This window comes from Neorhizobium vignae (assembly GCF_000732195.1).
Classification (GTDB): domain Bacteria; phylum Pseudomonadota; class Alphaproteobacteria; order Rhizobiales; family Rhizobiaceae; genus Neorhizobium; species Neorhizobium vignae.
Genome location: NZ_JNNU01000005.1, coordinates 55,798 through 113,468, shown reverse-complemented (window position 1 = coordinate 113,468; position 57,671 = coordinate 55,798). Strand labels below are relative to the sequence as shown.

Sequence of the window (57,671 nt, the reverse complement as noted above, 5' to 3'; positions counted from 1 at the left end):
AGGTCGAGAAACGAATCCGCTCGCGTGTAAAACGCCAGATGGAGAAGACCCAGCGCGAGTACTACCTCAACGAACAGATGAAGGCGATCCAGAAGGAGCTCGGCGACGGCGAGGAAGGCCGCGACGAGATGGCCGAACTGGAAGAGCGCATCGCCAAGACGAAGCTGTCCAAGGAAGCCAAGGAAAAGGCCGATGCCGAGCTGAAGAAGCTCAAGCAGATGAGCCCGATGTCGGCGGAAGCCACCGTCGTGCGCAACTATCTCGACTGGCTGCTGGGCATTCCGTGGGCCAAGAAGTCGAAGGTCAAGGCCGACCTCAACAATGCCGAGAAGATCCTCGAAGCGGATCACTTCGGCCTCGACAAGGTCAAGGAGCGCATCGTCGAATATCTCGCCGTGCAGGCCCGGGCGACCAAGCTCAAGGGTCCGATCCTGTGCCTCGTCGGCCCTCCGGGCGTCGGCAAGACCTCGCTCGCCCAGTCGATCGCCAAGGCGACCGGCCGCGAATACGTGCGCATGGCGCTCGGCGGCGTCCGTGACGAAGCGGAAATCCGTGGTCACCGCCGCACCTATATCGGCTCGATGCCCGGCAAGGTCATCCAGTCGATGAAGAAGGCCAAGAAGTCCAACCCGCTCTTCCTGCTCGACGAGATCGACAAGATGGGCATGGATTTCCGCGGCGACCCGTCTTCGGCCCTGCTCGAAGTGCTGGATCCGGCGCAGAACTCGACCTTCATGGACCACTACCTGGAAGTCGAATACGACCTGTCCGACGTGATGTTCATCACCACGGCGAACACGCTGAACATCCCGGCTCCGCTGATGGACCGTATGGAAATCATCCGCATCGCCGGTTACACCGAGGATGAGAAGCGCGAGATCGCCAAGCGTCACCTTCTGCCGAAGGCGATCAAGGAACATGCCCTGCAGCCGAACGAATTCTCGGTCACCGACGATGCCCTGATGGCGATCAGCCAGCAGTACACGCGGGAAGCCGGCGTTCGTAGCTACGAGCGTGAGCTGATGAAGCTCGCCCGCAAGGCGGTCACCGAGATCATCAAGGGCAAGACCAAGTCGGTGGCGATCACCGCGGCCAACATCTCCGACTACCTCGGCGTTCCGCGCTTCCGCCACGGCGAAGCCGAGGGCGAGGATCAGGTCGGCGTGGTCACGGGTCTCGCATGGACGGAAGTCGGTGGCGAGCTGCTGACGATCGAAGGCGTGATGATGCCGGGCAAGGGCCGCATGACGGTCACCGGCAACCTCAAGGAAGTCATGAAGGAGTCCATCTCGGCGGCGGCATCCTATGTCCGCAGCAGGGCCGTGGATTTCGGCATCGAACCGCCGCGCTTCGACAAGTCGGACATCCACGTTCACGTTCCCGAAGGGGCGACCCCGAAGGACGGACCGTCGGCCGGTGTCGGCATGGCAACCGCGATCGTCTCGATCATGACCGGCATTCCCGTTCGCAAGGACGTGGCGATGACGGGCGAGATCACTCTTCGCGGCCGCGTGCTGCCGATCGGCGGCCTCAAAGAAAAGCTGCTTGCCGCCCTTCGCGGCAACATCAAGACCGTTCTGATTCCGGAAGAAAACGCCAAGGATCTGGCCGAGATACCGGATAACGTGAAGAACAACATGGAGATCATTCCGGTTTCCCGCATGGGCGAGGTGATCCGTCACGCGCTCGTCCGTCAGCCGGAAGCGATCGAATGGGACGGCACGGTGGAAACGCCGCTGATCGCCACGGTCGAAGGTGTGGACGACGCAGGCGTGACCATAGCGCACTGATCGATACCCTTTTGGGTTATGCCAAATTGGCACCAGCAATGAAAAAAGCCGGCACAACGCCGGCTTTTTTTGTGAAAAATAACGCGTACCCCTTGTTTTTCAGGCGATTGCGGAGCTTTTGGGTTGCCACGGGCGGGCGCCTGACTATTGTCTGCCCCGATTACATGAGTCGTTCCAAAACCGTTTGAAAGGGGTGGAAACATGAATAAGAATGAGTTGGTATCCGCAGTGGCCGAGAAGGCCGGCCTCTCCAAGGCTGATGCCGCATCCGCTGTAGACGCCGTTTTTGAGACCGTACAGGCTGAACTGAAGAAGGGCGGCGATATCCGTCTTGCCGGTTTCGGCAGCTTCTCCGTTTCCCGTCGCGAAGCGTCCAAGGGTCGTAATCCTTCGACCGGCGCCGAAGTCGACATCCCGGCACGTAACGTGCCGAAGTTCTCGGCCGGCAAGGGCCTGAAGGACGCAGTCAACAGCTAACACGCTGCCTTCGAGGCATCCTGTTACAGTCTCGCATTTGAAAAGGCCCGGGTTTTTCCCGGGCCTTTTTTTACGAAAAGCTAATCTCCGCCGGCCAGGACGCCGGATCCGAAAACTGTCATCCGCCTGTCATGACCGTGGCTCACAAGCCACCTGTGTTTCATGGACAGGAGGGCTTCCCATGACGTTTTCATTTCGTGCCGCGTTGACCGCAGCACTTCTTGCTTCCGTTGCCGTGCCGGCGAGCGCCGAGCAGGTTTTCAACCGCATCGCGTCTTTCCCCGTCGCCGCCAATCTTCCCGCCGACAAGGACAAACTGAGCCCGAGTTCGGCTGAAATCGTCACCGCCAGCGAAGACGGCATGACGCTCATCTATACGGATAGCCCGCTCGGCGCGATCGGCTTCGTCGACATCACCGATCCGAAGGCCCCGAAGGCGCTCGGCGCGCTGACCTTCAAGGGCGAACCGACCTCGGTTGCTGCAGTCGGCAAGAAGGTTCTCGCCGCCGTCAACACCGGCGAAAGCAAGCAGAAACCGACCGGCATGCTCGCCGTCGTCGATATCGCGACGAAGAAGGTCGACCTGACCTGCGATCTCGGCGGCCAGCCGGATTCGATCGCCGTCTCCAAGGACAAGACCTTTGCCGCGATCGCGATCGAGAACGAGCGCGACGAGGAGGTCAACGATGGCGCCCTCCCGCAGATGCCGGCCGGCGACCTGGTGATTGTCTCCCTGAAGGACGGCACCGCCGACTGCGCCTCGATCAAGCACGTGACGCTGACCGGCCTTGCCGGTGTCGCGCCGGAAGATCCGGAGCCGGAATTCGTCGCCATCAACGACAATGGCGAAATTGCCCTGACGATGCAGGAAAACAACGAGATCGTCATCATCGACGGTAAGACCGGCCAGGTCACCGGCCACTTCTCCGCCGGCAAGGCCGATCTCGAAGGCATCGACAACAAGACCGACGGCCAGCTCTCCTTCACCGGCAAGGCGTCGGCGTTGCGCGAGCCCGACGCCGTCAAGTGGCTCGACAACAACCGCCTCGTGGTCGCCAACGAAGGCGACTGGAAGGGCGGCTCGCGCGGCTTCACCATCTTCGATCGCACCGGCAAGGTTCTCTACGAATCCGGCGCCTCGCTGGAGCGCGCGGTTGCCCGCCTCGGCCATTTCCCGGAAAAGCGCGCGCGCTCGAAGGGCATCGAGGTCGAAGGCATGGAAGCAGCGACCTTCAACGGACAGAAGTATTTCTTCCTGCTCGCCGAACGCGCCTCGGTTGTCGCCGTCTACAAGGACACCGGTGCCGAACCGCAGCTCATGCAGATCCTGCCCTCGGGCATCTCGCCGGAAGGCGCCGTCGCCATTCCGGGCCGCAACCTGTTTGCGACCGCCAATGAAGTCGATCTCGGCAAGGACGGCGGCGCCCGTTCGCATGTCATGCTCTACGCCCTGGAAGAAGGCGTGGCCAGCTATCCGAAGCTCGTGTCCAAGGACGTCGACGGCAATGTGCTCGGCTGGGGCGCGCTCTCGGGCCTGGTCGGCGACGCCCAGAAGGACGGCATCCTCTATGCCGTCAGCGACTCGGTCTACAATATGCAGCCGTCGATCTTCACCATCGACACCACCAGGAAGCCCGCTGAAATCACCGGCGTCCTGCGCATCACCCGCGGCGGCCAGCCGGCCCAGAAACTCGACATCGAGGGCATCGCGCTCGACGGCAAGGGCGGTTTCTGGCTGGCGTCGGAAGGCGACTCGGCCAAGCTGACCGGCCATGGCCTCTACAACGTCGACGCCAAGGGCGAGATCAAGGCCGAGATCGGCCTGCCCGCAGACCTGCTCGCCGGCGAGACCCGCTTCGGTTTCGAAGGCGTGACGACGGTCGGGTCGGGCGACGACATGGTCCTGTGGATGGCGATGCAGCGCGAATGGAAGGATGACCCGAAGGGTACCGTCAAGCTCGTCTCCTACAAGCCGAAGTCCAAGGAGTGGGGCGCCGTGCGTTACCCGCTCGAGAAGGCCGGGGCCGGTTGGGTCGGCCTTTCTGAAATCACCGCCCATGGCGACTATGTCTACATCATCGAGCGCGATAACCTGATCGGCGATGCCGCCAAGCTGAAGAAGCTCTACCGGGTGGCGATCGCCGACCTGAAGCCGGCCAAGATCGGCACCGAACTGCCGGTGGTCAAGAAGGAAGAAGCCCACGATTTCATCCCCGATCTGAAGGCTTCCAACGGCTATGTGGTCGACAAGCTGGAAGGCTTCACCTTCGACAAGTCCGGCAAGGCCTTCGCCGTCACCGACAACGACGGCGTCGATGACAGCTCCGGCGAGACCCTGTTCTTCCCGGTCGATCTCAAGGGCACCAACTGAGCCCTTCAAGGCTGAAACGGAAAAGGCCGGGTTTTGCCCGGCCTTTTTGTGTTTCTGGGATCATATTTTGGCGGGCCTCGGTGTTTGAGCTGCCACTTTGATCGGCAGGCTCGCCGTTCCTACCAACGCTGATGCACGTGCGGGGCAACCAGCCGCGCATAGATTTCCTTGGTCGCCGTCATCACGTCGGCCGAAAGTGCGGCAAGCTCTGAAGCCGCCGCATTACCCCTGGCCTGAGCCTCGTTGCGGGCGCCCGGAATGACGACGGTAACCGCCTCGTTCATCAGAATCCATTTCAGCGCAAAGGCTGCCATCGACGCTCCCTGCGGCACCAGCTTGCGGACTTCCTCGACCGCCTGGAGGCCCACTTCGAACGGCACGCCGGCAAAAGTCTCGCCGACATCGAAGGCATCGCCATGCCGGTTGAAGTTGCGATGGTCGTCCTTGGCAAATGCGGTATCGCGGGTGATCTTGCCCGACAGCAGCCCGCTGGCGAGCGGTACGCGGACGATGACCGCGACATTCTTCCGCCTGGCCTCATTGAAGAACAGGTCGGCCGGGCGCTGGCGAAAGATGTTGTAGATGATCTGGATGCTGGTGACGTCGGGATATTCGATCGCCTTCAGCGCCTCCTCGACCTTTTCGACGCTGACGCCGTAGTTCCGGATCTTGCCGGCGCGACGCAGATCGTCGAGTGCGCCAAACACTTCCGGGCGATAGAGGACTTCGGTCGGCGGGCAGTGGAGCTGCACGAGGTCCAGGCTTTCGATTTCGAGGTTCTTGAGGCTGCGGTCGATGAAGCCTTCGAGATTGGCCTTGGTATAGCCGTCCGCGACATGGGGGCTCAGGCGCCTACCGGCCTTGGTCGCGACCATGGGACGATCGCCGCCGCGCGACTTCAGGACGCCGGCAATGATCTTTTCCGAGCGGCCGTCGCCATAAACGTCGGCGGTATCGATGAAGGTCACGCCGGCATCGAGCGCCGCTTCCAGCGCCTTGGCTCCGTCCGCTTGGCTGACGTCGCCCCAGGAGCCGCCGATTTGCCAGGCGCCGAAACCGATCTCGCTGACGGTGAAGGATGTGCGTCCGAACGCGTGGTTTCTCATGGTGTCCTCCGAGTTTGATTGGGCTATCCACAGGCTGCGGAACCCCGAGCTTTCTTCGTGCCCGGCATTTGCCTAAAACACCTGATCTGCTCCGGCAACCGAAACAAGCGATTCGATGACCTCCTTCCGATTCATTCACGCCGCCGACCTGCATCTCGGCAGTCCCTTCCAGGGGCTGGCGCTGAAGGATGCCGCGATTGCCGAACTGTTCATCGAGGCAAGCCGCAGGGCGTTTTCAGGCCTGGTCGACCAGGCGGTGGAGCGCCGGGTAGATTTCTTCATCGTCGCCGGCGACGTCTATGACGGCGACTGGAAGGACAACAAGATCGGCCTGTTCTTCAACCGCGAAGTGGCGCGGCTGGAACGCGCCGGCATTCCGGTATTCCTGCTGAAGGGTAATCACGACGCCGAAAGCGTCATCACCAAGACGATCACCCTGCCGAAGAATGTCAGCGAGTTCCCGGTCAACAAGCCGGGCAGTTTCAAGCTCGATCATCTGAAGGTGGCGCTGCACGGCCAGGGTTTTGCCGAACGCTCGGCGGTCGACAACCTGGCGCTGGCCTATCCGAAGCCCGAAGGGGGTTGGTTCAATATCGGCGTGCTGCATACCTCGCTCACCGGCCGCGAGCCGCATGCGCCCTATGCGCCGTGCTCGGTCGAGGACCTGCGCTCGCGCGGTTACGACTATTGGGCGCTTGGCCATGTGCATGACTTCGAGATCGTCGCCGAGGACCCGCTGGTTGTTTTCCCCGGCAACCTCCAGGGTCGCTCGATCCGCGAGCAGGGGGCGAAAGGCGCGGTCCTGGTGACCGTCGAGGACGGCCGTATCACCCATGAGCGGATCATCACCGACAGCGCCCGCTTTGCCGAGCTCGTGGTCGCGGTCGAACCGGACGACAACATCCCGGCGATCCTGCGCCGCACCGAGAATGCACTGGAAGATGTCGTCGAGCGGATGGAAGGCCGGCCGCTGGCGCTGCGCATCCGTCTCACGGGCAAAAGCCGCTTCCGCAACGAGGTCATGGCCCGCGCCGAGGATTTTCGCGACGAGGTCCAGGCCGCCTGCCACCGTTCCCACCAGGATATCTGGCTCGAAAAACTGGAATTGCGGCTCGAACCGGCAATCAACGGGACGAGCGTCGCGACCGACATGCTTGGCCTCGAAGGCCTCATTCCGATGGGCGGCTTCGCCCCGGAACTGCTCGCCGATGCCAACGCCAAGATCGCCGAGATCACCGCCCGCCTGCCGGGCGGCATCGGAGCGGGCGACCTGGCGCTCGGCGACGACGCCGAAGCGCTGCTGGCCGAGGCCCGCGATCTCCTGCTCTCGCGTGCGGCGAGGGCGGGCTGATCCATGCGTTTCAACCGCCTCGACATCCTGCGCTACGGTGCGCTGACGGACCGGACGCTCACCTTCCGCCCGGATGCTAAGCTCCATGTGATCTACGGACCCAACGAAGCCGGAAAGTCCTCGGCGCTGTCGGCGATCTCCGACCTGCTGTTCGGTTTCCCGACGGCCGCCGAATACAGTTTTTTGCATGATGCCACCGCGCTTCGCGTCGGTGCCGCGATCACCGCGCGCGATGGCCAGGTGCTCGAATTCCGCCGCCGCCGCGGCCGCAAGAACACGCTGCTCGCCGCCAACGAGGTGGAAGAGGCCTTGGCCGAGGATGCCCTGGCGCCGTTCCTCGGCACGCTGTCCCGCGATGTGTTCCAGCGCGCCTTCGGGCTCGACTCAGCATCGCTCAGGGCCGGCGGAGAGACGATGCTGAAGAGCGGCGGCGAGATTGGCAGCCTGCTGTTTTCCGCAGCCTCAGGACTGACCGGGCTTTCTGACCTGCGCAAGTCGCTCGATGCGGAAGCCGACGGCATCTATGCGCAGCGTCGCTCCAAGGACCGCTCGTTCTATCAGGTCCTCGACAGCCATGACGAGGCGCGCAAGGCCGAACGCGACAACGAGCTGAAATCCGGCGACTGGAAAAAGCTGCTCGCCGAACAGGCCGAGATCGAAACTGATCTCGCCGCCGTGCAGGCGGAGCGGCAGGAAACCAAGCGCGCCCTCGATCGGTTGCGGAAGCTGCTGCGGCTTGAACCGGTGCTGCGGGAGATCGACCGCGAGCGGGAGGCGATTACGCAATACGAGGCGCTGGCCCTGCTGCCCGTCGGCTTCGAGGAGCGACTGGCCGGTGCTCTGGAGGCGGAGCACAAGAACGCCGAAGCGCTCAAGGCGGCGGAGGCCGAGGTCTCGCGTCTGCGCGACGAAATCAGCGCCGTGCATGTCGATGAGGCGCTGATCGCCGCGGCGCCGAGCATACTTGCCGCCCATGCGGACAAGGGCGCCTACATCAAGGCGCGGGAAGATATCGCCCGGGTGCGCGGCGAGGTGGACGATTTCGATCAGCGTATCGCGCAGGCGGCCCGCCGGCTCGGCTTCGGCAAATTCGACGAGCTTCAGCGCGCCCAGCCCACTGACGCCGATCTCGTGCGCCTCCGCAAGCTTGTCGAGGAGGGCAGCGAGCTCGACCGCAGCCTGAAGCAGCTTCGCCAGCAGATCGAGGACGCCCAGGATGTGTTGCGGCGGCTCGAAGACCACGGGCCGGATGGCCGGTTGATCGACCCGAAACCGTGGGCGGAACAGCTCGCCGCGCTGCGCCCCGATGTCAGCGAGTTCTCCGGCATCGAGACCCTGCAGGTGCGCGTCGCCCGTGCCGAAAGCGATCTTGCCGCCGCAGCCGCGCGCCTCGACCCGCCGGTCAAGGATATCGCCCGTCTTCTCTCGGTGCCGCTGCCGGATATCGCGACGCTCACCCATCACCGCCGGCTGATCGAGACCGCCAAAGCGGAGAGCAGCCAAGCGGCCCAGAAGCTCGCCGGCCTCCGCGACGAAGCCAAGGTGATCGCCGGCCAGCTTGGGGCGCTGGAAGGGCAGGGGCGGATCGTCTCCCGCGAGGATATCGCAGCGGCAAGGGCCGGCCGCGACGAAAAGGTCGAGGCACTCGGGACAAAACCTTCTGCCGAAAAACTAAGCGAACTGAAGATCGCCATGGAGGATGCAGACCGGCTCGCCGATGTGGCGCTCGCCGATGCAGAACGTGTCTCGCGCCATGCCCATCTCACCCTGCGGCAGCGGGAACTGCTTGAGGCGGTAGGCGCTGCCGAGATAGGGGCCAGGGAAAGCGACATTGCCGCCGCCGATGCGGTCACCGAGTTCGAAGACCTTTTCCACGCAGCACCTGTCGCACCGTCGACGCCGGAGCGGATGATCGAATGGCGCCGTGCCGTCGACGGACTTTCCCTGCTGTCGGGTGCATTGGACGAGGCGCGTGACGAGCTGGAGACGCTGCGTCTGAGGGAGGAGAAACTCAAGCCGGCCTTGCTGGCGCTGGCCGATGCCATCGGTCTCGCCGCATCCGCACTGCCGCCTCTGGCACTCGCCCGCGGGCTGGAACGCCGGATCGGGGAACTGACCGAGCGTTGGACCGAAAGCCGTTCGCTGGAAGGCAAACGCCACTCCGCCGAAGAGACGCTGGAAAAGCTGGAGGAGCGCGAGACCGGTCTGCGCCGGGATATCGAACGCTGGCGCTCGACGTTCTCCAATGCCGCGGTGCTGGCGGGCCTTTCCGAAGACGCGACGGTCGACATGGCTCTCGCGGCGCTGGATGTCTGGCGCACCGTTCCCGATCTCCTTACCGAACGGGAAAACCGGGAGCGCCGCGTCAAGGGCATGGCGCGGGACATGGAGGATTTCGAAGCGGAGGTGAAGGCGCTCGCCGCCGCAGTGGCGCCGGATCTGGTCTCGCTGCCTGCCGATGTCGCGGCAGGCATGCTGAATGACCGTGCCACGGACGCAAAGACTGCCGCAAACCAGCGGGCCACTCTTACCACAGCGCTCGAGCGCGCCGAGCTCGCGGTGGCCCGGCACGCCGCCGACGCGGAAAGACTGATTGCGGACCTGCGCGGGCTTGCCACTGCCGCATCCAAGGATATCGAGGAGGCCGATGGCCTTCTCCGTGATCTTCGCGAACGCAACCGGCTGGAAGCGAGCCTCGCGCAATGCCGCAGCCGCTTTGCCGAACAGTCGGACGGTGCGACCGAAGACGAGGCACGCGCCGCGCTCGTCGGTTTCGACAGGATCGCCGCCAGCCTGGAAATCGAGCGCCTGGATGCCGAGGATGCCCGGCAGGTCGAGCGGATGAAGGTGCTCGGCATTGCCCAGGCCGATAGCGAACGCCGCCGCCGGGAGCTGGAAACCGGCATCGGTGCCGAACGCGCCGTCTTCCAGAAGCTTGCCGCCGAGGCGGAAGCCAGGGAACTGGCGCGGCGCTGGGTCGTGCTGAAGCTCGCCGCAGGCATTCTGGCGAGCTCTATGGACGCCTATCGCGAACGCCAGGCCGATCCGGTCATGCAACGGGCAGGGCAGGTCTTCGCCGATCTCACCGGCGGCCGTTTCTCGCGCCTCGTCCAGGTCTATGACGAGCGCGACGAGCTGCAGCTCGCGGTCGAACGGAATACAGGCGAGCAGGTGAGGCTTGACGGCTTGAGCGAAGGCACCGGCGATCAGCTCTATCTTGCGCTGCGGCTCGCCTTCCTGGAAGACTATTGCAGCCGCAACGAACCGGCGCCGCTGATTCTCGACGACATCTTCCAGACCTTTGACGACGAGCGGACCGCAGCGGGCATCCGGACGCTCGCGGCGGCCGGCGAAAAATTCCAGACGGTGCTCTTTACCCACCAGATGAGCCTGGTCGAGGCAGCGCGCCGCGAGCTGGGGGACGGGCTGGATCTCGTCCAGCTGGAGCGGGCTTAGGAGGCGGATTGCGGCTGAGACAGGCTGCGCAGCGTCAGGCAGCCGACCGGCATGCGATAGATCGGCGTAGCCCACCTGTCCGGCGGGGCCGACGGGCGTTCGCCGCAGCCGGTAGTTTGCCGGCGCGGCAGGATCAGCAGATTGTAGCGCCGTGCATCGGTGATCTCCCGGCTGAACGTCATCCGGTAGTTTTCGACGATCGAGCTGAACTCGGTGCGTCCCGCCAGTTTCTCGATCAGATAGGCTCGCGTCTCCGGCGTCATAGGCAGGCCGAAACGCTCGGTGGCCCCGATCGCTCCGCTGAGCACCGCAAGCTCTGTGGTCAGGTCCGTCAGGCTGACCTTGATGCGAAAGCTGCTGACGATGCCGGGTTCCGTGCCGCGGACCTGTATGAAGAGCGCAGCCGGTTCAGCCGCATTCCCGAATTCCTCGAAGAACAGGCATTCCCAATCGTCACCTGAATGGCTGAAGGTCGGTGCCGCGCCCCTGTCGTCCCGCAGCAGGTCGCAGCGCTCCTCGGCCGAAAGCGCCTCGCTCTTCTCGAACACCGCCATCCGCTCGAGGCCCGCTTTGAGAAGCCAGGGCGGGTAGTGTTTTTCCGGCGGTAGCGGTCTATGGCTGCCGACCCGCAGGGGCGGGGCCGGTGGCGCGGGAAGAAGGTATCGTTCCAGCGCGAATTGCCGGACCAGCCGCTTATAGTTCCGGCCATTGTTGACGGTGAGCACGGTCGCCGCGAGGGCGGCCAGCACCACCGCCAGGAAAAAGCCGAAAACCAAAACCGCCGAACGCTGCCTGCGGCGGCGGTCGGCTGGTGTCTGTCTGTCTGCCTTACCCTCCTCCGGCATGGCTCCGCTTCCGATCGAGGACGGCCTGGCGTTCGATCGCCGCCGCCGATATAACACGCTTCTTCGGATCGATGATCAAGCCTCCGCTGTTCCGGTGGCCTCGATCCCCTGTCGTTCACAGGAACGAGAAGCGGCCGCCGTCGATCTTGAGGACCGTCAGCCTGCCGGAATAATAGGCGCCGGTATCGATGCCGATCCTGCCAGGCCCAAGGTCGGGTTCCGGGTGCGGCGTATGGCCGTGGACGACGAGAAGCGGCAGCTGCGGCCCGGTGGCGAGAAACGCCTCGCGGATCCAGAGCATGTCCTCCTCGCTCTGGTGTTGCAGTGGTATGCCCGGCCTCAGGCCCGCATGGACGAACACGAGCTTGCCGATCGTGAGGCTGACCGGAAGATTGGCGAGGAACTTCCGGTGCGGCACCGGCACGGTCTCCATCAGCAGATCACCGAGCTTGGCGCGGTTCCTCTTGCGGCGCGTGCCCAGATTGTAGGGGTCCATGCCATAGGACAGAAGCGTCTGTTCGCCGCCCATTCCCAGCCATTCGGCATAACGCTCGGGATCGTCCACGAACTTCGAGAAAATGTCGTCGTGGTTGCCGCAGAGCGCAATCCGCCTCAGGCCATATTCGCTGGGTCTGATCAGGTGTTCGAGGACCTGGCTCGAAGCGGGACCCCGATCGACATAGTCGCCGAGCAGGATGACCATTCCGGGGCGATGGTTCTCCGCCATGTCCTGCGCGATGCGGGCCTCGGCATTCCTGAGTTCCTCGATGCAGCCATGCACGTCGCCGATCGCATAGATCGGGTAGGGAGGCGGGTTCTGACCGAGATCGATCCGGCGGCGAGGCCTCGGCTGTCGGGCCGGGCGGCGTCTCGAAAACCAGTCCGTCAACTTTCGCATGCTTACCGCCATCCGCCTGATATGGACGATCGTGCCGCCAATGAGAAGTGGATGCCCGAAGGAGTGTTAACAACGTCCGAAGCCCCGGACTTTTGACCGGGGATCGTAGCCGCCATATGTGAGACAGTTTCGGAACTGAACAAGGCCGTTCGAGAGCTTTAGCGCCTCAGGGCCTGTATTCTGTGGATAGCGAAGGATTAACCATCCATGTTGTTGATTTGCAACAGGATGCGGATTTTCGATTCGCCGCGTGTTAACCCCTTAGAATCAGCGGGTCCGCTCATCGGTTAAACCGATACCATACTTTGGGTTGTATGGCGGGGCGTATGTTTAGGTCCTTGGGTGCTGTTTTAACGCTTGCTGTTGTTGCGTTCCTGTCCGGTTGCACGGGACTGCCGAGGTCCGGCCCGGATCCGTCCGCCGTTGAAGCCAATGCAACCGTGAAGGCATTTTCCGCCGCCGGCAGCAGGGTCGGGATCGACTATGCGCTCGTCGATATCAATCAGTCGGTCCTCGCCCATCTGCCGAAATCGGCAGGGCCTGGCCTGACTGCCGGTTTCGGCTCTGGCAGCAGCGGTCCGCCGTCACTCACCCTCGGTGTTGGCGATGTCGTCCAGGTTTCGGTCTTCGAGGCGCAGAGCGGGGGCCTGTTCATTCCCGCCGATGCCGGCGCCCGTCCGGGCAATTACATCACCCTGCCGAACCAGACGATCGGTCGTGACGGCACATTGAGCGTCCCATACGCGAACAAGGTGAGGGCCGCCGGCCGCACGGTCGATGCCGTGCAGCTCGATATCGCAGACCAGCTCGCCAACCGCGCCATCGAACCGCAGGTGGTCATCTCGACTGTGACGAGCCGATCGATGGGCGTTTCGGTCCTGGGCGACGTCAAGCAGGCGAGGAAGATCGAACTCAGCCCGGCCGGCGGACGCATTCTCGACGTGATTTCCGAGGCAGGCGGTTTGAGTGTCCCCAAGGAGGAGGCGACGGTGACGCTCCAGCGCCGCGGCCGCAACGTCACCGTCGCTTATCGGACGCTGAGCGAGCGTCCGCAGGAGAATATCTATGTGCAGCCGGGAGATACGATCTTCGTCGATCGCAATCGCCGGACCTTCCTCGCCTTCGGCCTGACCGGCGAAAGCGGACGCTTCGATTTCGATGATTCCAATCTGTCGCTCGGGGAGGCTTTGGCGAAGGCCGGCGGCCTTATCGACGACAAGGCCGAGCCGCGATCGGTCCTGCTCTACCGCCTCGTGGAGCGTGATCTTCTGCGCAATATCGGCCTCGACGTCAGCCGGTTCAGGGCGCGGGACGTGCCGGTGATCTTCCGCGCCAATCTGCGTGATCCCGCCGCGTTCTTCGCCGTCCAGCAATTTCCCATGCAGGACAAGGACGTGATCTACGTATCGACGGCCGATGCAGTCGAGCTCGTGAAATTCCTCACCATCCTCAATTCGGTCACCGCCTCCACCCGGGATATTGCGAGCAGTCATGATGCCTGGCGCGATTGACCTTCAGGCCGCTCGCGGCGGCTCCACACCGGTGCTTTGCGCCTCTCAAATCGATGGGGCGAGGCGATGAACCAGCGGCCCGTTTTTCTCACGCGCCACCAGCAGGAGCCCCGCGGGGAAGAGGTTCCTGAACTGGATCTGGACAGCCTGATCGCCATCGCCCGGCGGCAGTGGCGCGTGGCCGGCCTCTGCGTCGCGGTATTCATGGTGCTCGGCCTGGGTTACGTCTTGACCTCCGTACCCCGATATACCGCCAGAACCAGCGTGCTGATCGACCGCGGCAACCGGCAGGTCGTCGAGCAATTGTCGACGATTGGCGGGGTCCTAGACGACGAGGCATCGGTCCTCAGCCAGGTCGAGCTTTTGCGATCCGAGACGATCGGCCTGGCGGCGGTCGACAGGCTGAAGCTGCAGGATGATCCGGAATTCATGGCCGGCCGCCGGAACCCGGTGCTTGCGGTCGTCTCCGACATACGGGCGATCTTCAACGTCCGGCGATGGCTGGGCGGCAATAGCCAGTCACGCCTCGACCGGATCGAGACGGGCCGCCGCGAGGCGCTCGCGAGCCTTCTCGGTAATATGAAGGTTTCGCGCGTCGGCCGTTCCTACGTCCTGGAAATCGGGTTCACGGCAACATCGCCGCGCCTTGCCCCAGCGGTCGCCGGCGCGATTGCGGATGCCTATCTGACCGACAAGCTCGACGCCAAATACGATGCCACAAGGCGGGCCGGCAACTGGCTGCAGCAGCGCATCGAGGAATTGCGGCAGCGCTCGCTGGAATCGGATCTCGCGGTCCAACGGTTTCGCGCCGAAAACGGCCTTGTCACCGCCAACGACAGGCTCGTATCCGACCAACAGCTCACGGAGCTGAACAGCGCGCTGATCGTGGCACGGGCCGATACCGCCAGAGCCCGGGCACGCTTCGACCGCATCGAGGCGATCATCGCGCGGGGGCAAAGTGAGGCGATCGTCACCGATGCGCTGGACAGTTCCGTGATCAGCTCGCTGCGCGAAAAATACCTGGAATCGTCGAAACGGGAGGCCGAGATCTCAAGGCGGCTGGGGGAGGGCCATGCCCAGGTCGCCCGCCTTCGCCAGGAGATGGCGGAATATGACCGACTGATGTTCGACGAACTCAGGCGGATCGCCGGGAGCTATCAAAGCGAGCTTGAAGTCGCGCAGTCCCGCGAGCGCCAGATCACCCTCGGCGTCAGCAACGCCACCGATGTCAGCGTCACCGCCGGTGAAACGCAGGTGCAGCTGCGGGAGCTCGAACGGGCGTCCGAAACCTATCGGAACCTCTACCAGACTTTTCTGCAGCGTTATCAGGAAGCCGTGCAGCAACAGTCCTTCCCCGTCACGGAAGCGCGCATCATCTCCCGCGCCGCGCCGCGCCGCCGACGGCTGCGAGCGAGCCGCGGCTGTCGCTGGTCCTGGCGCTCTGCCTCGCACTCGGCTGCGGCGTCGGCGGAGCGGTCGGGGCCTTCCGCGAGTTCCGGGATCGGTTCTTCCGCACAGGCGATCAGGTGAGGGACGTTCTGGGCCTCGAATATCTCGGATCGGTACCGCTGGTGGAACCGCAGCCGGGCCGGAGGCTACCCACGGAGCCGATGACGGGAGAGGTCTACAGGAAAAACGCGGTAGCCGGTTTTGCAACCGAGCATCCGTCCTCCGCCTTTGCCGAGACTTTGCGCAGCGCCAGGATCGCGGCGGACGTGCATATCGACAGGCCTCACAAGGTCATCGGTATCGTCTCCGTGCTACCCGGCGAGGGGAAATCGACGATCGCCATGAATTTCGCCCAGGCGCTTGCCGGAAGCGCGAGTGTTCTGCTGATCGATGCGGACCTGCGCAATCCGGGCGCCACGAGGGCGCTCGGCCAGCATGCGGAAGAAGGACTGCTCGAAGTTCTGCTGGAGGGCCGCGCGCCGGCCTCCGCGATGTTGACCGATCCCGATACCGGCCTGAGGTTCCTCCCGGCCGTCGTCAGGCGGCGGATACCGCATTCGTCCGAGATTCTGGCATCGGCCGCGATGGCCAGACTTTTGGCGCAGGTCGCCGGCGAGTTCGACTATGTCGTTCTGGACCTGCCACCGCTCGGCCCCGTCGTTGATGCGAGGGCCATCGCCCCGCGTGTCGACGGCTTCGTCATGGTCGTCGAATGGGGCGGGACATCCCGAAAAGCCGTGAAGGATACCCTGAATGCGGAGGCACAGATTGCCGGCCGTTGCCTCGGCGTCATCCTCAACAAGGTCGACGCCGGCAAGATGAAACTTTACGAGGGATACGGGTCGGCGGACTATTACGCTTCGCGTTACTCACACTATTACCACGAAAATGCGTCCTGAGCCGATGCCGGTTTCCATCGGCACCGTAACCAGGATCAAAACGACAGGGGAGAAGCCTGACAACAGCCGATGATCTTTTCTGAAGCGTTTCACTGCAATGTTTGGCATAAGCCCAGGATGCTACGAATCACTGTATGTCTCGGATTCGCCGCATTCCGGGGGGCATCACAACGGTGTTCCCAGTGCTTGCGACTGGCACATTGCGCGCATCGACGTGCACGTTTCACTTAAAGACTGACGGGTTCCGTTAGGGGGATATGATGACTGGAAATGTGAAGAGCAACGGCAAGGTAGCATTGATCACCGGGGTAACGGGCCAGGACGGCGCTTACCTTGCGGAACTGCTGCTGGCGAAGGGCTATACCGTCCACGGCATCAAGCGGCGCTCTTCCTCCTTCAACACCAACCGCATCGAGCATCTCTACGAAGATCCGCATGTGGCAGACCCGCGCTTCATCCTGCATTTCGGCGACATGACGGATTCGACCAACCTCATCCGCGTCGTGCAGGAAGCCCAGCCGGACGAAATCTACAACCTGGCCGCCCAGAGCCACGTACAGGTCTCGTTCGAAACGCCGGAATATACCGCCAATGCCGACGGCACCGGCACGCTGCGCCTGCTCGAGGCGATCAGGCTCCTCGGCCTTTCCAAGAAGACCCGCTTCTACCAGGCCTCAACCTCGGAACTGTACGGCAAGGTGCAGGAAGTGCCGCAGAGCGAGACGACGCCCTTCTATCCGCGTTCGCCCTACGCTGTCGCCAAGCTCTACGCCTACTGGATCGTCGTCAACTACCGCGAGGCCTACGGCCTACACGCCTCGAACGGCATCCTGTTCAACCACGAGAGTCCGATCCGCGGCGAGACCTTCGTCACCCGCAAGATTACCCGCGCGGCGGCCGCCATCCATCTCGGCCTTCAGGAACGCCTCTTTCTCGGCAATCTCGACGCCAAGCGCGACTGGGGCCATGCCCGCGAATATGTGCGCGGCATGTGGCTGATGACGCAGCAGGACGAGCCGGACGACTATGTCCTGGCAACCGGCGAGACCCATACGGTACGGTCCTTCGTCGAAAAATCCTTCGCCAAGGTCGGCATGCCGATCGAGTGGCGCGGCGAGGGTGTCGAGGAGAAGGGCTATGACACGACGTCAGGCGAATGCGTCGTGGCGATCGATCCGCGCTATTTCCGCCCGACGGAAGTCGACCTTCTGATCGGCGACCCCACCAAGGCGCACCAGAAGCTCGGCTGGAAGCACGAGACCAACCTCGACCAGCTCATCGCCGAAATGGTCCGGGAGGATTTGAAGGTGATGGCGCGCAACGTACCGACCTCGGGCGGCAACAAGGGCCTCTCCCATGCCTGAGACGATCTACAGCCTTGCGGGAAAAAAGGTCTATGTCGCGGGTCATCGCGGCATGGTCGGTTCGGCGATCGTTCGCCGTCTGGCCTCGGAAGGCTGCGAGATCCTGACGGCGGCGCGAGGCGATGCCGATCTGACGCGCCAGGCGGAAGTCGAGGCCTGGATGGAGCAGAACCGTCCGGACGCGGTGTTCCTGGCGGCCGCCAAGGTCGGCGGCATCCTCGCCAACGACACCTATCCGGCCGATTTCCTCTACGACAACCTCATCCTCGAGGCGAACATCATCCAGGCCGCCCACAAGGTCGGCGTCGAAAAGCTGATGTTCCTCGGCTCGTCCTGCATCTATCCGAAATTCGCCGACCAGCCGATCGTCGAGGAGTCGCTGCTGACCGGCTCGCTGGAGCCGACCAACGAATGGTATGCGATCGCCAAGATCGCCGGCATCAAGCTTTGCCAGGCCTATCGCAAGCAGCATGGCCGCGACTTCATTTCGGCCATGCCTACCAACCTTTACGGCCCCGGCGACAATTTCGACCTGAAATCCAGCCATGTCATGCCGGCGCTGATCCGCAAGGCGCATGAGGCGAAGACCGGCCATCTTCCGGACATCACCGTATGGGGCACCGGCACCCCGCGCCGCGAATTCCTGCATGTCGACGATTGCGCCGACGCCTGCGTCCATCTGATGAAGACCTATTCGGCCGAGACCCATGTCAATGTCGGATCCGGCGAGGACGTCACCATTCTGGAGCTCGCGAAACTGGTGTCCAAGGTCGTCGGTTTCCAGGGGAGTATTTCTCATGATCTCACCAAACCCGACGGCACGCCGCGCAAGCTGATGAGCGCGGACAAGCTGCGGGGGCTCGGGTGGTCGCCGAGGATCGGGCTGGAGCAAGGCATAACCGACGCCTACCAGGCCTTCCTCAAGGGCGAATATCTCGAGCGCAAACGCGGAGATGCCGCCTGATGACAGCAGCCGCCCAGCCCCTCAGCGACGAATGCGAACAAACGTTCGACGCCGCACCGGGGCTGGCTACGGCAGCTGCCACATCGCCACGCAAAAGCGTGGTCGTCTATGCGATGAACTACGCGCCGGAGACTGCCGGCGTCGGCAAATATACCGGCGAAATCGCCGAATATCTCGCCGCCGAGGGCATGGACGTCACGGTGGTGACGACGCCGCCACATTATCCCGGCTGGTCGGTCCAGGCCGGATATCGGAACCGCTATTCCTCCGCCACTGAGGGCCGCATCACGGTGCTGCGGGTGCCGCTCGTGTTGCGTCGAAGGATGAGGGGTATCTGGCGGCTCCTGGCGCCGCTCTCCTTCGCGCTCACCTCGGCGCCGGTTGTCTTCTGGCAGATCCTGCGTCGCCGCCCGACGACGGTCTTCTGCGTCGAGCCGACGCTGTTTGCCGCTCCCGCGGCCCAGCTTGCCGCCAGATTGGTCGGCGCCCGCACCGTGCTCCACGTCCACGACATGGAAGTCGATGCGGCATTCGCCGTCGGGCACCTGAGTTCCAAGACTTGGCTGAAGAGACTTGGCCATGCCTTCGAGCGTAGCGTGCTCGGCCGGTTCGACCAACTGGTCGCAATTTCCAACAGCATGGCCGAAGGCCTCGCCCTGAAAGACGTTCCGGCCGCCAAAATATCCGTTGTCCGCAACTGGGTGGATCTCGCGCAATTCCATCCCATGGAAGACGTGAGCCCCTACCGGGCTGAACTCGGTTTCGGCCACGAGGATTTCGTCGTTCTCTATTCAGGCAGCATCGGCGCCAAACAGGGCTTGAACGTGCTGCTCGACGCAGCCGAGCGTCTGAAGGACGAGCGGCGCATTCATTTCGTGATATCAGGCGAGGGACCGCAGAAGCCGGAACTCGAAGCCCGTTACGGCCATCTTGAGAATCTCCGTTTCCTGGCTTTCCAGCCCTATTCACGGCTGAACGCCTTCCTCAACATGCCGGATCTGCACGTGCTGCCGCAGGACAGGAGCGCCGCCGACCTGACGCTGCCGTCGAAACTCGGGGGCATGCTTGCATCGGGAAAGCCCGTCCTCGTCACCGCCGACGAGGGCACGGAGCTGGCGCAGTTCGTCGGCAGCGCGGTCTATCTCACGCCGCCCAACGACCCGGAAAACCTCGCGGCCTGTATTTTTCGCGCGATGTCGGAACGGGAAACATGGCAGCCACAGGTCCAGACGGTCCTGGTCCAAAACCTCTCAAAACGACCTGCCATCATCGCCATCAAGCAGCTCATCGACAGCGGTGAGCCATGAGGGTCGCTGGCCACATCCTCGCCTACAACGTCGATCGTTTTCTGCCGCACGTTGTCGAGAACTGCGGCCGTTTCGTCGACAAGATCTTCATCGTCCTTCCGGAGCGTCCATGGGCCTATCTGCCAGGCTCCCGGGTCACAAAGAAAAACCCTACGACCAGGGAAAAGGTGGAGGAGGCAATCGCCGCCGCCCGCGCAAAAGGCGTGGGTTGCGAGATCGAGGTGATCTGCAGCGACTTCGAAACCGAGGAAGACACCCGCAACGACTGCCTCGACCGAGCCATCCGCGAAGGTTACGACTGGCTGGTCATCCAGGACGCCGACGAGTTCTATCTGGATAGCGGCTGGGAAACGCTGCTCACATTCATGGCGGCGGACCGCAGGTATGACCGCATCCTGACGCCATGGCACAATTTCTGGAAAACGCCCGAGCTGGTGCTGACCAGCGGCGATGGCTCGATCAGGGATATCAACGCGGGCTTCGCGATCCGCTGCAAAAGCGGCGTCCGCTTCGATACGGCGCGAAAGACCACCCCTGCTGCGACCATCCTCGTCGATGCGCCCTGCTACCACTACGGTTACGTCATGAGCGATGCCGAGATGTGGGAAAAGATCACCAGCTGGGGCCATGCGCATCAGGTGAATGCGAAAAAATGGTTCCGGCTGAAATGGCTCGGATGGACGCCCGCCCATTCCTACCTTCATCCGGTGACGCCGCTGTTCTGGCCGAAGGCGATCCGGTTTTCGGACAGGCAGCCCGCCTTCGCCTCCCATTTCATGAACCCGAGCCAGGAAACCGCACCGCTCGGTTTTGTCGATTTCCTGGAAAACATGCTTGCCGACCGTGCGACGGACGTCCGCATCGTCGCGCGAAAATTATTGAGAAGGTCAACCGTGTAGCCGTAGGTCGCGTTTTCGATGAGTGTGTCAGTACGGCTAATCTCAGGGTCGATCGCCAATGGGGCGTTGCTTGCCGCCAATGTCCTGATCCAGACGATCAGCGTGCCGATCATGCTCGGCTGGTGGTCGGCGCAGCAATTCGGGCTCTGGGTTCTGCTGCAAACGCTTTTTTCCCTCTCCGTCGTGTTCGACCTCGGCCACCAGAACTACCTCGGCTACGAGTTTCAGCGCCTCGGCACCAGGGATGCCGTAAGGCGCGACTTCGCTTCGTCCATCCCGGCCGCCATTTTGCTGGGAGCCGCACTGCTGTGCTTCTGGACGGCCGTCCCCGCCTTCGGATGGGCTGATGCGTTGTTCGGAGATTTCGTTCCTGCGGGGCTGATGGACGATCTTTCAGGCTCGATGACCGTCTATGCGCTCACCTGGTTCGTCACCAGCTCCGTGGGTGGCGTCCTCGGGCGGGCGCTCATCCCTTTCGGCTACTATGCGAGAATGGCGTGGTGGCGGTTTGCGCTGCTGGTGTGCCTCAACCTCGCGGCGCTCGCGGCAGTCCTTTCCGGCGGCGACGTCCTCGACGCCGTCATCGCCTCGTCGGTTGCCAACGTGGTCGTCAATATCGGCGTGCATCTCGACTGCTTTCGTCTCTGGCGGCGCGAAGAAATCGGCTTCGTCGCCCCCGATCTGCGCAGGGGCTGGTCCAACCTCACGAGGAGCCTGTTCGTATCGTTCCGCGAACTGCTTGCCATCGGAAACCAGCAGGGCGTCCGGCTGCTGATCGCACCGCTGGCCGGCGTCAGCCTTCTCGCAGCGTTCACTGCGACCCGGACGCTGTCGAGTATCGCGACCCAGGGCATCAACGCATTGGCGGGTCCGGTCGAGCCGGAACTCTTGCGCTATCTGAGGGAAGGGAAGAGCGGTCCGGCGGAAGCCGTGGTCACTCTAAGCTGGATTTTCGTGTTGGTCGTCGTCGGCCCGGCCTGCCTTCTGCTCCAGTGGGTGGCTCCCGGCCTTTTCCTGTGGTGGACCCGTGGCAACTTCCACCTGGACCCGCTGCTGTTCTGCTCACTCTGCGCCTGCGTTATCGTCTACGGTTTCGCCCAGCCTATGGTTTCGGTCGTCCGGGGAAACAATATTCTGCTGCCGCAGATCGTCGCGAACGTCGCGTCTCTGCTGATCACGGCGATCGGTTGTTATCTGACGTTGACCTCATGGGGGTTGCCGGGCGCCGGTTTCTCGCTGCTGGCGGCCGAGATCGCCAGTTTCATGATCTATGCCGTGGCCGCTCGCGCCGTGCTCCAAAAGCTGCGATTGCGCATACCAATCCATGCCTTCGCCGCATCCGTTTGCGGTGGCCTCCCGGTCATCGCCAGCCTGTTGGCCATGGCAATCTGGCCGCAATCGGCAGCTTGGTCATCCATTCCGGCCGCGATCGGCTCGCTGCTGGCGGCGTGGATGACCCACCGGACTTTGCCGCCTCACATACGAGCCGTCCTCCTGCGTCGCGTTCCGAACCTCCCCCGGAGACGGGCCGCTCTCATGGGGGATCGGCCATGACAGAGAGCGCAGGTCTGGCGAGCGGTGATGCTGCATTCGGCAGGCGTTCCCTGCGGAGGCGGATTTATTCCGGCAACGCCCGGCATGTCGACAAGGCCCGCTGGGGCGTGGTTGTTTTGGTCTTGCTCTGCGCAGCGATCCAGGTGGGGATGTCGCCGGATATCACCACCACGTTCTGCGCCGTTTCAGCCGGGCTGATCGGGATACTGGTATTTTGCTACTGCACCAAACCGAGTCGGATCGAGCGTCATATGATCTCGACTCTGGTGGTGCTCGGCTTCCAGGTCCATTCGAGCCTGGCCGCCCTGATCGTCCAGACCTTTGCGTTCAAACCGATCACCTTCAACCTCGATGCGCCGGTAGCCACTTTTTCCGTTCTGGCACTGCTGCAGTTATGGGCGGTGGCGCTGCACTGGCTCTACACGCAATCGCGGGTAATGCAGGCCGTGACGGTCACGATCCGCCAAAGGATGTTTGCGCCGCTCGGCCTCTATCGTTCGCCGACAAACCGGCAATTGTGGTGGATGGGGCTGCTCGGCTCGTTCGCCTCCTGGTACGCGCATGCCGACCGCTGGGGCGAGGACAATTTCGGCGATATCGCCTTCAAACTGCTCGCCGGCCTGCCGCAATTCTCCGTCGCCCCCTTCCTGATCCCGATCGCAGGCTACCTCCTCGATCCGCCGGACGGCAAGCGCGCGGTCAACTGGCTCGCCCTGACCGTCTACAGCACCCTGACTCTCTATATCGCGCTGGCGCGCAACAGCCGCGGCGCATTTGCCATCAGCGTCCTGACCGTGCTGATCTGCTTTGCCGTCGCGATAGTGATCGGGCGCTTCATCCTGACGAGGCGGCGGATGATCTGGATGGCGGTCGCCGTCCTCCTCAGTCCCATCCCGGCGGGCATCCTCTCGGATCTCGCGACCGCCATGGTCATTGCCCGCGACGATCGTTCCGACATCTCGTCGCGGGATCTCGTCCTCTCGACCATCGGCACGTATTTCGATGGGGAGGCGCTGCGGTCCCGGCAGGAGATGGAGCGGATACTGACCGAGGGCAGCTATAACGAGATCTATGTCGACAATCCGCTTCTGGGCCGCTTCGTCTCCACCAAATACATCGACCACAACATCGCCCTTGGCCTTTCGCTGTCGCAGACCGGAGAAGGGTTGGCGCGTGAGAATGCCGTCAACCAGCTGTTGTTGCTGCTTCCGACCCCGGTTCTGAATTTCTTCGCGCCCGAGCTCGATAAATCCAGCAACGCCTTTTCGTCTGGCGATTATTACAACTTTCTCGTTACCGGCGACGAACTGGGAGGGTATCGCACCGGCTCGTCGATCGCCGATGGCTTCGTCGTTCTCGGCGCGTCTTACGCGGTGGTGTTCGCCATCTTCGCCTTCGCCAATTTCATTATCGGCGACGCGCTCACGATCCGGATGCGGGACGGAGGTGTGCCGCTTTCGGCCCTGGCCTGCATCTGCATCGTCCGCTTCTTCATGAACGGCCTCATGGACGAATCCGTCGCGGTCCAGGCCGGCAATCTTGTCCGGGCGCTGCCGCAGACGGTGCTGCTCTATGCGCTGATGTTCTGGCTGACGAGGGGCGTGAAGCTGAGATGAGGCTCCTCTATATCGGTGCAGAATCAGGGACCAGCCTGCAGCGGGCAGCGGCATTCCGGCGTATCGGCCTCGATGTTCTGCACCTGTCTCCCTATGCGCACCTGCCGCCTCATTGGGCGCCGTGGCTGAACAGGGCCGGTGGCCCCGGCATCGATCGCCTCGTGGCAAACGGGCTCGGCCGTCGGATCGGCGGACAGCGCTTCGATTTTGCCCTGGTGGATTGCGGCGATGTGGTCGGGCCAGCCGCCCTGAACCTGGTCCGCAAGGCAGCGCCGGTTATCGTCAACTACAATGCGGATAATCCCTTTCTGGACCCGTCACCGGAACGCCGTCGCTGGAACATCTTTCGCCGTGCCCTGCCGCACTACGATCTGGTCGTCACGGTACGCCGCCACGGCATCGAATCGATGATGATCAGCAGAGGGGCCAGGCGGATCGATACGATCTGGCAATGCGCCGACGAGGTCATGCATCGCCCTCTGTCATTGACGCAAGGGGAGCGAACCCGATGGTCGTCCGATGTCGTGTTCGTTGGCACCTGGATGTCGGGACGTGGCGAGTTCATGGCGCGCCTGATCGATAGGGGCGTGCCGCTGACGATGCACGGTGCCCGATGGAAAAGAGCTCCCGAATATAAGCTGCTCAGCCCTTTTATCCGGTCCGATCACCTTGAAGGCGCGAACTATACACGAGCGATCGCGGGCGCGAAAATCGCCCTGGTTCTGCTGAACGGCGCAAACGCCGACCTTCATACGACGCGCTCGGCGGAGATTCCGGCCATCGGCACCGCCATGTGCGCCCCGCGAACCGCACATCATCATCAGCTCTACAGGCAGGACGAGGAAGCCGTATTCTTCGACGGGCCGGATGACTGCGCGGAAATCTGCAAGCGGCTTCTGGCCGACGACGACAGGCGCCGGAGGATCGCCGATGCCGGGCATCGCCGCACATTCGTGAACGGCACCTATAACCAGGTCCTGGCCCGCCGGATCCTCGAACAGGTTGCCGACCTCGGGCGGGCGGGAGGCGAAGCGCGATGAGGCCGGCGAAGCGTGACGACATCGGAATCCTTTTCCTAGCGTTGGACACCTATGGCCGGATCGGGGGAATTCAGCGCTTCAACCGGCGTGTCATCGCTGCGCTCGCAGCGATCTCGATGGACAAGGGCTGGGAGCGCTGCGCTGTCCACATCATGCGCGACGATCAGGCGGATATCCCTGAAATCGCGCCCGTGGCGATAACCGCCTTCGGCCCCCGACGCCTCGGTTTCATCTTCCGATCGATCGCCGCCGCCCGCCATCGCCGGATCCTGTTCCTGGGACATATCAACCTCTTGGCCGTCGGGCTGATCTGCAAACTGCTTGCGCCGGGAATGAGGCTCGTGCTTTTTGTCCATGGCGACGAGGTGTGGAACGACCCCGCCCATCGCCGGATGCGGTTCTACGAACCGCTCATGGCGAGAGCCCTCAGCCGGATCGCCTCCGTCAGCGCCTTCACGGCAAACCGGATGCAGCATGCTTTCAGGCTGCCCGCGGAAAGGTTCAGAATATGTCCGAACGCCGTCGACGACATCGATCGGCAGCCAAACCCGAAAAGGGATCGCCGGAACATCCTGACCGTCGCCCGGCTGGACCCCCATGACCGCGGCAAGAATATCGACGCCCTGATCCAGGCGGTGGCCCTGCTCGAGCGCCGGAACGTGGAATGCATCCTCCGGATCGTCGGCGAGGGCCCGCTCAGATCGGAACTGGCATCGCTGGCACGCGAGCTTGCGGTTGAAGACCGGGTCGAGTTCCTCGGCCACTTATCGGATGTGGCGCTGGCCGAAGCCTACGCCCAGGCGTCCCTGTTTGCGATGCCCTCATCGAAGGAAGGATTCGGCATCGTCTTCCTCGAAGCCTGGCTGCACGGCCTGCCGGTGATCTGCGGCACTGAGGATGCGGCCGCGGAGATCGTCACCGACGGCATCGACGGGTTTGCCGTAGACCCGCAGGATATCGAAACGCTTGCCGCGACAATCGCGATGCTTCTCGCCGATCCGGACGGGGCTGCCGCGATGGCAGAGGCGGGGGCCGAAAAGGTCCGCTCACGCTATCTCATGGCACACTTCAAAGGAAATCTCGAAAAACTTATCGCGGAGCTGCCATGAGAATCCTCAACATCATCGCCAGCGCCGATCCCGAAACCGGAGGCCCGATCGAGGCGCTGCGGCTGACTGGGCTGCAAATGGCGCGCCTGGGCCATGCGGTGGAAGTCGTGACGCTGGACAAGCTCTCGGCGCCCTATGTGAGAGAGTTTCCCTTGCCCGTTCATGCCTGCGGGCGATGGACCCGGAGATACGGATATACGCCGGAACTGGCACGCTGGATCGCCGCGAACGCCGATCGTTTCGATGCCGCGGTCATCCATGGCCTCTGGAACCATGCCTCTGTCGGCGGCTGGTCGGCCCTGAGGCGGGCAGGCCTGCCTTACGTCGTCCTCGCCCACGGCATGATGGATCCATGGTTCCGCGAAACCCATCCGCTCAAGCATGTGGCCAAGCAGGCGTTCTGGCTTGCCTGGCAGGGCAGGGTTCTCCGCGATGCGGCGGCGGTCCTCTTCACCTGCGAAGAGGAGCGCCGCCGGGCGCGCGGCGTCTTCCGGGGTTACGGTTACGCGGAGCGTATCGTCGCCTTCGGCACGGCCGATCCGCCGGCAGGGGTAGAGAGCCAGCTTGCCGCATTCCGCCGGCTTCTGCCGGAATTGAAGAATAGGCGCTTCCTGCTGTTCCTCAGCCGTTTCCATGCAAAGAAGGGCTGCGATCTTCTTATCGAGGCCTTTGCGAAGATCGCCGCGTCCGATCCGGATCTCGACCTGGTGATGGCGGGGCCGGATCAGTCCGGACTGAAATCGAAACTGATTGCCCAAGCCGCCAAGGCATGCATCGCCGATCGCGTCCATTGGCGGGCATGCTGGCCGGCGGTGTCAAATGGGGCGCCTTCCGGGCTGCCGAGGCCTTTGTCCTGCCGTCGCACCAGGAAAATTTCGGCGTCGTTGTCGCGGAAGCCATGGCCTGCGCAACACCGGTCCTGCTGACCGACAAGGTCAATATCTGGCGCGAAGTCCAAATGAGCGGTGGCGGTCTGGTCGGGCCCGACACGTCGGAGGGCATCGAAAACCTGCTCCGGTCATGGCTCTCGCTCTCCGAGGACGGCAAAAGCGCCATGCGCACCCATGCCCGCGCGGGCTTCGAACGGCATTTCCGCATCGAGGCCGCGACCCGCGATCTCATCGCCATTCTGCACTCCGTCTCCCCACGAGGCCTTCATGAAGCCGCTTGACGCGAAGACATCCGATCCGCGGCTGGGAGCCCCGAGTTTCCCGCTGGGACATCGGCTGTTCCGGCTCGCGTGGAACCTTGTCTGGCGCCTTTTCGGCCGCTGGACGCCGGTGCCGCTGTTTGCATGGCGCCGGTTTCTGCTGCGGCGCTTCGGAGCCCGGATCGACCGGACGGCGCGGATCTATCCCGGCGTCGAGGTCTGGTACCCGCCGAACCTTGCCTTGGCCGCGTATTCCTGTCTCGGAAGCGGTGTCAACTGTTACTGCATGGATCGCATCGAACTCGGCACGCACGCAATCGTCTCCCAGGGCGCCCATCTGTGCACCGGCACGCATGATGTCGACGATGCGAATTTCCAGCTGCTTACGAGACCCATCGTCGTCGGTGCGAATGCCTGGATCGCGACGGAAGCGTTTGTCGGGCCGGGCGTCACCGTCGGGGAGGGCGCGGTGCTCGGCGCCCGCGCCGTCGCCTTCCGCAATCTCGATCCCTGGACGATCTATGCCGGCAGCCCGGCCAGGAGATTGCGGCGGCGCTTAGAGCAGGACAAGCCGGGCATCTTTCCGGTGCGGTTGAACTCCTGACTGGGACAAGTCGTCGAATGGCCAGCCTCGCCGTCCTCATCCTCGCCTACAACGAAGAGCGCCACATCGCCCGGGCGCTGAAGAGCGTGGCGCCCTTCGCGTCCGAGGTCTTCGTCATCGATTGTTTCTCGACCGACAGGACAGTGGAGATCGCCCGGTCGCTCGGTGCGACCGTGCTCAGCAACCCCTGGATCAATTATTCCAGGCAGTTCCAGTGGGGGCTCGACAATGCCCCGATCACCGCAGACTGGATCATGCGGCTCGATGCGGACGAGGTGATCGAACCTGACCTGGCGGTGGAGATTACCGACAAGCTTCCCTTTCTCGCGGCCGATGTCGCAGGCGTGAACCTCAAGAGAAAACACATCTTCCTCGGACGCTGGATCCGCCATGGCGGACGGTATCCGCTCATCCTCACCCGCATTTGGCGGCGGGGACAGGGACATGTCGAGGACCGCTGGATGGACGAGCACATCGTCGTGAAGGGCGGCCGGATAGTTCTTTTCGACACGCCGTTCTCTGATCACAATCTCAACGATCTCAGCTTCTTCACGGGCAAGCATAACCGATATGCAACTCGAGAGGCCGTCGACGTTCTCGGCCAGCGTTACGGGCTGTTTCCGGAAGATCTCGGGCTATCGAGGGAAGCGTCCTCGCGACAGGCTGCCATCAGGCGGAGCATCAAAGAGCGGGTCTATAACCGGCTTCCGTTCCCGGTCGCTGCGCTCGGCTATTTCCTGTTCCGCTATATCGGCCAGCTCGGTTTCCTCGATGGCCGCGAAGGGCTGATCTACCATGTCCTGCAAGCTTACTGGTACCGGTTCCTCGTCGGCGCGAAGGTCATGGAATTCGACCGGTCGCTCCGGTCGCTTAAAACGCTTGAGGAAAAGCGCGCGGCGCTGGCGCGACTGACGGGGCTGCCGCTCTGAAGCGACAGCCCGTGAAGCGCAGCGGTTCAGGCAACGCCCGCACTCGGAAACGCGGCCCAGAAGAGCGTCGAGCCCGCCCCTTCGGCGGCGACCACCAGCAGGCTTTCGCCGGCATTCAACGTATAGCCGGTCTTGCCCGAGATCCTGTTGAAGAGCTGGGTGCCGTTGGTATTGACCGCCAGATCCGCCGATCCGGCGTTGACGATGTGAAACGGCAATCCGACCAGCGAGGACGCATCCGACGAATTCGTGATCGCGGGCAGCGTGCAGACGAGTGCCGAAGCGGCGTCGAAGGTGACGAGACCGGCATCCAGTGGATGGAGCACGGTGTTCGCGGTCTTGAGCGTCGACTTCATTCCCATTCCGAAGCGGGGATAGATGAAGCTGTTGCCGCCCCTGACCTCCAGGTCCCCTTGATTCTCTCCGGCGTCTCCGCGAATGTTGAATGCCGCCAATCCGTTGCGGGTCTGATCGGTCCACAGACCTGATAGCATCGCGTGACGGCCAATTCCGCGCGCGCCATGAAACTGGCTGGTGGCTGAGGTCGTGTTGAAATCGGTAATCGTCGTGTTGCTGCTGTAGAACCGACTGAAGCCGGTCGCGCGCCCGACGACGTCGGCATTCTTGTCGCCGGGCACTTCGGAGATGTTGAGGTCGCAGCCCTGTGCGTTCTCCACGTAAATCCCGGCGCCGGAGCCGCCTTCCGCATCCATGCCGAGGAAGCGCGAGTTGGAGACGAACGCGCCTTCCTCGCGGGAGCTCAACTCGAAACAGGGCATGCCCCAGGACGAGAGCATCAGCGAGCCGCTGCCGGACGCGATCATGGCCGGGGAGGTGAAGGCGTTGCCGATCTGTATCGTGTTGCCGCTCACCGACTTGACGACATAGATCCGCCCGGCGGTGATCCCGTAATTGCCGCTCGCGAATGCGACCGGCATCCGCGCCCGGAATTTGCCGCCGTCGGCAACGGCGATATTCGCCGAGCCGTTGGAGAAAGTCGCGATGTCCACAAGCTCGGCCCGGTTGAAGGCGTTGTTCTGGATGCGGTCGACATACATTTCGTTCAGACGAGCGCCGTCTCCGCCGGCTTCGAAGACGATACCCCGGCAGAGCCGATTGTCCCGTCCATCGGCGGGAATGATGTTGAAGAGCGAATCGAAGCGGCTGTTTCCGGGCATCAGGGTCGAACCGGGCAGCAACGATGCATAATACTGGCCATTTTCGCAAAGATGCGTCCAGACCCGGGAAACGTCCGTGTGCATGAAATTGGCTAGGAATATCCCCCAGTCGCTGCAGTCGCGGATGAAGAGATCGTGGATGGTGGAAAACTGCAGGCCGATATTGTTCACCGCGCCGATGCTGATGGCGCGCGAGAAACCGGTAAAGCCGATATGCTCGCATCGCCAGCCGGTAATGCAATCGGCGGTGATCGTCGCAGACGGCGAACCAAGGTCTGCGTCATTGGCGGCAAAAGCCGGAAACGAGCCGTCGCCGACAAGCACCGTGCCGCCGACGAAATCCCATCCGCTGTCCGGGAGGGTGTCGTTCAGATAGTTCAGCACCGGCTGCACCCCCTGGTAACCGACGCCGGAAGCGACCGGGAGCGGTTCCGTGAGCGCAATCACCGCATCCGGCAGCAGGATGGTGCCGCCGCCCGCTGCGGCCGCTGCCGCATGGACGGCCCGGATTGCCGCTTCGGTCGCATCGGAGGGAACGTAGAGTTTCGGAATTTGGCGCGATGGCATCGTGTCAGTCCTTGAGGTCGGTGAATCGGCTGATCGTGAGTTGGCTGATGGTGAGCTGATTGTTTTCCGCGTCGGCAAGTGCGTACCCTTCGGCATCCATCAGGATGAACCCGTCGTCCTCGGGCGGCTCGCCGCCGCTGATGGGAAAAGTGCCGGGGCCAGTCAGGGAAAGTCCGAGATCCAGCATCATCCCCTCCCGCCACCAACATGCGCCGTCCGGCCCCCGCCGGTTCCGTGTCTGAGGTGGTGCTTTCGCATTCCTGTCTCCTCGGTTCCAAGCCCGGCCGATCGGTCAGCTGCCGGCGGGCACTTCAGAACTCGATTTTAGGAACGGGTTGAGGAGCGGGGACGAAGTGGCGGGAAAGATTCGATGAATGGCTGCTGCTGTGAGGAAGGGCTTATCGGCCAAATGCCTGAAATGCCTTACGGACCGGAGGCTATGAGGCGGCCGGAATGGGGAGAGCTGTCGCGCTCCCGGGGGGATGGTCTTCCCCGCGATAGCCAAAAGAACCGGGTGGATTGTGCGCGCTCGACCGCAAATCGAAGCGCCGGACGCACCGATTTGAACTCCCGGAAGAGGGAGAGCTCAGAGTAGGGGGCAGAAAAGAGAGTGGGAATGGTGGGCGATGAGAGACTCGAACTCCCGACATCCTCGGTGTAAACGAGGCGCTCTACCAACTGAGCTAATCGCCCGTTCGCGATTGCGGAGCCTCAGGGCCCGCCGCGTCGGTGGCCGTGATCTATGCGGATCGCGGAAAAACCGCAAGGGCTTTCATGATGTTTTTTTGAAAATTTTGGGGAAGAGCCGACTGGACAGGGGCGCATACGGGGCAGGAGAGGGCAAAGCGACGGGACGTCATCCTTTTGTCTTGAAACGCGCTTGACACCCGATCCCGAACCTCTTAGTTAGCCGCTCAACCGAGCGATTGAGGTCGCCCGGCTCCGAGGTTTCGGCCTCAAGAGAAATGCGCGGGTGTAGCTCAGTTGGTTAGAGTGCCGGCCTGTCACGCCGGAGGTCGCGGGTTCGAGCCCCGTCACTCGCGCCATTCTCTTATTGAAACTCTCCGCCGATTGCGCGTCTTGCGCACAAGGCGGACGCCGCTGGTCGGCATTATGCGCGGGTGTAGCTCAGTCGGTTAGAGTGCCGGCCTGTCACGCCGGAGGTCGCGGGTTCGAGCCCCGTCACTCGCGCCATTTTTCACCCAGAAGAATGTGCTTCCCAATACGATCTGGCCGCCCCGGGTCCCTCGTGGTCGCGGTCTGAGGTTGTCGCCAGGATACAGCCGCCGATAATCGTTTGAACTGCTCCATTTTGGCGCAGGATGCGACATTCAAAAAGCTTGCGCCGGGGCTTCGGCTGCGCTAACCACGGCTTGTTGCAATGCACGTTCGCTTTGCCTGTGCATTGATATTCAGGCGTCGTCTCCCGACGCTTCAGGCAAGCTGGGATCGAATACAATGAGTGAACTCCTCACTTCCTATATCCCGATCGCGATTTTCATCGGCATTTCCCTGGTGATCGGCATCGCGCTTCTGGTTGCGCCGTTCGCCGTCGCCTACAAGGCGCCCGATTCGGAAAAGCTTTCGGCTTACGAATGCGGCTTCAATGCCTTCGACGACGCGCGCATGAAGTTCGACATTCGCTTCTACCTGGTCTCGATCCTCTTCATCATCTTCGACCTCGAAGTCGCCTTCCTGTTTCCGTGGGCCGTGTCGTTCGGTGCGATTGGCTGGTTCGGCTTCTGGTCGATGATGGTATTCCTCGCCGTTCTGACGATCGGCTTTATATATGAATGGAAGAAAGGAGCGCTGGAATGGGAGTAGTCGACAACGGCAGCACTCTCGTCGCGCCGCAGCCCAAGGGTATTATCGATCCGAATACCGGCAAGCCCATCGGCAGCGACGATGCGTTCTTCGGCGAGATCAACAATGAGCTCGCCGACAAGGGTTTTCTCGTCACCTCCACGGATGAGCTGATCACCTGGGCCCGCACGGGCTCGCTGATGTGGATGACGTTCGGCCTCGCCTGCTGCGCGGTCGAGATGATGCAGCTTTCGATGCCGCGTTATGACGTCGAGCGCTTCGGTTTTGCGCCGCGCGCCTCGCCGCGCCAGTCGGACGTGATGATCGTCGCCGGCACGCTGACCAACAAGATGGCGCCCGCGCTCCGCAAGGTCTATGACCAGATGCCGGAGCCGCGTTACGTCATTTCGATGGGCTCCTGCGCCAATGGCGGCGGTTATTACCACTATTCCTATTCGGTGGTACGCGGCTGCGATCGCATCGTTCCGATCGACATCTATGTTCCGGGCTGTCCCCCCACGGCGGAGGCACTGCTCTACGGCGTGCTTCTGCTGCAGAAGAAGATCCGACGGACCGGCACGATCGAGCGCTGAGGGCCAGAGGCCAAGGGTAATTGGACAAGATCATGAGTGAAGCCCTGAACGAGCTTTCGACCTACATTCGCGAAGCGCGTGCGTCCCTCGTGGCGGATGCGGAAATCGCCTATGGCGAGCTCACGCTGACGGCGACCGCGGAAAACCTGCTGCCGCTGCTGACCTTCCTGCGCGACGACGTGCAGTGCGGGTTCGTCAGCTTCATCGACATCTGCGGAGTGGACTATCCGGCCCGCGAAAAGCGTTTCGATGTCGTCTACCATCTTCTGTCGCCGCGTCAGAACCAGCGTATCCGCATCAAGGTCGCGACCGCCGAGGATGAGCCGGTTCCGTCGGCGTTTTCGGTCTATCCGGGCGCCGACTGGTTCGAGCGCGAAGCCTGGGACATGTACGGCATCCTGTTCACCGGCCACCCGGACCTGCGCCGCATCCTGACCGACTACGGTTTCGAAGGTCATCCGCTGCGCAAGGATTTCCCGACCACCGGTTTCGTCGAGGTTCGTTACGATGACAACGCCAAGCGCGTCGTCTATGAGCCCGTCGAACTGCGCCAGGAATTCCGCAATTTCGATTTCTTGAGCCCGTGGGAAGGCACCGATTACGTGCTGCCCGGGGATGAAAAGGCGAAAGCTTAAGGATCGGCGCAGCCGCGCCGCCCGTCCGCACTTCTTTCCCGCCCGGTGCGTCACTCCGCCCGGCATGGAGTAAGCAGAATGACCGAACATAACGTCCGCAATTTCAATATCAATTTCGGACCGCAGCATCCGGCGGCACATGGCGTGTTGCGCCTTGTGCTAGAGCTTGATGGTGAAATCGTCGAGCGCGTCGATCCGCATATCGGCCTGCTTCACCGCGGCACCGAGAAGCTGATCGAGACCAAGACCTATCTGCAGGCGGTTCCCTATTTCGACCGCCTCGATTACGTCGCGCCGATGAACCAGGAGCATGCGTTTGCGCTTGCCGTCGAAAAGCTCCTGGATATCCAGATCCCGATCCGCGGCCAGCTGATCCGTGTTCTGTATTCGGAAATCGGCCGCATCCTCTCGCACCTTCTCAACGTCACCACGCAGGCGATGGACGTCGGTGCGCTGACGCCGCCGCTCTGGGGCTTCGAAGAGCGCGAAAAGCTGATGGTGTTCTACGAGCGCGCCTCCGGTTCTCGCATGCATGCGGCCTATTTCCGTCCGGGCGGCGTCCATCAGGACCTGCCGCCGGAACTGGTCGAGGATATCGGCAAGTGGTGCGACCAATTCCCCGCCAAGCTCGACGACATCGATGAACTGCTGACCGGCAACCGCATCTTCAAGCAGCGCAACGTCGATATCGGCGTCGTCAAGCTCGAAGACGCCTGGGCCTGGGGTTTTTCGGGCGTCATGGTGCGTGGTTCGGGCGCTGCCTGGGACCTGCGCCGCGCGCAGCCCTACGAGTGCTATTCGGACATGGAATTCGACATTCCGATCGGCAAGAACGGCGACTGCTACGACCGTTACCTGATCCGCATGATCGAGATGCGCGAATCGGTGAAGATCATGAAGCAGTGCGTCAACCGCCTGCTCGGCGACGCCAGGACCGGCCCGTTCTCGTCAACGGACGGCAAGGTCGTGCCGCCGAAGCGTGGCGAGATGAAGCGGTCGATGGAAGCGCTGATCCATCACTTCAAGCTCTATACCGAAGGGTATCACGTGCCGGCCGGCGAGGTTTATGCGGCCGTCGAAGCCCCCAAGGGCGAGTTCGGCGTCTTCCTGGTCGCCGATGGCACCAACAAGCCTTATCGCTGCAAGATCCGCGCGCCGGGTTACGCCCATCTCCAGGCGATGGATTTCATCTGTCGGGGACACCAGCTGGCCGACGTTTCGGCGGTGCTGGGCTCGCTCGACATCGTCTTTGGCGAGGTGGACCGCTGATGATCCGCGCCGTCGTTCTCGCTGCCGTTGTTTCCGCTGCCCCCGTTGCGTTCGCGCAGCAGGCGCAGACCGATGGCGCGATTTCGACCCAAGGCGGCGGATCGAAGTCGATGAAGGATCTCCTGTCCGACGGATACGAGATCAAAACCTCCGTTCCCAGTGGAACAAAGTTCATAGTGTTCATGCAGAAAGACAAGTCTGCCTATGCCTGCGAATTCGTGACGCTCACGAGATCGCGGTGTGGATCCATAAACTGATAAGGCGTGGAAAAGAATGTCCGTTCGTCGATTAGCCGAAGACCAGGTGCAGCCGGCAATTTTCGCCTTCAATGACGAGAATTCCGTCTGGGCCGAGGCAACGATCAGGAAATATCCGGCAGGCCGGCAGCAATCGGCTGTCATCCCGCTTCTGATGCGTGCGCAGGAACAGGATGGCTGGGTGACCCGCGCGGCGATCGAGTTCGTCGCGGGCAAGCTCGACATGCCCTATATCCGCGTCCTCGAAGTCGCGACCTTCTATACCCAGTTCCAGTTGAAGCCGGTCGGCACCCGCGCCCATATCCAGGTCTGCGGCACCACGCCCTGCATGCTGCGCGGCGCAGAGGACCTGATGAAGGTCTGTCAGCACAAGATCCATCACGATCCGTTCGCGCTGAACGCCGACGGCACGCTGTCGTGGGAAGAGGTCGAGTGTCAGGGCGCCTGCGTCAACGCGCCGATGGTCATCATCTTCAAGGATGCCTATGAGGACCTGACGCCCGAGCGCCTCGAAGAGATCATCGATGCTTTCGAAGCCGGCAAGGGCCATGAGATCAAGCCCGGCCCTCAGATCGACCGCATCTTCTCGGCGCCCGAGGGCGGCCCGCAGACGTTGAACGACGAGATCAAGCCGGTCCGCACCAATCTCGACCCGCATCCGAGCGCCGAAGAGGCCGCTGCCGCAGCCAGCGTTCCTCCGGCCGATGCCGCCCGTCCGAAGGACACGGCTGCCGAAACCAATCCGTCGCTGAAGACGCCGGCAACGGCGCCGGCGGCTTCCGCCGCCAATGCCAAGGCCGCGGAGGCGCAGCCGCTCTCGGCGACTGCGAAGAGCAAACCGGCTCCGAAGACGCCCGGCAGTGCCGTGGAAGGCGCCCCGCCGGAACCCGGCGCGGTCTCCGGCGACTTGAAGCCGAAGCGCACGCGGCGCAAGACCACGACTGAAGGTGAGTCGTGACATTTGAGAATTTGTGTGCGGCCTTTGAAAAAGGCTGCAATATATCGACTGACAACCGGCTTAATCGCGACGGACTTGTGGAATAGATCATGTTGAAAGATCAGGATCGCATCTTTACCAATATCTACGGCCTCAAGGACAAGTCCCTGAAAGGCGCGATGAGCCGCGGCCATTGGGATGGCACCAAGGAGATCATCGAGAAGGGCCGGGACTGGATCATCAACGAGATGAAGGCGTCCGGCCTTCGTGGTCGCGGTGGTGCCGGCTTCCCGACCGGTCTCAAGTGGTCCTTCATGCCGAAGGAATCGGATGGCCGCCCGCATTACCTCGTGGTCAATGCCGACGAATCCGAGCCCGGCACCTGCAAGGACCGCGAAATCATGCGCCACGATCCGCACACGCTGATCGAAGGCTGCGTCATCGCCGGTTTCGCCATGGGCGCCCACACCGCCTATATCTACGTGCGCGGCGAATACATGCGCGAGCGCGAAGCGCTGCAGGCGGCGATCGACGAATGTTATGATTTCGGCCTGCTCGGCGGCAACAACAAGCTCGGCTGGGATTTCGACATCTATGTTCACCACGGCGCCGGCGCCTATATCTGCGGCGAAGAGACGGCACTGCTCGAAAGCCTCGAAGGCAAGAAGGGCCAGCCCCGCCTGAAGCCGCCGTTCCCGGCCAATATGGGCCTCTACGGCTGCCCGACCACGGTCAACAACGTCGAATCGATCGCTGTCGCCCCGACCATCCTGCGCCGCGGCGCCGGCTGGTTCTCGTCCATGGGCCGTCCGAACAATGTCGGCACCAAGCTGTTCATGCTTTCCGGCCACGTCAACAAGCCGTGCACCGTCGAAGAAGTGATGGGCATCACCTTCCGCGAACTGGTCGACAAGCATGCCGGCGGCATCCGCGGCGGCTGGGACAATCTGCTTGCGGTCATTCCGGGCGGCGCATCCTGCCCGATCGTGCCGGCCAAGGACATCATGGACTGCCAGATGGATTTCGACGGCCTGCGCGCCGTCGGCTCCTCGTTCGGCACGGCTGGCGCCATCGTCATGGACAAGTCCACCGACGTCATCAAGGCGATCGCCCGCATCTCGGCCTTCTTCAAGCACGAGAGCTGCGGCCAGTGCACGCCGTGCCGCGAAGGCACCGGCTGGATGTGGCGGGTGCTGGAGCGCATGGTCAAGGGCAATGCCCAGAAGCGCGAAATCGACATGCTGTTCCAGGTGACCAAGCAGATCGAAGGTCACACCATCTGCGCGCTCGGCGATGCGGCGGCCTGGCCTGTCCAGGGCCTGATCCGGCATTTCCGTCCGGAGATTGAAGCGCGTATCGACCAGTATACCCGAAACGCGACGGCGCATGGCGCCGTCCTGGAAGCTGCGGAGTAGCCAAGTGACAAAATCGGGCAAAGAGCATGAAGGGGAGGCGACGGAACGTCCGGCGCTCGATCCCGCGCGTTTGTCCGATTTTTCGGAGGCGATGAAGCTCAATCCGCTGATGGCGAATATGGCTGCCGCAACGGCGATCGGCTTCGGCATTGCCAGCCAGATGGCCGGTGCTTTCTTCGGCGCTCTGCAAGGGGCGATGGAAGCAAGCAATCGCCAGAAGGCTGCTGGAGAAACTCCGTCCGCGACGGCTCCGGTTGAGGCGCCCGCTGCCACGGAAACGCCGGCTCCGACCGCCTCGGCCGCAGTCTCGGAACCCGCGCCGATCGCTGAAAAACCGAAGGCAAAGCCGGTCGCACCGGCTCGCAAGACTGCCGCACCGGCGCTCAAGGCTGCCGTAACTGCTCCCAAGGCCGAATCGGTCAAGAAGCCGGCCGCCAAGGCCAAGGTTGCGACGGCAAAGGCCGCGGCTCCGAAGGCTCCCGCAAAACCGGTAGTCGAGGCGAAGACGGTCAAGGCGCCCAAGGCGAAGACGGTCAAGGCCAAGGCGCCTGCTGGCGGCGATCTGAAACAGATTTCGGGCATTGGCCCGAAGCTGGTGGAAGTGCTGAACGGCCTGGGTGTAACGAGCCTCGCTGAGGTCGCGGCCTGGGATGAAGCCGATATCGCCCGCTTCGACAAGGAATTGGGTTTCGAGGGACGCATCAGCCGCGACGACTGGGTCGGCCAGGCGAAAGCTCTGTTGAAATAAAAGAATATGTCCCCGAGTCGCCTGACCCTCAGGAGACCCAAAGGATGGAACTAAGGACGTAAGTGAGACGATGGTTAAGCTGAAGGTTGACGGCAAAGAGGTCGAAGTTCCGGATCATTTCACGCTGCTTCAGGCATGCGAGGAAGCCGGCGCCGAGGTTCCGCGCTTTTGTTTCCACGAACGTCTTTCGGTCGCCGGCAATTGCCGCATGTGCTTGATCGAAGTGAAGGGCGGACCGCCGAAGCCGGCAGCCTCCTGCGCCATGGGCGTGCGCGATATCCGCGGCGGCCCGAACGGCGAGCTGCCGGAAGTCTTCACCAACACGCCGATGGTCAAGAAGGCCCGCGAAGGCGTGATGGAATTCCTGCTGATCAACCATCCGCTGGATTGCCCGATCTGCGACCAGGGCGGCGAATGCGACCTGCAGGACCAGGCCATGGCCTTCGGCATCGACAGTTCCCGCTACACGGAAAACAAGCGCGCCGTCGAAGACAAGTATATCGGCCCGCTGGTCAAGACCGTGATGAACCGCTGCATCCACTGCACGCGCTGCGTCCGCTTCACCACCGAAGTCGGCGGCATTTCCGAACTCGGCCTGATCGGCCGCGGCGAGGATGCCGAGATCACCACCTATCTCGAAAGCGCCATGACCTCGGAGCTGCAGGGCAATGTCATCGACCTTTGCCCGGTCGGTGCGCTGACCTCGCGTCCCTTCGCCTTCACCGCCCGTCCGTGGGAACTCAACAAGACCGAATCGATCGACGTCATGGACGCCGTCGGCTCGGCGATCCGCGTCGATACCCGCGGCCGCGAAGTGATGCGCATCATGCCGCGCGTCAACGAGCAGGTGAACGAGGAGTGGATTTCCGACAAGACCCGCTTCATCTGGGACGGCCTGAAGACCCAGCGCCTCGACCGCCCCTACGTCCGCAAAAACGGCCGCCTTCAGGCTGCCTCCTGGGGCGAAGCCTTCGGCGCCATCAGGGCAGCCGTTTCCGGCACCTCTGCCGCAAAGATCGGCGCGATCGCCGGCGATCTGGCTTCGGTCGAAGAAATGTACGCTCTGAAGGAACTGATCCGGTCGCTCGGATCGGAAAACCTCGACTGTCGCCAGGACGGGACGGCGCTTGATCCGTCGCTCGGCCGCGCAAGCTACCTCTTCAACCCCACCATCGAGGGTATCGAACAGGCCGGAGCCCTGCTTCTGATCGGCGCCAATCCGCGCCTCGAGGCAGCCGTCCTCAACGCCCGCATCCGCAAGCGCTTCCGCCGCGGCAACTTCCCGATCGGCGTGATCGGTGAAGTCAGCGAACTGCGTTACGTCTACGACTATCTCGGTGCCGGCGCCGAAACGCTCTCCGACCTCGCGTCCGGTGCAAACGGCTTCGCCGACAAGCTCCGTGCCGCCAAAAACCCGATGATCATCGTAGGGCAGGGGGCTCTCTCCCGTCCGGACGGTGCGGCTATTCTCGCAGCCGCTGCCCAGCTTGCCGGTTCGGTCGGCGCGCTGACCGAAGAGTGGAACGGCTTTGCCGTTCTCCACACCGCCGCCGCCCGCGTCGGCGGCCTCGATCTCGGCTTCGTGCCGGGTGCGAACGGCGCCAATGCCGCTGCCCAGCTTGCCGGCATGGACGTTCTCTTCCTGCTCGGCGCCGATGAACTCGACTTCTCGAAGAAGGGCGCCAAGTTCACCGTCTATATCGGCAGCCATGGCGATGCCGGTGCGCACAATGCCGACGTCATCCTGCCGGGTGCGGCCTATACCGAAAAGTCGGGCACCTGGGTCAATACGGAAGGCCGCGTCCAGATGGGCAACCGTGCCGGCTTCGCGCCGGGCGAGGCTCGCGAAGACTGGGCGATCATCCGCGCGCTCTCCGACGTGCTCGGAAGCAAGCTGCCGTTTGATTCGCTGAGTGCCCTGCGTGCGAAACTCTATGCGGACTACCCGCATTTCGCCGCCATCGACGAGATCGCAGCGGGCTCGGTGAACGAAATTGCCGCACTCGGCCAAAAAGCTGCTGCTATGACCAAGTCCGGGTTTGCGTCGCCGATCAAAGACTTCTATTTGACGAACCCGATCGCTCGCGCGTCTGCCGTCATGGCTGAATGCTCGGCATTGGCCCGCAACAATTTCCAGGCTGCGGCGGAGTAATTTTGAACATGGACTCGTTCTTTTCCATCTACGTCTGGCCGGGCATCGTCATGGTCGCGCAGTCGCTGCTGCTGCTGGTCTGCCTGCTCGTCTTCATCGCCTACGTCCTGCTTGCCGACCGCAAGATCTGGGCAGCCGTGCAGTTGCGTCGCGGCCCGAACGTCGTCGGCCCCTTCGGCCTGTTCCAGTCCTTCGCCGACCTTTTGAAGTTCGTCTTCAAGGAGCCGATCATTCCGGCTGGCGCCAACAAGGCCGTTTTCCTGCTCGCACCGCTGGTTGCCGTGCTGCTGGCCCTCTCGACCTGGGCTGTGGTGCCGCTTGCAGACGGATGGGTCATCGCCAACATCAATGTCGGTATCCTCTATATCTTTGCGATCTCTTCGCTCGAAGTCTACGGCATCATCATGGGTGGCTGGGCTTCGAACTCGAAATACCCGTTCCTCGGCGCGCTCCGCTCGGCGGCGCAGATGGTCTCCTACGAAGTCTCGATCGGCTTCGTCATCGTCACCGTGCTGCTCTGCGTCGGCTCCTTGAACCTGACCGACATCGTCAATGCCCAGCATGACGGCCTCGGCACGATGATGGGCCTGCCGGCCTCGTTCCTCGACTGGCACTGGCTGGCGCTGTTCCCGATGTTCGTGGTGTTCTTCATCTCGGCGCTCGCAGAAACGAACCGCCCGCCGTTCGATCTTCCCGAAGCGGAATCGGAACTGGTTGCCGGCTTCATGGTGGAATACGGCTCCTCGCCATACATGATGTTCATGCTCGGCGAATACGCGGCCGTCTGCCTGATGTGCGCGCTGACGACCATTCTGTTCCTCGGGGGCTGGCTGCCGCCGGTCGATATCTGGATCCTCAACTGGGTGCCAGGCATCGTCTGGTTCATGCTGAAGTCGATGCTCGTCTTCTTCATGTTCGCCATGGTGAAGGCCTTCGTACCGCGCTACCGCTACGACCAGCTCATGCGGCTGGGCTGGAAGATCTTCCTGCCGCTGTCGCTCGCCATGGTCGTCATCACCGCATTCGTGCTGAAGCTGATGGGATGGGCATGATCATGACCCTGTCCGTCCACGCTTCCGGCATCATTGGAGAATAAAGATGGCAAGTCTCGGCCAAGCCGTGAATTCGCTGTTCCTGAAGGAGTTCGTCGGGGCATTTTTCCTGTCGATGCGCTACTTCTTCAAGCAGAAGGCGACGATCAACTACCCGTTCGAAAAGGGCCCGGTCTCCCCGCGTTTCCGCGGCGAACATGCGCTGCGCCGGTACCCGAACGGTGAGGAACGCTGCATCGCCTGCAAGCTTTGCGAGGCGATCTGTCCTGCCCAGGCGATCACCATCGAGGCCGGCCCGCGCCGCAATGACGGTACCCGCCGCACGGTGCGTTACGATATCGACATGGTGAAGTGCATCTATTGCGGCTTCTGCCAGGAAGCCTGCCCGGTGGATGCGATCGTCGAAGGCCCGAACTTCGAATTCTCGACCGAGACGCGCGAAGAACTGTATTTCGACAAGGCGCGGCTGCTGGAAAACGGCGACCGCTGGGAGCGCGAAATCGCTCGCAACATGGCAATCGATGCGCCCTACCGCTGAGGCGGGGTGATTTGTCCGGTGCCGCCCTCAGCGGGCAATGCACCGGTGACATCTGGATGAAATGCCCGGCGCATATCACAAGGCCGGGTTTCGACGGGTAGGGGCATTCGCCCCGATCCCGGTGAGGGACGAAAAGGCACCACGATGGGTCTGCAGGCAATCTTCTTCTATCTCTTCGCGTTCATCGCGGTGGCGTCGGCGTTTATGGTCATTTCGGCCAAGAACCCGGTGCACTCGGTGCTGTTCCTCATCCTGGTCTTCTTCAACGCCGCCGGTCTCTTCCTGCTGACGGGCGCCGAATTCCTGGCGATGATCCTGCTGGTCGTCTATATCGGTGCGGTTGCGGTTCTCTTCCTCTTCGTCGTCATGATGCTCGACATCGATTTTGCGGAACTGCGCTCCGGCGTGCTGCAATATGCGCCGATCGGCATGCTGGTCGGCCTGATCGTCGCAGCCGAACTGGTGGTCGTCATCGGTGGCAGCGTGCTGACGCCGGAAGCGGCCAAGGCGATCACCATGCCGATCCCGAACCCGGCAACCCGCACCAACACGGCAGCCCTCGGCGACGTGCTCTATACGAACTACGTCTACTTCTTCCAGATCGCCGGCCTGGTGCTTCTGGTGGCGATGATCGGCGCGATCGTGCTGACCCTGCGTCACCGCACCAATATCAAGCGACAGGATGTTTCGAAGCAGGTGGCCCGCACGCCGGCGACAGCCGTCGAAGTGGTCAAGGTCAAGCCGGGCCAGGGCGTCTGAGGCGGGAAAAAGGAATAAAGACATGGAAATCGGACTTTCCCACTACCTCACGGTCAGCGCCATCCTCTTCACGCTCGGCGTCTTCGGGATCTTCCTGAACCGCAAGAACGTCATCATCATCCTGATGTCGGTGGAGCTCATCCTGCTCTCGGTCAACCTGAACATGGTGGCCTTCTCCTCCTTCCTGAACGACATCGTCGGCCAGGTCTTCGCATTGTTCATTCTGACCGTGGCTGCCGCCGAAGCGGCCATCGGTCTTGCAATTCTCGTCGTCTTCTACCGCAACCGCGGTTCGATCGCCGTCGAAGACGTCAATATGATGAAGGGCTGATCGGGTCATGATCTACAAGGCAATCGTCTTCCTACCCCTGATCGGCTTCCTGGTCGCCGGCCTGTTCGGCCGTTCGATTGGCGCAAAGGCGTCCGAATACGTCACCAGCGGCCTGATGATCATCGCCGCCGTGCTCTCCTGGATCGTCTTCTTCAACGTCGCGCTCGCCCATGGCGAAGCAGGCGAGGTGGTCAAGGTTCCGGTCATGCGCTGGATCCAGTCCGGCGGCATCGACGTTGAATGGGCGTTCCGCGTCGACACGCTGACGGCGGTCATGTTCGTCGTCGTCAACACCGTCTCGACGCTCGTGCATGTCTATTCGATCGGCTACATGCACCACGATCCGCATCGCCCGCGCTTCTTCGCCTACCTGTCGCTGTTCACCTTCGCGATGCTGATGCTGATCACGTCGGACAACCTCGCCCAGATGTTCTTCGGCTGGGAAGGCGTCGGTCTGGCCTCCTATCTGCTCATCGGCTTCTGGTACAAGAAGCCGTCGGCCTCGGCCGCGGCGATGAAGGCCTTCATCGTCAACCGCGTCGGCGACTTCGGTTTCGTGCTCGGCATTGCCGGCGTCTTCGTGCTGTTCGGCTCGATCAGCTTCGAGACGATCTTCGCAGCTGCCGCCACCTATCTTCCGGCCGCAGGCTCGCCGGAAGCCTCCCAGGCGGTCGTCAACATCTTCGGTATGTCGCTCGACAAGGCGAACGCCGTTACCGTCGTCTGCCTGCTGCTGTTCATGGGCGCGATGGGCAAGTCGGCACAGTTCCTGCTGCACACCTGGCTTCCGGACGCCATGGAAGGCCCGACCCCGGTTTCGGCACTCATCCATGCCGCGACCATGGTCACCGCCGGCGTCTTCCTCGTCGCCCGCATGTCGCCGATCTTCGAACTGTCGCCCAACGCCCTGCTGGTCGTGACCGTCATCGGCGCGATCACCGCCTTCTTTGCGGCGACCGTCGGCCTCGTCCAGAACGACATCAAGCGCGTCATCGCCTATTCGACGTGCTCGCAGCTCGGCTACATGTTCGTGGCGCTCGGGGTAGGGGCCTATGGCGCGGCGATCTTCCACCTCTTCACCCACGCCTTCTTCAAGGCGCTGCTGTTCCTTGGCGCCGGCTCGGTCATCCATGCCGTCGATGGCGAGCAGGACATGCGCTACATGGGCGGTCTTCGCAAACACATCCCGGTCACCTTCTGGATGATGACGATCGGCACGCTTGCGCTGACCGGCGTCGGCATCCCGGGAACCATGTTCGGTTTCGCCGGCTTCTTCTCCAAGGACGTGATCATCGAAAGCGCCTATTCGTCCCATTCGGCGGCGGCGGGCTTTGCCTTCACGCTTCTGGTCATCGCCGCGCTGTTCACCAGCTTCTACTCCTGGCGTCTCGCTTTCCTGACATTCTTCGGCAAGCCGCGCGCCTCCGCCGACGTGATGCACCATGTGCATGAATCGCCGATGGTCATGCTGGCGCCGCTCTATATCCTCGCCGCCGGTGCGGTTCTCGCCGGCGTTCTGTTCGAAGGTTATTTCTTCGGCCACGAATATGCGGAATTCTGGAAGGGGGCACTGTTCACGCTTCCGGAAAACAAGATCCTCGAAGAGTTCCATCACGTGCCGGTCCTGGTCGCCTGGAGCCCCTTCATCGCCATGGCGGTCGGTTTCGTCACGGCCTGGTATTTCTACATCAAGTCGCCGTCGACCCCCCGCCGTCTCGCCGCTTCGCAGAAGGTCCTCTACGAGTTCCTGCTCAACAAGTGGTATTTCGACGAACTCTACGACTTCCTCTTCGTCCGCTCCGCCAAGGCGCTCGGCCGGTTCCTGTGGAAGAAGGGTGACGTCGGCGTCATCGATACCTACGGCCCGAACGGCGTTGCTGCCCGCGTGGTCGACGTCACCAACCGGGTGGTCAAGCTGCAGTCCGGTTACCTCTATCACTACGCGTTCGCGATGCTGATCGGCATCGCCGCCCTCGTCACCTGGATGATGCTCGGGAGCTCGATCTAATGACCGACTGGCCAATTCTCTCGACGGTCACCTTTCTGCCGCTGGTCGGCGTGCTGTTGCTGCTTCTGACACGGGAGGACGGCCCCTTCGGGCGCCGCAACATCCTCAACGTCTCGCTGTTCACGACGGTTTTCACCTTCATCGTTTCGCTGTTCATCTGGATCGGCTTCGACAATTCGAATGCCGGCTTCCAGATGGTCGAGAAGCATGACTGGCTCGGCACCGGCATTTCCTACCACCTCGGCGTCGACGGCATCTCCATGCTGTTCGTCATCCTGACGACCTTCCTGATGCCCTTCTGCGTGCTCGCCAGCTGGAACACGATCGAAAAGCGCCTCAAGGAATACATGATCGCCTTCCTGCTTCTGGAAGTGGTCATGACCGGGGTCTTCGTTTCGCTCGACGTCGTCCTCTTCTACGTCTTCTTCGAAGCGACCCTCATCCCGATGTTCGTCATCATCGGTGTGTGGGGCGGCAAGGACCGCGTCTACGCCTCCTACAAGTTCTTCCTCTATACGCTGCTCGGTTCCGTGCTGATGATGCTCGCCATCATGGCCATGTACTGGCAGGCCGGCACCACAGACATTACCGCGCTCTTGAAATATGGCTTCCCGGCCGGCATGCAGACCTGGCTCTGGCTCGCCTGCTTTGCGGCCTTCGCGGTCAAGATGCCGATGTGGCCGGTTCATACCTGGCTTCCGGACGCGCACGTCCAGGCCCCGACCGCAGGCTCGGTCATCCTTGCCGGCGTCATGCTGAAGCTTGGCGGCTACGGGATGATACGTTTCTCGCTCGCCATGTTCCCGATCGCGTCCGAACATTTCGCGCCGCTGGTCTTCGCGCTGTCGGTCATCGCCATCATCTACACCTCGCTGGTGGCGATGATGCAGGACGACATCAAGAAGCTGATCGCCTATTCGTCGGTCGCCCACATGGGCTACGTCACCATGGGCATCTTTGCGGCGAACGTGCAGGGCGTGCAGGGCGCGATCTTCCAGATGCTGTCGCACGGCATCGTCTCGGGCGCGCTCTTCCTCTGCGTCGGCGTTGTCTATGACCGTCTCCACACCCGTGAGATTTCGGCTTATGGCGGTCTCGTCAACAACATGCCGAAATACGCCGTCGCCTTCATGATCTTCACCATGGCCAATGTCGGCCTGCCGGGCACCTCCGGCTTCGTCGGCGAATTCCTGACGATCATCGGCGTCTTCCGGGTCAACACCTGGGTCGCCCTGTTTGCCGCGACCGGCGTCATCCTCTCGGCCTCCTACGCGCTCTGGCTCTATCGCCGGGTGATTTTCGGGGCACTCGAGAAGGAAAGCCTCAAGGGCCTGCTCGACCTTTCCGGCCGCGAAAAGCTCATCCTCTATCCGCTGATCGCGCTCACCATCTTCTACGGCTTCTATCCGGCACCGATCTTCGATGCGACGGCAGCATCGGTAGATCTGCTGGTGAACAATTATTCCGCAGCCCTGGCAGCGGCGAAAGACCTTGCACTCAACGTGCACTGAGACGGGACACGACTGGACATGACCGCTGAAATTCTCTCCCTAAGCCTGCAGCTCTCGATGCCGGAGATCATCCTGGCCGTGGGCGCGCTCGCTCTTCTGATGATCGGCGTCTTCTCCGGCGACAAGTCCGCGCCGACGGTGACGGGGCTTGCGGTCGCACTGCTGGCGGTCGCCGGCCTCTGGCTGATCTTCATGCCCGGCGAGGGCGTGGCCTATGGCGGCGCCTTCAAGCTCGACGCCTTCGGCCGTTTCATGAAGGTGCTCGCGCTGGTCGGCTCGATCACCGCCATGGTCATGTCGGTCGGCCATGCGAAGTCGGATCAGCTCAACCGCTTCGAGTTCCCGGTCCTGCTGGTTCTCTCGACGCTCGGCATGCTGCTCTTGATCTCGGCGAACGACCTGATCGCCTTCTATCTCGCGCTGGAACTGATGTCGCTGGCGCTCTACGTCATCGCCGCCTTCAACCGGGACAGCCTGCGCTCGACCGAAGCCGGCCTGAAATACTTCGTCCTCGGTGCGCTCTCCTCCGGCATGATGCTGTACGGCATGTCGCTGGTCTACGGCTTCACCGGCAATACCGGCTTCGAAGGCATCGCCAAGGTTCTTTCGGCCGAGACCCGCGGCCTCGGCTTGATCTTCGGCATGGTCTTCGTGCTTGCCGGCGCCTGCTTCAAGATCTCCGCCGTGCCGTTCCACATGTGGACGCCGGACGTTTATGAAGGCGCACCGACCCCGGTCACCGCCTTCTTCGCAGCTGGCCCGAAGGTGGCCGCCATGGCAATCCTCGTGCGCATCGTCTCCGACGCCTTCCTGCCGATCGTTGCCGACTGGCGCCAGATCATCGTTTTCGTGTCGATCGCGTCCATGCTGCTCGGCTCGTTCGCCGCGATCGGCCAGCGCAACATCAAGCGACTGATGGCCTATTCCTCGATCGGCCACATGGGCTACGCGCTTGTCGGCCTTGCCGCCGGCTCCGAGACGGGGGTCTCCGGCGTCGTCCTCTACATGACCATCTACATGGTCATGACGCTCGGCACCTTTGCCTGCATCATGGCGATGCGCCGCAAGGACGGTGAAAACGTCGAGAATGTCGACGATCTCGCCGGCCTGTCGTCCACCAAGCCCTTCATGGCGGTGGTGCTGACTGCGTTGATGTTCTCGATGGCCGGCATCCCGCCGCTCGCTGGCTTCTTCGCCAAGTATTTCGTGTTCGTCGCGGCGATCGAAGCCAAGCTCTATGCGCTGGCCGTCATCGGCGTGCTTTCGTCGGTCGTCGGCGCCTACTACTACCTACGCATCGTCAAGCTGATGTGGTTCGACGAAGCCAAGGGCGAGTTTGCCCGCATCTCCGGCGAACTGCGCCTGGTGTTCGGCCTCTCCGGTCTGTTCGTCACGGCCTATGTGCTGATCGGCGGGCCGATCGGCACGGCGGCAAGTGCCGCCGCGAAGTCCTTCTTCTGAGAATGCCGGGAGCAAGGGGCCGTTTCTCGCTCGATGCGTTCCGCCACGAGGCGCTCGACGAAGTCGGATCCACCAATAGCGAATGTCTCGCCCGCGCTCGCACGGGCGATTCCGGTTTGTTGTGGCTGACCGCGACGCGCCAGCTCGCCGGCCGTGGTCGGCGGGGCCGGGCCTGGACGTCGGAACCCGGCAATCTCTACGCATCGCTGCTGCTGATCGATCCTGCGCCGCCGGAAAGGATCGGCTCTTTGCCGCTCGCCGTGGCAGTCGCGGTTCATGCCGCGATCAGGTCCGTTCTGCCGCCGGGCGGCGAGCCGCTCGATGTCAAATGGCCGAACGATATCCTGATCGGCCGCAAGAAGACCTGTGGTATTCTGCTGGAAGGCGAGGGATTGCCGGATGGCCGCCGCGCGCTCGTCATCGGCATCGGCATCAATATCCGCCATATGCCCGACAGTGCGACTTACGCGGTGACCCGGCTTGCCGACCACGGCGCCAACATCTCGTCGGAAGAGCTTTTCGCGCATCTTTTCAGGGAGATGGCAGTTGTTCTGGAATCCTGGGATGAGGGCCGGGGCACGCCCGAAATCAGCCGGCGCTGGCGCGAAGTTGCTTGCGGTATCGGTGAAAAAATCACCGTGAACCTGCCGGATCGCTCGCTTGTTGGCACATTCGCAGGTATCGATGACAAGGGATTCCTGCTGCTCGACACCGGATTGGGCGCGTTGATGTCGATCGCCGCCGGTGATGTATTTTTTCAAGGAATGGAATAGACAAAGAAAATGGCAAACCAAGAAGAACTGGTGTTTCTGCCGCTTGGCGGCGTGGGCGAGATCGGCATGAACCTCGCCCTCTACGGCTATGGGACGCCGGAGAAGCGCCAGTGGATCATGGTCGATTGCGGCGTGACCTTTCCGGGGCCGGAGCTGCCGGGCGTCGATCTCGTGCTGCCGGATATCCGCTTTCTCGCCAGCCAGCGCAGCCATCTCAAGGCGATGATCATCACCCATGCGCATGAGGACCATTACGGCGCCATGAACGACCTGTGGCCGGGCCTCAACGTGCCCGTCTACGCCTCGCCGTTCACAGCCGGCATGCTGGAGGCGAAACGCAACTACGAAGGTTCGCGCGCCGAAATTCCGGTGACGATCTTCAAGGCCGGCGACCGCATCAATATCGGCCCGTTCGAGATCGAGGCGATCGGCGTCAACCACTCGATCCCCGAGCCGATGTCGCTGGTGATCCGCACCCCGCTCGGCAATGTCGTCCATACCGGCGACTGGAAGATCGACCATGCGCCGTCTCTCGGACCGTTCACCGACGAGGCGCGCTTCCGCAAGATCGGCGACGAGGGCGTGCTGGCGCTGATGTGCGACAGCACCAATTCCATGCGCGAGGGCGTTTCGCCATCGGAAGAGGAAGTCTCCGAGGGCCTGCGCCAGATCATCGAGGCGGCCGAGGGCAGGGTGGCGATCACCACCTTCTCGTCGAATGTCGGCCGCATCCGCTCGATCGCCCAGGCCGCGGACGCTGCAGGCCGCGAAGTGCTGCTGCTCGGTTCTTCGCTGAAGCGCGTCGTCGGCGTTGCCCGCGACATCGGCATCATGGAAGGCCTCAAACCCTTCATCGCCGAGGACGAATACGGCTATATCCCGCGCGACAAGATCGTCGTGATCCTGACCGGCAGCCAGGGCGAGCCGCGCGCGGCACTCGCCAAGATCGCCCGCGACGAGATGCGCCATGTGGCGCTGACATCGGGCGATACGGTGGTCTTTTCCTCGCGTACCATTCCCGGCAACGAGAAGGCGATCATCGAGATCAAGAACGGCCTGATCGAGCAGGGTATCAAGATCGTCACCGACAGCGACGCGCTCGTCCACGTCTCCGGCCACCCGCGCCGCAGCGAACTGGTGCAGATGTACGAATGGACCCGCCCGCAGATCCTCGTTCCGGTCCACGGCGAAGCGGCTCACCTGACGGCCCAGGCCGAACTCGGAGCCTCCGCCGGCATCAAGACCATTCCGCGGGTCCGCAACGGCGATATTCTGCGTCTTGCGCCCGGCCCGGCCGAGGTGATCGGCGAAGCGCCGCATGGGCGTATCTTCAAGGACGGCAAGCTGATCGGCGATTTCGAGGAAATGGGCATCGGCGACCGCCGCAAGCTCTCCTTCGTCGGCCATGTTTCCATTAACGTCCTGCTCGACACCCGCTATGACTTCGTGACCGATCCCGATCTCATCGCCTTCGGTCTGCCGGAATTCGACGACGAGGGTGAGGACATGGAGGATACGCTTTACGACGCCGTGCTCGGCGCCGTTGAAAGCATCCCGCGTGCCCGCCGCAAGGATCTCGACATGGTCCGCGAGGCCATCCGCCGCGCCGTCCGCTCCACCGCCAACGAGGCCTGGGGCAAGAAACCGATCGTGACGGTGTTCGTAACCCGTCTCTGAGGGACGGAGAGGTCGCGGGGACTTTGGAATAGGGACAGGCCGCGGGGCGATCTCCCCCCTTGAGGGGGAGATGCCCGGCAGGGCAGAGGGGGTATTGCCGGGCAATTCGGCAGCCTTTTCCGTTTTCCATAGCACATACTCGGGAGGACAAACATGCTCGGACGCGTCAATCACATCGCCATCGCCGTGCCGGATCTTGGCAGCGCGACCACGACCTATCGCGATACGCTCGGCGCCCGCGTCTCCCAGGCCCAGGCCTTGCCGGAGCATGGCGTCACCGTGGTCTTCGTCGAACTTCCCAACACCAAGGTGGAACTGCTCGAGCCGCTCGGGCCCGATTCGCCGATCGCGGCCTTCCTCGAGAAGAACCCGTCCGGCGGCATGCATCATATCTGCTATGAGGTGGACGATATCATCGCCGTTCGCGACAAGCTGAAGGCGGTCGGTGCCCGTGTCCTCGGAGACGGCAATCCGAAGATCGGAGCCCATGGAAAACCTGTGCTTTTCCTGCATCCGAAGGACTTCAACGGCACCCTGGTCGAGCTGGAACAGGTCTGAACCCCGCCACTGTGACATCACGTCCGGGCATGCAGGTTTGAGCTTGGCGGCCTTTAGGCCTATAAGGCGCCAATTCTTCGAACCGGAAGCGAGTCGAAACCATGCCGCTTTTGACGGTTGCCGCCATCTACTTCATCATCTGGTGGACCGTGCTCTTCATCGTCCTTCCGCTCGGCTATCGCAGCCAGCAGGAAGACGGCGAGGTGACCAACGGGACTGTGGAAAGCGCCCCGTCCCGGTTTCGCGGCGGCCGTGTCATCCTGCTGACGACGGTGATCTCGTCGCTGATCTACGTGGGCTATTACGTTGCATCCGCCTATTTCGGCGTCGGCATTGCCGATATTCCCGTCATCGTGCCGACTTTCGACTGACGCCCACGAATAAGGCAGGCATCGGTGCCTGTCATTCCCCTGTCATGATTTGCGGGCATAGGAGCGGCGGCGAAGGCACACCCGTGACCCTGCGGACTGGCGAGAAAGCAAAAAAAAACAAGGCGGTTAAGCCTTGTTTATAGTGTCGCGTGATCCTTAACCGTTACCGGGGCTGCGACAAGCGCGCCTAAGATCTGATCCTCCCAAGACTTGACCGCGAAATGGCAAGAATTTGAACTCCTTGCCTCTTTTGTGAGCTGAACCTAGCTCAAAGGATGTGCTTTGTCATCCGCTTTTTTTGTATTTTTGCTACACTTCGATAAAATTTTTCAGTTGACAAAAATGTCGCACGCTTGCCACGAAATCCCCGCTTTTGGCAGGTCTGGAGTGCCGGCGCAGATTCGTGAACAACGTGCGATTCATGCTGGGGCGGGTTCCCTTGGGCCTGAGGAACGGCTATGTACCTCCCAATATCGTTGAAGAAAATGGCCGATTCCTCGCGTCCTGAGGGTAGGCCCGACAACCTCGGAAATCGCGATGCGCCTGTCCCGCTATTTTATGCCCATCCTGAAGGAAAACCCCAAGGAAGCGGAAATCGTGTCCCACCGGCTGATGCTGCGTGCCGGCATGATCCGCCAGCAGAGCCAGGGCATCTATTCCTGGCTGCCGCTCGGCAAGCGCGTGCTCGACAAGGTCGACAACATCATCCGCGAGGAGCAGAACCGTGCCGGCGCCATCGAGGTGCTGATGCCGACGCTGCAGTCCGCCGAACTCTGGCAGGAAAGCGGTCGCTACGACGCCTATGGCAAGGAGATGCTGCGCATCAAGGACCGCCAGGAGCGGCCCATGCTCTACGGCCCCACCAACGAGGAAATGATCACGGACATCTTCCGGTCCTACGTCAAGTCCTACAAGAACCTGCCGCTCAACCTCTATCACATCCAGCTGAAGTTCCGTGACGAGATCCGCCCGCGCTTCGGCACCATGCGCTCGCGCGAATTCCTGATGAAGGACGCCTATTCCTTCGACCTGACCAAGGAAGGCGCCGAGCATTCCTATCGCAAGATGTTCACCGCCTATCTGCGCACCTTTTCCAGGCTTGGGCTTCGCGCTATTCCGATGCGCGCCGATACCGGCCCGATCGGCGGCAACCTGTCCCACGAATTCATCATCCTTGCCGAGACCGGCGAGTCGGAGGTGTTTTCCCACAAGGATTTCGTCAATTTCGACATCCCCAGCACGGATACCGATTTCGATGACGTCGGGGCCATGCAGGCGGTCTTCGACAAGTGGACGTCCGTCTATGCCGCGACCTCGGAAATGCACGACGAGGAAGCGTTTAACGCCATTCCCGAGACCGACCGGCTGTCCGCCCGCGGTATCGAAGTCGGCCACATCTTCTATTTCGGCACCAAATATTCCGAGCCGATGGGCGCCAAGGTGCAGGGACCGGACGGCAAGGAACACCATGTCCACATGGGTTCCTACGGTATCGGCCCGACACGCCTTGTTCCCGCCATCATCGAAGCATCGCATGACGACAACGGAATCATCTGGCCGGCATCGGTCGCGCCGTTCGACGTCGTGGTGATCAACATGAAGCCCGGCGACGAGGCCTGCGACCGCATCTGCGAAACGCTCTATGGCGGCCTCGCAACGGTCGGCAAGGACGTGCTCTACGACGATACGGACGAGCGCGCCGGCACCAAGTTCGCGACCGCCGACCTGATCGGCGTGCCGGTCCAGGTGATTGTCGGACCCCGCTCCGCCGCGTCAGGCGAAGTGGAGGTCAAGGACCGCAAGACCGGCGAGCGCGAAACGCTGACCGTCGAAGCGGCCATGAACAGGCTCGCCGGCCGATAAGCCGGTCGGCGTATCACGGCGGATTTCCCGCCTTCGGCAGGTTGAGGAAATGGCATGGCGAGTGTCGCGGCGAATGGTGAAGCGGTAAAGACGGGTGGTTCGCCTGCGGCCGGTCCTTTCTCGGCCTTCGAGCGGATGGTCGCCTGGCGCTACCTGCGCTCGCGCCGCCGCGAGGCCTTCATCTCGGTCATCGCCGGCTTTTCCTTCATCGGCATCATGCTCGGCGTCGCGACGCTGATCATCGTCATGGCGGTGATGAACGGTTTTCGCACCGAGCTGATCTCGCGCATTCTCGGCATCAACGGCCACATGATCGTCCAGCCGATCGACGGGCCGCTCACGGATTATGCGGAGCTCACCCAGAAATTCGCGGCCGTCCCGGCTGTGCGGATGGCGCTGCCGCTGGTCGAGGGCCAGACGCTGGCATCGGGCCGCGGCGGTGCAGGTTCCGGCGCGCTGGTGCGCGGCGTCCGTCCAGAGGATCTCGAAAAGATCTCCGAAGTCGCCGGCAACGTAAAGTCCGGCGATATGGTCGGTTTTGCCTCGGGGCAGGGCGTGCTGGTCGGCTCCAGGCTAGCGGCGCAGCTCGGCCTTTCCGCCGGCGACCAGATCACCCTGATCTCGCCGGAAGGCGACGTGACGCCGATGGGCGTCAATCCGCGCGTCAAATCCTATCCGGTCTCCGGTATTTTCGAGATCGGCATGTCGGAATACGACGCGACGATCATCTATATGCCGCTCGAGGAATCACAGCTCTATTTCAACGCCGAAGGCCTGGTTCAGTCGATCGAGCTGTTCATCGACAATCCGGACAATGTCGACGATCTGCGCCCGAAGATCGAAGCGGCGGCTGGCCGCCAGATCTTCATCACCGACTGGCGGCAGCGCAACCAGACCTTCTTCTCAGCGCTTCAGGTGGAGCGCAATGTCATGTTCATGATCCTGACCCTGATCGTGCTGGTGGCGGCGCTCAACATCATCTCCGGCCTGATCATGCTGGTGAAGGACAAGGGGAGCGATATCGCCATCCTGCGCACCATGGGTGCGGGGGCCGGTGCGATCATGCGCATCTTCTTCATGACCGGGGCGGCGATCGGCCTCGTCGGGACCTTCGCAGGCGTCCTGCTCGGCGTGGTCGTCTGTCTCAACGTCGAATCGATCCGCCAGTTCTTCTCCTGGATCTCGGGCACCATCCTCTTCGATCCGCAGCTCTATTTCCTCAGCCAGTTGCCGGCGGAGATGAGCTTTGGCGAGACCTTCTCGGTGGTCATGATGGCGCTCGTCCTTTCCTTCATCGCCACCATCTTCCCGGCATGGCGGGCCTCCCGGCTCGATCCTGTCCAGGCCCTTCGATACGAATAGGACCCACATCCTTCATGGCACCCAAAACCGTCTTGCAGCTCTCGGGCGTCGAACGTCACTATGGCCAGGGCGAGACCACGCTTTCGATCCTGAAGGGGGCTGATTTCGACCTGAAGACCGGCGAGATCGTCGCGCTGGTCGCCCCGTCCGGCACCGGCAAGTCGACTCTGCTGCATCTGGCCGGCCTGCTCGAACATCCGGACGCAGGGGAGGTCTTTCTCGCCGGGCATGCCTGCAACGGGCTTCCCGATGCGGAGCGCACTGCCATGCGCCGTAACCAGATCGGCTTCGTCTACCAGTTCCACCATCTCCTGCCGGAGTTTACCGCGGTTGAGAACATCATGATGCCGCAGCTGATCGCCGGTCTTTCCAAGGCCGAGGCGAAGGAGCGGGCAAGCCAGCTCCTGGACTACATGCGCATCGGCCACCGCGCCGAGCACCGTCCTTCCGAACTGTCCGGCGGCGAGCAGCAGCGCGTGGCGATCGCCCGTGCCGTCGCCAACGCCCCGCGCGTGCTCCTTGCCGACGAACCGACCGGCAATCTCGACCCCAAGACCGCATCCTATGTCTTCGACGCGCTGGAAGCCCTGGTGCGCCAGTCGGGCCTCGCGGCCCTGATCGCCACCCACAATCACGACCTCGCCAGCCGCATGGACCGCCGCGTGACGATAGAGGGCGGCAAGGTCGTCGAGATGTGAGACGCGGAATTCCGTGTGTCTGGATCCTCGGGTCATCCTCGGGTTTAACCCGAGGACGAGGATGACGCCGCTGGGTGGTGTGCTCCGCCCCTTCCTCCGTCATCCGCGGGCTTGACCCGAGGATCCATGCCCCAAGCGCCGGCCTATCCGGGCATATTCGACACCTCCCCGTCAGCCTCATCAAACACTTAGCTCCCCTCGCATCCCCGCCCTCCCGGCCCGTGCCTACAATCTCCCCGTTCCGTCACGGATACACCGGCAGGCGTGCCGGCGAGGCGGGACCGGCGCCGGGTGGGCAGGAAACGACGTAAGTCCTTCCATCCGGGGTTCGCGGAAAATGGTCTCCCTCCGGCGACAACGGGGGAAGCAAAGGGCATACGGACCGAGCCCCTTGCTTCTGATGCCCGAAGGAGCGCGCCGGGCGTGCCTGTGCGGCACACAGGGTGGCAAACCGGATGGTTTCGCCGGATTTTCAAAAGTCCGCCCGATACCATCGGAGAAAACCGGCGGAGACCCATGGAAGCCTTGCCGATAAATCCTCGGGTTAAACCCGAGGATTCGGACGGGCGCCATGGGTCAGACGAACACCGTCCGGGAAAGCCACGGCAGAGGGACCGGAGTCGCGAATATCAACCGCCGAACGGGGCGCTGAGAGGTGTCACCTATAAACTAACTTACGAGGCAGCTTTCAGCGCCCCGTCCGAACCATTGCCGCGCCCGGATTGGTGATCCAAGTCCGGATGTACCCGCATGCGTTCAATTGCCGGTTTAACGGATCGTTTACCAGGTGAGGGAGGATATCGAGGTATGTTTGTTTCCGGTCTGTTCTTTTATTGACTCTCAAACAAAATGAGAACAAATTAAAAACATAAGAGAACACGGGAGACGACGATGACTGACCTGCTTCGTGACATTGCCGCATTCGCTTCCATCGCCACCTTCGTGGCCAGCCTTTCCATGATCATGATGGCCATGTGATCCGGGCCCTCGGCCGAAAGGCGTTGAGGAGGGAAATCCGAACTGGACTCTCAAGGCCCTGCGCCAGACAATAGCCTGATTCATGAGATGGATATGGCGCGGGCATGGCAGACAATATGGACGTAAAAACGGGATCGGAAAAGCTGGGGACCACCCCCCAATTCGTTCACCTGCGCGTCCATTCCGCTTATTCGCTTCTTGAAGGCGCGCTGCCGCTCAAGAAGATCCTCTCGAAGGCGATCGCGGACAATCAGCCTGCGATCGCGATCACCGATACCAACAATCTCTTCGTTGCGCTGGAATTCGCCCAGAAGGCGATCGGCGACGGACTGCAGCCGATCATCGGCTGCCAGCTGTCGATCGATATGGAAGACCAGTCCGACGAGCGGCGTAACAGCCATCAGCAGCTCGCCAAACTGCCGACGATCGTCGTGCTCGCAGCCAATGCCGTCGGTTACGAACGGCTCGTCGATCTGATCAGCCGCGCCTATCTCGGCGACGAGGGGCATCAGTCCATCCATATCAGCCGCTCCTGGCTGGAGGACGGCGGCACCGAAGGCCTGATCGCGCTGACCGGCGCCGGCACCGGTCCGGTCGATGTGCCCCTGAAGGAAGGCAATGCCACGCTTGCCGAGGCAAGACTCCTGAAGCTCAAGGAGATCTTCGGCGATCGGCTTTATGTCGAACTGCAGCGCCATGGCGCCTACGACCGCCGCCACGAGCACAAGATCGTCACGCTCGCCTACGACCACGACCTGCCGCTGGTCGCGACCAACGAGGCCTTCTTTCCCACCAAGGCCGATTACGATGCCCATGACGCGCTGATGGCGGTTGCCCACAATGCGATCGTCTCGGACGACACCCGCTTCCGCCTGACGCCGGACCACTATCTGAAAAGCCGTGCCGAGATGGCGAAGCTGTTCGCCGACCTGCCGGAAGCGCTCGAAAACACGGTCGAGATCGCCCGCCGCTGCTCCTTCGTGCTGAAGACCCGCAACCCGATCCTGCCGCGCTTCACCGGCGCCACCGACGATCCGGCGGAAGCCGAGCGCGCCGAAGCGGAGGAACTGCGCCGCCAGTCCGTGGAAGGTCTCGAAGAGCGTATCGCGACGCTCGGCATGACGCGCGGTTATACGGAACAGGACTATCGCGACCGGCTGGATTTCGAGCTCAGCGTCATCGAGAAAATGAAGTTCCCGGGCTACTTCCTGATCGTTGCCGACTTCATCAAATGGGCGAAACAGCAGGGCATTCCGGTCGGCCCCGGCCGTGGTTCCGGTGCGGGCTCGCTGGTCGCCTATGCGCTGACCATTACCGACGTCGATCCGCTGCGCTTCTCGCTTCTGTTCGAGCGCTTCCTCAATCCCGACCGCGTCTCGATGCCGGACTTCGACATCGACTTCTGCCAGGACCGCCGCGAAGAGGTGATCCGCTACGTGCAGCAGAAATACGGCCGCGAGCAGGTGGCGCAGATCATCACCTTCGGTT

47 protein-coding genes, 3 tRNA genes and 1 pseudogene (2 of these 51 only partly in view) are annotated in these 57,671 nt (G+C 62.5%); 45 read left to right on the top strand and 6 right to left on the bottom strand.

Annotated features, from left to right (window positions below; all coding sequences use genetic code 11):
- The 3 genes from lon to GQ59_RS09625 form a co-directional block, all read left to right on the top strand.
- On the top strand, positions 1-1,790 hold the 3' portion of the coding sequence (gene lon, locus GQ59_RS09635; protein WP_037080585.1) for an endopeptidase La. It extends 631 nt beyond the left edge of the window; the window shows 1,790 of its 2,421 coding nt (coding positions 632-2,421); the start codon falls outside the window, past its left edge; its stop codon occupies positions 1,788-1,790.
- 201 nt (positions 1,791-1,991) lie between these two features.
- Complete coding sequence (gene hupB / locus GQ59_RS09630) at positions 1,992-2,267, top strand: DNA-binding protein HupB (protein ID WP_007753405.1); 276 nt, start codon at positions 1,992-1,994, stop codon at positions 2,265-2,267.
- 181 nt (positions 2,268-2,448) lie between these two features.
- A complete protein-coding gene (locus GQ59_RS09625) occupies positions 2,449-4,638 on the top strand; it encodes an esterase-like activity of phytase family protein (RefSeq protein ID WP_037080579.1) in 2,190 nt (729 codons plus the stop codon).
- A 119-nt stretch (positions 4,639-4,757) separates the two neighbouring features.
- Here GQ59_RS09625 and GQ59_RS09620 read toward each other — a convergent pair whose 3' ends face one another.
- Positions 4,758-5,744, bottom strand: a complete 987-nt coding sequence (locus tag GQ59_RS09620; RefSeq protein WP_037080577.1) for an aldo/keto reductase — start codon at positions 5,742-5,744, stop codon at positions 4,758-4,760.
- A 115-nt stretch (positions 5,745-5,859) separates the two neighbouring features.
- Between GQ59_RS09620 and GQ59_RS09615 the strand changes: the two genes are divergently transcribed.
- Together GQ59_RS09615 and GQ59_RS09610 are read left to right on the top strand one after the other, a co-directional pair.
- Positions 5,860-7,095, top strand: coding sequence for a metallophosphoesterase family protein (locus GQ59_RS09615; RefSeq protein WP_037080575.1), 1,236 nt, complete (start codon positions 5,860-5,862; stop codon positions 7,093-7,095).
- Positions 7,096-7,098: 3 nt separating this feature from the next.
- Positions 7,099-10,551, top strand: coding sequence for a YhaN family protein (locus tag GQ59_RS09610; protein ID WP_037080572.1), 3,453 nt, complete (start codon positions 7,099-7,101; stop codon positions 10,549-10,551).
- On the opposite strand, the gene GQ59_RS09605 is transcribed toward GQ59_RS09610, so the two are convergent.
- Together GQ59_RS09605 and GQ59_RS09600 are read right to left on the bottom strand one after the other, a co-directional pair.
- On the bottom strand, positions 10,548-11,396 hold the full coding sequence (locus GQ59_RS09605; protein WP_037080569.1) for a DUF6030 family protein: 849 nt from the start codon (positions 11,394-11,396) through the stop codon (positions 10,548-10,550). The two genes, GQ59_RS09610 and GQ59_RS09605, sit on opposite strands and share 4 nt — an antisense overlap.
- Positions 11,397-11,511: 115 nt before the next feature.
- Complete coding sequence (locus GQ59_RS09600; protein WP_037080566.1) at positions 11,512-12,294, bottom strand: metallophosphoesterase; 783 nt, start codon at positions 12,292-12,294, stop codon at positions 11,512-11,514.
- A gap of 440 nt (positions 12,295-12,734) precedes the next feature.
- Between GQ59_RS09600 and GQ59_RS09595 the strand changes: the two genes are divergently transcribed.
- The 14 genes and pseudogenes from GQ59_RS09595 to GQ59_RS09535 all read left to right on the top strand — a co-directional run bounded on the left by GQ59_RS09595 (position 12,735) and on the right by GQ59_RS09535 (position 28,689).
- Entirely contained in the window at positions 12,735-13,805 is a 1,071-nt protein-coding gene (locus tag GQ59_RS09595) for a polysaccharide biosynthesis/export family protein (RefSeq protein WP_244447942.1), read from the top strand.
- A gap of 66 nt (positions 13,806-13,871) precedes the next feature.
- A pseudogene (locus GQ59_RS33565) lies at positions 13,872-16,153 on the top strand (Wzz/FepE/Etk N-terminal domain-containing protein).
- 257 nt (positions 16,154-16,410) lie between these two features.
- Positions 16,411-17,517, top strand: a complete 1,107-nt coding sequence (gene gmd, locus GQ59_RS09585) for a GDP-mannose 4,6-dehydratase (protein WP_432762573.1) — start codon at positions 16,411-16,413, stop codon at positions 17,515-17,517.
- Positions 17,510-18,481: a GDP-L-fucose synthase gene (fcl, locus tag GQ59_RS09580; protein WP_037080558.1), complete on the top strand. Its 972-nt coding sequence runs from the start codon at positions 17,510-17,512 to the stop codon at positions 18,479-18,481. Before gmd ends, fcl begins: the two co-directional genes overlap by 8 nt.
- Positions 18,481-19,788, top strand: coding sequence for a WcaI family glycosyltransferase (locus GQ59_RS09575; protein ID WP_051903887.1), 1,308 nt, complete (start codon positions 18,481-18,483; stop codon positions 19,786-19,788). The genes fcl and GQ59_RS09575 overlap by 1 nt, the downstream gene beginning before the upstream one ends.
- Entirely contained in the window at positions 19,785-20,687 is a 903-nt protein-coding gene (locus GQ59_RS09570; protein ID WP_037080556.1) for a hypothetical protein, read from the top strand. The genes GQ59_RS09575 and GQ59_RS09570 overlap by 4 nt, the downstream gene beginning before the upstream one ends.
- An 18-nt stretch (positions 20,688-20,705) precedes the next feature.
- Positions 20,706-22,241, top strand: coding sequence for a lipopolysaccharide biosynthesis protein (locus tag GQ59_RS09565; protein WP_152564287.1), 1,536 nt, complete (start codon positions 20,706-20,708; stop codon positions 22,239-22,241).
- Positions 22,238-23,857 carry a hypothetical protein gene (locus tag GQ59_RS09560; protein ID WP_037080551.1) on the top strand — a complete coding sequence of 540 codons (1,620 nt, stop codon included), beginning with the start codon at positions 22,238-22,240 and terminating at the stop codon, positions 23,855-23,857. The genes GQ59_RS09565 and GQ59_RS09560 overlap by 4 nt, the downstream gene beginning before the upstream one ends.
- Positions 23,854-24,897, top strand: coding sequence for a CgeB family protein (locus tag GQ59_RS09555; RefSeq protein WP_051903886.1), 1,044 nt, complete (start codon positions 23,854-23,856; stop codon positions 24,895-24,897). The genes GQ59_RS09560 and GQ59_RS09555 overlap by 4 nt, the downstream gene beginning before the upstream one ends.
- Entirely contained in the window at positions 24,894-26,006 is a 1,113-nt protein-coding gene (locus GQ59_RS09550) for a glycosyltransferase family 4 protein (RefSeq protein ID WP_037080548.1), read from the top strand. The genes GQ59_RS09555 and GQ59_RS09550 overlap by 4 nt, the downstream gene beginning before the upstream one ends.
- Positions 26,003-26,932 carry a glycosyltransferase gene (locus tag GQ59_RS09545; RefSeq protein ID WP_201772421.1) on the top strand — a complete coding sequence of 310 codons (930 nt, stop codon included), beginning with the start codon at positions 26,003-26,005 and terminating at the stop codon, positions 26,930-26,932. The genes GQ59_RS09550 and GQ59_RS09545 overlap by 4 nt, the downstream gene beginning before the upstream one ends.
- Positions 26,860-27,177: a glycosyltransferase gene (locus tag GQ59_RS33305; RefSeq protein ID WP_280114038.1), complete on the top strand. Its 318-nt coding sequence runs from the start codon at positions 26,860-26,862 to the stop codon at positions 27,175-27,177. The genes GQ59_RS09545 and GQ59_RS33305 overlap by 73 nt, the downstream gene beginning before the upstream one ends.
- Complete coding sequence (locus GQ59_RS09540) at positions 27,164-27,760, top strand: LbetaH domain-containing protein (protein WP_037080546.1); 597 nt, start codon at positions 27,164-27,166, stop codon at positions 27,758-27,760. Before GQ59_RS33305 ends, GQ59_RS09540 begins: the two co-directional genes overlap by 14 nt.
- Positions 27,761-27,777: 17 nt before the next feature.
- Positions 27,778-28,689, top strand: a complete 912-nt coding sequence (locus GQ59_RS09535) for a glycosyltransferase family 2 protein (RefSeq protein ID WP_037080543.1) — start codon at positions 27,778-27,780, stop codon at positions 28,687-28,689.
- Between the two features lie 26 nt (positions 28,690-28,715).
- Here GQ59_RS09535 and GQ59_RS09530 read toward each other — a convergent pair whose 3' ends face one another.
- The 3 genes from GQ59_RS09530 to GQ59_RS09520 all read right to left on the bottom strand — a co-directional run bounded on the left by GQ59_RS09530 (position 28,716) and on the right by GQ59_RS09520 (position 31,127).
- Positions 28,716-30,434 carry a hypothetical protein gene (locus GQ59_RS09530; RefSeq protein WP_037080542.1) on the bottom strand — a complete coding sequence of 573 codons (1,719 nt, stop codon included), beginning with the start codon at positions 30,432-30,434 and terminating at the stop codon, positions 28,716-28,718.
- 4 nt (positions 30,435-30,438) lie between these two features.
- The gene (locus tag GQ59_RS09525; protein ID WP_152564286.1) at positions 30,439-30,621 is read right to left on the bottom strand and encodes a hypothetical protein; all 183 of its coding nucleotides are present in this window, start codon (positions 30,619-30,621) and stop codon (positions 30,439-30,441) included.
- 430 nt (positions 30,622-31,051) lie between these two features.
- A tRNA-Val gene (locus GQ59_RS09520) sits at positions 31,052-31,127 on the bottom strand.
- 276 nt (positions 31,128-31,403) lie between these two features.
- Between GQ59_RS09520 and GQ59_RS09515 the strand changes: the two genes are divergently transcribed.
- The 26 genes from GQ59_RS09515 to dnaE form a co-directional block, all read left to right on the top strand.
- A tRNA-Asp gene (locus GQ59_RS09515) sits at positions 31,404-31,480 on the top strand.
- A gap of 71 nt (positions 31,481-31,551) precedes the next feature.
- Positions 31,552-31,628, top strand: a tRNA-Asp gene (locus tag GQ59_RS09510).
- Between the two features lie 264 nt (positions 31,629-31,892).
- Positions 31,893-32,258 carry an NADH-quinone oxidoreductase subunit A gene (locus GQ59_RS09505; protein WP_037080537.1) on the top strand — a complete coding sequence of 122 codons (366 nt, stop codon included), beginning with the start codon at positions 31,893-31,895 and terminating at the stop codon, positions 32,256-32,258.
- Positions 32,249-32,830, top strand: a complete 582-nt coding sequence (locus GQ59_RS09500; protein WP_037080534.1) for a NuoB/complex I 20 kDa subunit family protein — start codon at positions 32,249-32,251, stop codon at positions 32,828-32,830. Before GQ59_RS09505 ends, GQ59_RS09500 begins: the two co-directional genes overlap by 10 nt.
- A gap of 32 nt (positions 32,831-32,862) precedes the next feature.
- Positions 32,863-33,465, top strand: a complete 603-nt coding sequence (locus GQ59_RS09495) for an NADH-quinone oxidoreductase subunit C (RefSeq protein WP_037081106.1) — start codon at positions 32,863-32,865, stop codon at positions 33,463-33,465.
- 78 nt (positions 33,466-33,543) lie between these two features.
- On the top strand, positions 33,544-34,734 hold the full coding sequence (locus GQ59_RS09490) for an NADH-quinone oxidoreductase subunit D (RefSeq protein ID WP_037080532.1): 1,191 nt from the start codon (positions 33,544-33,546) through the stop codon (positions 34,732-34,734).
- A complete protein-coding gene (locus GQ59_RS09485; RefSeq protein ID WP_037080530.1) occupies positions 34,734-34,991 on the top strand; it encodes a hypothetical protein in 258 nt (85 codons plus the stop codon). Before GQ59_RS09490 ends, GQ59_RS09485 begins: the two co-directional genes overlap by 1 nt.
- Positions 34,992-35,007: 16 nt before the next feature.
- A complete protein-coding gene (nuoE, locus tag GQ59_RS09480; protein WP_341872378.1) occupies positions 35,008-35,949 on the top strand; it encodes an NADH-quinone oxidoreductase subunit NuoE in 942 nt (313 codons plus the stop codon).
- 89 nt (positions 35,950-36,038) lie between these two features.
- Positions 36,039-37,343 (top strand): NADH-quinone oxidoreductase subunit NuoF, encoded by a 1,305-nt coding sequence (nuoF, locus tag GQ59_RS09475; protein WP_037080528.1) that lies wholly within the window; start codon positions 36,039-36,041, stop codon positions 37,341-37,343.
- Between the two features lie 4 nt (positions 37,344-37,347).
- Positions 37,348-38,091 carry a helix-hairpin-helix domain-containing protein gene (locus GQ59_RS09470; RefSeq protein WP_051903885.1) on the top strand — a complete coding sequence of 248 codons (744 nt, stop codon included), beginning with the start codon at positions 37,348-37,350 and terminating at the stop codon, positions 38,089-38,091.
- A 70-nt stretch (positions 38,092-38,161) separates the two neighbouring features.
- Positions 38,162-40,243, top strand: coding sequence for an NADH-quinone oxidoreductase subunit NuoG (gene nuoG / locus GQ59_RS09465; protein ID WP_037080526.1), 2,082 nt, complete (start codon positions 38,162-38,164; stop codon positions 40,241-40,243).
- An 8-nt stretch (positions 40,244-40,251) separates the two neighbouring features.
- Complete coding sequence (gene nuoH, locus GQ59_RS09460; protein WP_037081100.1) at positions 40,252-41,295, top strand: NADH-quinone oxidoreductase subunit NuoH; 1,044 nt, start codon at positions 40,252-40,254, stop codon at positions 41,293-41,295.
- A 46-nt stretch (positions 41,296-41,341) separates the two neighbouring features.
- Positions 41,342-41,833: an NADH-quinone oxidoreductase subunit NuoI gene (nuoI, locus tag GQ59_RS09455; protein ID WP_037080524.1), complete on the top strand. Its 492-nt coding sequence runs from the start codon at positions 41,342-41,344 to the stop codon at positions 41,831-41,833.
- Between the two features lie 144 nt (positions 41,834-41,977).
- Entirely contained in the window at positions 41,978-42,592 is a 615-nt protein-coding gene (locus tag GQ59_RS09450; protein ID WP_037080520.1) for an NADH-quinone oxidoreductase subunit J, read from the top strand.
- 22 nt (positions 42,593-42,614) lie between these two features.
- On the top strand, positions 42,615-42,923 hold the full coding sequence (nuoK, locus tag GQ59_RS09445; RefSeq protein ID WP_007772674.1) for an NADH-quinone oxidoreductase subunit NuoK: 309 nt from the start codon (positions 42,615-42,617) through the stop codon (positions 42,921-42,923).
- Between the two features lie 7 nt (positions 42,924-42,930).
- Positions 42,931-44,931: an NADH-quinone oxidoreductase subunit L gene (gene nuoL, locus GQ59_RS09440; RefSeq protein ID WP_037080514.1), complete on the top strand. Its 2,001-nt coding sequence runs from the start codon at positions 42,931-42,933 to the stop codon at positions 44,929-44,931.
- Positions 44,931-46,442, top strand: a complete 1,512-nt coding sequence (locus GQ59_RS09435; protein ID WP_037080511.1) for an NADH-quinone oxidoreductase subunit M — start codon at positions 44,931-44,933, stop codon at positions 46,440-46,442. Before nuoL ends, GQ59_RS09435 begins: the two co-directional genes overlap by 1 nt.
- 18 nt (positions 46,443-46,460) lie before the next feature.
- Complete coding sequence (gene nuoN, locus GQ59_RS09430) at positions 46,461-47,903, top strand: NADH-quinone oxidoreductase subunit NuoN (RefSeq protein ID WP_037080508.1); 1,443 nt, start codon at positions 46,461-46,463, stop codon at positions 47,901-47,903.
- A 2-nt stretch (positions 47,904-47,905) separates the two neighbouring features.
- Positions 47,906-48,676, top strand: coding sequence for a biotin--[acetyl-CoA-carboxylase] ligase (locus GQ59_RS31810; protein WP_037080506.1), 771 nt, complete (start codon positions 47,906-47,908; stop codon positions 48,674-48,676).
- A 9-nt stretch (positions 48,677-48,685) separates the two neighbouring features.
- Positions 48,686-50,353, top strand: coding sequence for a ribonuclease J (locus GQ59_RS09420; RefSeq protein WP_037080503.1), 1,668 nt, complete (start codon positions 48,686-48,688; stop codon positions 50,351-50,353).
- A 153-nt stretch (positions 50,354-50,506) separates the two neighbouring features.
- Entirely contained in the window at positions 50,507-50,911 is a 405-nt protein-coding gene (gene mce, locus GQ59_RS09415) for a methylmalonyl-CoA epimerase (protein ID WP_037080501.1), read from the top strand.
- A gap of 101 nt (positions 50,912-51,012) precedes the next feature.
- Positions 51,013-51,282: a DUF1467 family protein gene (locus tag GQ59_RS09410; protein WP_037080499.1), complete on the top strand. Its 270-nt coding sequence runs from the start codon at positions 51,013-51,015 to the stop codon at positions 51,280-51,282.
- Between the two features lie 537 nt (positions 51,283-51,819).
- Positions 51,820-53,145: a proline--tRNA ligase gene (gene proS / locus GQ59_RS09405; protein ID WP_037080496.1), complete on the top strand. Its 1,326-nt coding sequence runs from the start codon at positions 51,820-51,822 to the stop codon at positions 53,143-53,145.
- 54 nt (positions 53,146-53,199) lie between these two features.
- Entirely contained in the window at positions 53,200-54,507 is a 1,308-nt protein-coding gene (locus GQ59_RS09400; RefSeq protein ID WP_037080493.1) for a lipoprotein-releasing ABC transporter permease subunit, read from the top strand.
- 14 nt (positions 54,508-54,521) lie between these two features.
- A complete protein-coding gene (locus GQ59_RS09395) occupies positions 54,522-55,205 on the top strand; it encodes an ABC transporter ATP-binding protein (protein ID WP_037080491.1) in 684 nt (227 codons plus the stop codon).
- Between the two features lie 1,082 nt (positions 55,206-56,287).
- Positions 56,288-57,671 carry the start of a DNA polymerase III subunit alpha gene (dnaE, locus tag GQ59_RS09390; protein WP_037080489.1) on the top strand. Its footprint extends 2,114 nt past the window's final position, so only the first 1,384 of its 3,498 coding nucleotides appear in the window; the start codon lies at positions 56,288-56,290; its stop codon lies beyond the right edge, outside the window.

Excerpts from the sequence above, each read along its gene's own strand:
- hupB (WP_007753405.1), top strand. The coding sequence starts at position 1,992 with ATGAATAAGAATGAGTTGGTATCCGCAGTGGCCGAGAAGGCCGGCCTC.
- GQ59_RS09625 (WP_037080579.1), top strand. The coding sequence starts at position 2,449 with ATGACGTTTTCATTTCGTGCCGCGTTGACCGCAGCACTTCTTGCTTCC.
- GQ59_RS09620 (WP_037080577.1), bottom strand. The coding sequence starts at position 5,744 with ATGAGAAACCACGCGTTCGGACGCACATCCTTCACCGTCAGCGAGATC.
- GQ59_RS09615 (WP_037080575.1), top strand. The coding sequence starts at position 5,860 with ATGACCTCCTTCCGATTCATTCACGCCGCCGACCTGCATCTCGGCAGT.
- GQ59_RS09610 (WP_037080572.1), top strand. The coding sequence starts at position 7,099 with ATGCGTTTCAACCGCCTCGACATCCTGCGCTACGGTGCGCTGACGGAC.
- GQ59_RS09605 (WP_037080569.1), bottom strand. The coding sequence starts at position 11,396 with ATGCCGGAGGAGGGTAAGGCAGACAGACAGACACCAGCCGACCGCCGC.
- GQ59_RS09600 (WP_037080566.1), bottom strand. The coding sequence starts at position 12,294 with ATGCGAAAGTTGACGGACTGGTTTTCGAGACGCCGCCCGGCCCGACAG.
- gmd (WP_432762573.1), top strand. The coding sequence starts at position 16,411 with ATGATGACTGGAAATGTGAAGAGCAACGGCAAGGTAGCATTGATCACC.
- fcl (WP_037080558.1), top strand. The coding sequence starts at position 17,510 with ATGCCTGAGACGATCTACAGCCTTGCGGGAAAAAAGGTCTATGTCGCG.
- GQ59_RS09575 (WP_051903887.1), top strand. The coding sequence starts at position 18,481 with ATGACAGCAGCCGCCCAGCCCCTCAGCGACGAATGCGAACAAACGTTC.
- GQ59_RS09570 (WP_037080556.1), top strand. The coding sequence starts at position 19,785 with ATGAGGGTCGCTGGCCACATCCTCGCCTACAACGTCGATCGTTTTCTG.
- GQ59_RS09565 (WP_152564287.1), top strand. The coding sequence starts at position 20,706 with ATGAGTGTGTCAGTACGGCTAATCTCAGGGTCGATCGCCAATGGGGCG.
- GQ59_RS09560 (WP_037080551.1), top strand. The coding sequence starts at position 22,238 with ATGACAGAGAGCGCAGGTCTGGCGAGCGGTGATGCTGCATTCGGCAGG.
- GQ59_RS09555 (WP_051903886.1), top strand. The coding sequence starts at position 23,854 with ATGAGGCTCCTCTATATCGGTGCAGAATCAGGGACCAGCCTGCAGCGG.
- GQ59_RS09550 (WP_037080548.1), top strand. The coding sequence starts at position 24,894 with ATGAGGCCGGCGAAGCGTGACGACATCGGAATCCTTTTCCTAGCGTTG.
- GQ59_RS09545 (WP_201772421.1), top strand. The coding sequence starts at position 26,003 with ATGAGAATCCTCAACATCATCGCCAGCGCCGATCCCGAAACCGGAGGC.
- GQ59_RS09540 (WP_037080546.1), top strand. The coding sequence starts at position 27,164 with ATGAAGCCGCTTGACGCGAAGACATCCGATCCGCGGCTGGGAGCCCCG.
- GQ59_RS09535 (WP_037080543.1), top strand. The coding sequence starts at position 27,778 with ATGGCCAGCCTCGCCGTCCTCATCCTCGCCTACAACGAAGAGCGCCAC.
- GQ59_RS09530 (WP_037080542.1), bottom strand. The coding sequence starts at position 30,434 with ATGCCATCGCGCCAAATTCCGAAACTCTACGTTCCCTCCGATGCGACC.
- GQ59_RS09525 (WP_152564286.1), bottom strand. The coding sequence starts at position 30,621 with ATGCTGGATCTCGGACTTTCCCTGACTGGCCCCGGCACTTTTCCCATC.
- GQ59_RS09505 (WP_037080537.1), top strand. The coding sequence starts at position 31,893 with ATGAGTGAACTCCTCACTTCCTATATCCCGATCGCGATTTTCATCGGC.
- GQ59_RS09500 (WP_037080534.1), top strand. The coding sequence starts at position 32,249 with ATGGGAGTAGTCGACAACGGCAGCACTCTCGTCGCGCCGCAGCCCAAG.
- GQ59_RS09495 (WP_037081106.1), top strand. The coding sequence starts at position 32,863 with ATGAGTGAAGCCCTGAACGAGCTTTCGACCTACATTCGCGAAGCGCGT.
- GQ59_RS09490 (WP_037080532.1), top strand. The coding sequence starts at position 33,544 with ATGACCGAACATAACGTCCGCAATTTCAATATCAATTTCGGACCGCAG.
- GQ59_RS09485 (WP_037080530.1), top strand. The coding sequence starts at position 34,734 with ATGATCCGCGCCGTCGTTCTCGCTGCCGTTGTTTCCGCTGCCCCCGTT.
- nuoE (WP_341872378.1), top strand. The coding sequence starts at position 35,008 with ATGTCCGTTCGTCGATTAGCCGAAGACCAGGTGCAGCCGGCAATTTTC.
- nuoF (WP_037080528.1), top strand. The coding sequence starts at position 36,039 with ATGTTGAAAGATCAGGATCGCATCTTTACCAATATCTACGGCCTCAAG.
- nuoG (WP_037080526.1), top strand. The coding sequence starts at position 38,162 with ATGGTTAAGCTGAAGGTTGACGGCAAAGAGGTCGAAGTTCCGGATCAT.
- nuoH (WP_037081100.1), top strand. The coding sequence starts at position 40,252 with ATGGACTCGTTCTTTTCCATCTACGTCTGGCCGGGCATCGTCATGGTC.
- nuoI (WP_037080524.1), top strand. The coding sequence starts at position 41,342 with ATGGCAAGTCTCGGCCAAGCCGTGAATTCGCTGTTCCTGAAGGAGTTC.
- GQ59_RS09450 (WP_037080520.1), top strand. The coding sequence starts at position 41,978 with ATGGGTCTGCAGGCAATCTTCTTCTATCTCTTCGCGTTCATCGCGGTG.
- nuoK (WP_007772674.1), top strand. The coding sequence starts at position 42,615 with ATGGAAATCGGACTTTCCCACTACCTCACGGTCAGCGCCATCCTCTTC.
- nuoL (WP_037080514.1), top strand. The coding sequence starts at position 42,931 with ATGATCTACAAGGCAATCGTCTTCCTACCCCTGATCGGCTTCCTGGTC.
- GQ59_RS09435 (WP_037080511.1), top strand. The coding sequence starts at position 44,931 with ATGACCGACTGGCCAATTCTCTCGACGGTCACCTTTCTGCCGCTGGTC.
- nuoN (WP_037080508.1), top strand. The coding sequence starts at position 46,461 with ATGACCGCTGAAATTCTCTCCCTAAGCCTGCAGCTCTCGATGCCGGAG.
- GQ59_RS31810 (WP_037080506.1), top strand. The coding sequence starts at position 47,906 with ATGCCGGGAGCAAGGGGCCGTTTCTCGCTCGATGCGTTCCGCCACGAG.
- GQ59_RS09420 (WP_037080503.1), top strand. The coding sequence starts at position 48,686 with ATGGCAAACCAAGAAGAACTGGTGTTTCTGCCGCTTGGCGGCGTGGGC.
- mce (WP_037080501.1), top strand. The coding sequence starts at position 50,507 with ATGCTCGGACGCGTCAATCACATCGCCATCGCCGTGCCGGATCTTGGC.
- GQ59_RS09410 (WP_037080499.1), top strand. The coding sequence starts at position 51,013 with ATGCCGCTTTTGACGGTTGCCGCCATCTACTTCATCATCTGGTGGACC.
- proS (WP_037080496.1), top strand. The coding sequence starts at position 51,820 with ATGCGCCTGTCCCGCTATTTTATGCCCATCCTGAAGGAAAACCCCAAG.
- GQ59_RS09400 (WP_037080493.1), top strand. The coding sequence starts at position 53,200 with ATGGCGAGTGTCGCGGCGAATGGTGAAGCGGTAAAGACGGGTGGTTCG.
- GQ59_RS09395 (WP_037080491.1), top strand. The coding sequence starts at position 54,522 with ATGGCACCCAAAACCGTCTTGCAGCTCTCGGGCGTCGAACGTCACTAT.